This window comes from Shewanella sp. NKUCC06_TVS (genome assembly GCF_019345515.1).
GTDB lineage: Bacteria > Pseudomonadota > Gammaproteobacteria > Enterobacterales > Shewanellaceae > Shewanella > Shewanella oncorhynchi.
In genome coordinates this window covers 57672-115342 of sequence record NZ_JAHKQX010000010.1, presented here as the reverse complement: position 1 = coordinate 115342, position 57671 = coordinate 57672, and the positions used below count along the sequence as shown (strand labels likewise).

Here is a 57671-nt window from a genome sequence, read left to right as displayed (position 1 = left end):
GTTTAGGCTCAAGGGCCGACTCGATCGCATCGTTAAAATAGAGGAAAAACGTCTATCACTGGCACAAATGGAAACGCTGTTAGGCAGCCATGCCTATGTTGAGCAAGCCGCACTTGTCGTATTGCCGCAGTTTAAATCCCAACTGGGCGCGGTCGTGACCCTCTCCGCACTTGGCCGCAGTGTGCATCAAGAGCAGGGAAAACTCAGTATCAACAATGCGTTAAAAGCACATTTACTGACGCAATTTGAGCGAGTCACGCTGCCTCGCCGCTGGCGTTATCCCGATATTTTGCCGCTGAACACTCAGGGTAAGCGTGTCACTGCCCAGTTAGTCGAGTTATTTGATCATGATTAAATCGAGTTTACCGCCGATCCTGCATTCTAATATCGGCATGGATAACATTGAATTACGTCTGTTAGTGGCGGCCGACCTTGAATCTTTTAAGGGACATTTTCCCGAGCAAGCCGTACTGCCAGGCGTGACGCAATTAGATTGGGCGGTGCGTTTAGGCTGCCAATATTTCGGCTATTGCGAAGCCGTAGCCAACTTAGAAGTGCTTAAGTTTCAGCAACTCATACTGCCGGGGCAAGAAGTCACCTTAAGCATTAGCAACAATGCGGCTAAGGGAAAACTTACCTTCGCCTATAGCGATGGTGAAAACCGCTACGCGTCAGGTCGTATCGCCTTCGATATCTCGCCCGTTAACAGCAAGCCTTCTGATACCAACAGCAGCGATGGGGCGAGCCAGTGCTAACACCTCCCAGCGACTTAGTTGAGTCGGCGCCCATTAAGCTCGCCTTAGTGATCCCCAATTACAATCACAGTGCCGCAATTGCCCAGACCTTGGCCGAACTCGCCCAATTTAATCTGCCCTGTTATTTGATTGATGATGGCAGCAATGACGAAACCCGTTATCTACTGCAATCCTTAGCCCAAACCTATCCTTGGGTGACTTTGCTGCTGCATCCTTACAACCGTGGTAAAGGCGCTGCTGTGATGACGGGCCTACGCCGAGCCTACCGCGATGGCTTTAGTCATGCACTGCAGGTCGATGCCGATGGTCAACACAATCTAGCCGATATTCCAGCTATGGTAGCAAGGGCGCAGGCTAAACCCGATGCACTGATTTCAGGCAAACCCGAGTACGATGAATCCGTGCCTAAGGGCAGACTCTATGGCCGTTATATCACCCATTTTTGGGTGTGGGTCGAAACATTAAGCTTTGATATTAAAGATTCTATGTGTGGCTTTCGCGTTTATCCCCTCGCCGCCACCGAGCGATTACTGTGCCAGCAAGCATTAACGGAACGAATGGATTTTGATATTGAAATCCTCGTCAAACTCTACTGGCAAGGGGTGGAAATTTTATTCCAGCCGACTAAGGTGATTTATCCCGAAGGTGGTGTTAGTCACTTTCAAGGTGTGGCCGACAATGTGCGCATCACTAAACTGCATACCAAGTTGTTTTTCGGCATGCTCAAACGCCTGCCTTGGCTGTTAAAGCGTAAATCACAGCAACAAGCCGCGCAAAACTCCCATTGCTCGTCAGCAACATCATCGACTTCAACAACATCATCGACTTCAGCAACATCATCAACTTCAGCCACCCATTGGTCGGGCATGAAGGAGCGCGGCAGTTACTGGGGCATCAAACTGTTAGCCGAGAGCTATCGTATTGGCGGCCATTGGTTGTGCCGCGCCATTATGTATCCGGTGATTTGCTATTTCTTTCTCACAGGCAAAGTCACCCGCGAAGCCTCGTTAGATTTCCTGCGCCGCGTGCAAACGCTTGAGCCGCAACATCCTAAGCTGAATCAGCCTGTAGGCTGGCGCGATAGCCTGAATCACTTTTTAGCCTTTGGAAATGCCGCACTCGATAGAATCGATGCCTGGTGCGATCGCATCCAATTGAGCCAAGTGGATTTCCCCGATCGCCAAGTGCTGGCCGACCAACTCGAAAGCGGTAAAGGCGCCGTGTTATTGGTGTCTCACCTTGGCAATTTAGAACTCTGCCGCGCCATTTCAATCCACCAGCGCAAAGTCAAAGTGAATGTCATGGTGTTAACGAGCCATGCGGAAAATTTCAATAAGGTACTCAAACAGTTAAATCCAGATAGCACGCTTAATCTTATTCAAGTGACCGAGCTTAACCCCGCGACGTCTATGCTGTTGCAGCAAAAAATAGAAGACGGTGAACTGGTGGTGATCGCGGGCGATAGAACCTCGCCGAATACCCAAGGTCGCGTCATGTACGCGCCCTTTATGGGGCAAGACGCAGCGTTTCCCCAAGGGCCGTTTATTTTGGCAGGTTTACTCGATTGCCCTGTATTTTTAATGTTTTGCCTGCGGGAACAGGGCCGTTATCGGGTGCATTTAGAGCACTTCGCCGAAACACTTAAAGGCCCAAGGGCGGGCAGAATGGACAGATTACAGCAGGCGGTAAATCGCTACAGCGAACGTTTAGAATACTTTGCCAGACGCGAGCCTTTGCAATGGTTTAACTTCTTCGATTTTTGGCGTAAAGACAGCGAGTTAGAACGCGCATCAACCAATTCAGTACAAGCAGATACTGTAACAACAGAATCAGCATCACAGCAGATCCCAGAGCAGGATCATAAGACAGACAGGACAAGTCATTCATGAGCCACACCCAAGCCGCCGACTCAAAGAATCAATCAGACTTAAAGACTGTTGAGTTCGGCCGTCAATTTCTTACCTTAGAACAAGTGGTTGCCGTCGCCAAGGGCGCACCAGTCAAGCTCTGTGACGATGCGGATTATCAAGAATATATCCAAAAAGGTGCGCGCTTTATCGATAGCCTGCTGCACGAAGAAGGCGTGGTTTATGGTGTAACAACTGGTTATGGCGACTCTTGCACAGTCAATGTGAGCTTAGATCTGGTCCACGAATTGCCACTGCATTTAACCCGCTTCCACGGCTGCGGTTTAGGCGAGACCTTAAACATAATGCAGGCCCGCGCTGTGATGGCTTGCCGTTTAAACTCCTTAGCCATTGGCAAATCTGGCGTGACCTATGAGCTATTAAAGCGCATCGAAACTTTGCTCAATCTCAACATAGTCCCTGTAATCCCAGAAGAAGGTTCGGTCGGCGCCAGCGGTGATTTAACGCCGCTGTCGTATTTGGCCGCCGTGTTAGTCGGCGAGCGCGAAGTGATTTACCAAGGTGAGCGCCAAGCGACTCAAGCTGTGTACGCTAAGCTCAACATTATCCCGCATGTCCTGCGTCCAAAAGAAGGCTTAGCCCTGATGAACGGCACGGCTGTAATGACGGCCTTGGCCTGTTTAGCCTTCGATCGCGCCCAATATCTTGCCCGATTAAGTAGCCGCATTACCGCTATGGCTTCGTTAACGTTAAAAGGCAACTCGAACCATTTTGATGAAATCTTATTTGCCGCCAAACCGCATCCGGGACAAAACCAAATCGCCACTTGGATACGGGAAGATTTAAATCACCACGAACATCCGCGCAATTCGGACAGGCTGCAGGACAGATATTCCATCCGCTGCGCACCGCACATTATCGGCGTGTTGCAGGATGCGCTGCCGTTTATGCGTCAGTTTATCGAAACCGAAGTCAACAGCGCCAACGACAACCCGATTGTCGACGGCGAAGGCGAGCATATTCTCCACGGTGGCCATTTTTATGGCGGCCATATCGCCTTTGCGATGGATTCACTGAAAAATACTGTGGCCAACTTAGCCGATCTTATCGATCGCCAAATGGCACTGGTAATGGACCCTAAGTTTAATAATGGCTTACCCGCTAACTTATCCGGCTCAACCGGCCCGCGCCGCGCAATTAATCATGGCTTTAAAGCGGTGCAAATTGGGGTATCTGCGTGGACAGCAGAAGCGCTCAAGCACACTATGCCCGCCAGCGTATTCTCACGCTCAACCGAATGCCACAACCAAGACAAGGTGAGCATGGGCACCATTGCCGCCCGCGACTGTATGCGTGTACTGCAATTGACCGAACAAGTCGCGGCGGCAGCCTTGCTCGCCATGACTCAAGGTATTGGCCTGCGTATCGCCCAAAATGAGCTGGACGAAGCCTCGCTCACGCCTTCATTGGCGAAAACCCTCGCCCAAGTGCGCGCTGATTTTGAGACCTTAATCGAAGACCGACCGCTCGAAGCCGTGCTGCGCCAAACCATAGCTAAAATCCAAGCGGGCGAATGGGAAGTGTGCCGATGAAATCATTGCTCACTATTGATATGGAAATGCAAATCCCCTTCCACGATGTGGATTCCATGGGGATCACTTGGCATGGCAATTACCTACGTTATTTCGAGATTGCTCGCTGCAAACTGCTCGATGAGCTGGGCTATAACTACCGCCAAATGCAAGCATCTAACTATGCATGGCCTATTATCGATTTGCAGATTAAATACGTCAAAGCCAGCACCTTCGAGCAAAAAATCACAGTGCGCGCCGAGTTAGTCGAGTGGGAAAACCGCTTAAAGATCAATTATCAAATTCGCGACGTTGAAACGGGTGCGCGCATCACTAAGGGTTATACCATTCAGGCAGCGGTCGATATGAGCACCCAAGAATTGTGCTTTGTTACCCCAGAGGTGTTCCGTAACAAAATAGCCATCCTGCTCGCTAAGGTTGAAGACTAATGAACTCAGTACTAGCCAAGAGCTCTGCGTTGACGAAGAATCCTGTGCTGGCGAAGTGTGCATTACTCCTCTGCCTTGCTTGCGGCTTGGCTTGTGCTTTGATAACCCTGCCACTCAAAGCAGAAACCTTAGCTGAGCCCGGTGTTTATCAAGCGCTCTTTAGCCAAAATGCGGATACCGCGCAGCTTGTCGCCCTGAGCCAAAAGCTTAACTTGGGCGAAACGGTGCGAGGCCAGTTTGTGCAATCTCGGCAACTAAAGGTGCTCAAAAAGCCGTTAATCAGCCAAGGTCAGTTTATCTTCGATCAAACCCAAGGGCTGATTTGGCAGCAGATAAAGCCCTTCGAATCCATGCTGATTTTAAAAGATAAGCAGCTTATTCAGCGCGATAGCCAAGGTCGAGTCCAAGTCAGCAAGGCCGATGCCTCGGCGAGCGCCGCCGCTATGGGCGATTTATTGCCCAGCCTAGTGCGCGCTATGCTCGGCGGTGATATTTCCGGTTTAAGTGAGAACTTTGAACTGCACTTCCTAATCGCAGACAGGTTGAGCACGGAAAAGTTAAGCCCAGAGAGGTTGAACACAGACGGTCAATGGCAATTAGGCCTAACGCCCAAAGATCCCTTAATGAAAAAAGCCATCGCCAATATGGTGTTAGAGGGGAGCGATGTGTTGCAATCCTTAGTGCTGCTGAGCGCAGCGCCGAGTGTGAGCCCACAGGATATGACCCGCATCGACTTTAGTGCGCTTTCCCAAGGTAAACTCAGCGAAACCGAATTGACGCAGTATGCTGTGGCGATAGAGGCGAATAAACCTTAACCATGGCCGCCAACTTCACCGCGCGCGCCAATCAAGCGCTAATACAATCATCCCCTAAATGGCGCCTCGCCATTTGGTTGCTATTGATGCTGTCTGCCAGTCTGTGGGCTTTGCAACTCTGGCAAAACGGCGCAAGGGTGCAGAGCGATATTCTCGCCATGCTGCCCCATTTACAGCAGGACAAACTCACAGAGCGCGCCCTTAACCAAGTTGAAGCGACGCTCGCCGACCAAGTCTATATTGCGCTCGTCGCCAAGGATGAAACTACGGCAATCGCTGCGGCTAAGCTGTTGATGCAAAAGCTTGAAACTGACCTTGTTGCTACTGGAAAAAATGCTGCATTTACAGATATTCGCAGCGCAGATATGCAGCTCGGTGAAGCGTTGGGGCAATATTATTTCCCCCACAGATTTAAATTACTGACAGCGCCACAAGCTGAGGCGTTAGCAACGAAAGACATTGGAAATCTAATTGAAGCGGCCACAGCGCAGCTTTACAACGCTTTTGGTTATGCCAATAGCAACTTGCTTGCCCAAGATCCGCTGCTGTTATTCCCAGCCAATTTACTCGCCCTCGCGCCGAGTTCAAAAGTCAGGGCCAGTCAAGGGATACTGCTCGCGAATCAAGGCGATAATGTCGCTGCGGTTGTTATGGCAAAGGGCCAAGAAAGTGCCTTTAATCCCAATGCGCAATTGGCGCAGATGACGGCATTAACCCTAGGATTGGATGCGGTTAAACAAAGCTATCCCGATATTACCCTGCTCAAAGCTGGCGCCCTGTTTCACGCGATTGCGGCGACCCAAACGGCTAAGAGTGAAATCTCGATCCTTGGTCTTGCATCCTTACTTGGGGTCATAGCTTTAGTCTGGCTGGCGTTTCGCTCCGTAATACCACTACTGTTGGCCATCGTTACCATTTCCAGCGGCTTGTTACTGGCAGTGACTTTTACCTTAAGCGTATTTGGCGAGCTGCATTTACTCACCTTAGTGTTTGGTACTAGCTTGATTGGCATTGCCATCGACTACAGCTTTCATTTTTACTGCGAGCGCTTAAGCGATACCGAACGGAGCGCTCAGGCGACGGTCGCGTATATCTTCCCCACTGTGACACTTGCCTTTATCACCAGTGCCTTAGCTTATGTGGGCATAGGTTTAGCGCCGTTTCCTGGAATGCAGCAAGTGGCGATTTTCTGCGCCGCGGGGCTGCTCGGGGCTTATCTCACCCTCATTCTCGCCTACCCACTGTTAGCGGGAAGTCGTTTGCCCTCGGGCTCCCGCCCATTAGCGTTAGCGGGGAAGTACCTTGCCAACCTCACTCAGTTATCCAACAGATTGACCACGCCTTTAGGCATGAGCATGTTTGCTTTAGTGATAGTAATGTGGTGTCTGGTTGGCGTAACCAAGTTAACCGTCGATGACGATATTCGTCATTTACAGCAAAGCCCCGCGAGCGTGACTGAACCTGAAAATAAGCTCAGGCAGCTACTCAGCGGCGGCACAGATAATCAATTCTTACTGGTACGCGCCGCGAGTGAAGAAGCACTGCTGCAACAGCTTGAGCGAGTGTCGCCACAGCTCGATGCCGCTATTGCGAACCAAGAGTTAGGCAACTACGTCAGCCTTAGCCGGTATCTTCCCAGCCATAAAAGGCAAGACACGGCTTATCGCTTACAGGGTGAAATCTATCAAACTCAGATAGATACTGTGCTCACAAGCCTTGGGTTGGATGAGAATTTAAAGCCAGAGCTGCAAGCAAGCTACTTAGCGGCTAAAGAACAATATATCGCCCCAGCGGATTTCTTTACGCTAGAGACAGGCAAGCAACTCGCACCGCTGTGGCTAGCACCAAATGGCAAGGCCACCGACTATGACGCTCTAAATGATGGGGCGAGCGCTGAGTATGGTGCCATTGTCTTGCTTGGTGGCATTCAGCAGATCGACGCGATCAAGGCGCGCTTTGCCCATGATGAAAGCGTACAACTTATCGATAAAGTCGCGGATATCTCCGCCGTCATGGGCCATTATCGATTGTTAACCCTAAAGCTGTTAGCCCTTGCACTTGGCATCGCACTCTTGTTGTTTAGCCTGAATTTTGGCATTAAAAAAGCGGCGGTTGTGGTTGCAGTGCCAGCCCTTGCGGCCTTGCTCACGCTTGCAACCTTAGGCTTAACGGGCTCGCCACTGAGTCTGTTCCATGCACTCGCGCTCATTTTAGTTTTCGGAATTGGGATAGACTACAGCTTGTTCTTTGCCTCTGCTCAAAACCACGGCAAGGCAGTGATGATAGCGGTATTTATGTCCGCCTGCTCGACCCTATTAGCCTTTGGTTTACTCGCCTTTAGCCAGACCCAAGCGATTCATTATTTTGGTTTAACCCTGTCACTAGGTATAGGTTTAACCTTTTTACTTTCGCCACTGATTTTAACGACTAAAAAGTCCTGATAACGACAAGGAACGTACTTTACATGCCTACACCCGCTCACGATTTATCGGCTATGCCAAATTCACTTGCCGTCGATGTGGCTATTATCGGCGCAGGACCTTCAGGCGCCATTGCCGCCAGCTTGCTACACCAACAAGGCAAGCGCGTGCTGGTGTTAGAAAAACAACATTTCCCCCGTTTCTCCATCGGTGAAAGTTTACTGCCCTGCTGCATGCAATTCATCGAAGAAGCCGGCATGTTAGACGCACTCAATGCCGCCGGATTCCAGCATAAAAATGGCGCCGCCTTTCGTCGCAATGGCACTTACACTACCTTCGACTTTACCGATAAATTTACCCCTGGGCCTGGCACCACATTCCAAGTGCAGCGCGCCAGTTTTGATAAACTGTTAGCCGATACCGCCCAAAGCCAAGGGGTCGAAATCCGCTACGGCGAAACCGTCGAGGCGATAGATTTAACCGAGAATCCATGCTTAATGGTGCGCAATGAACAGGGCGAGCTTTATCAAATCAGCGCCCAATATGTGCTTGATGCCAGTGGTTTTGGCCGTGTGTTACCCCGCTTGCTCGACTTAGAAAGTCCGTCTTGCCTACCACCGCGTAGCGCCATCTTTACCCATGTGGAAGACAACATCAGCGATCCTAACTTTGATCGAAATAAAATTTTAATCAGCGTCCACCCAGAGCATAAAGACATTTGGTATTGGCTCATTCCCTTTAGCAATGGCCGTTGCTCACTCGGCGTGGTTGCCGAACCGCAATTACTTGCGCGTTTACAAGGTTCGCTTGAGCAACAATTGATGAACATAGTCAATGAAGAACCAGGACTAAAAGCCCTACTGGCAAACGCTAAGGTGGTGCAAGAATGCGCCACACTCAAGGGTTATTCAGCCAATGTGTCACGGCTTGCGACCGACAAGTTCGCCCTACTGGGTAATGCCGGCGAGTTCCTTGATCCGGTATTTTCCTCCGGCGTCACTATCGCCATGCAATCGGCATCGATGGCAGCAAAATGTGTGACTAAACAACTCAATGGTGAAACGGTTGACTGGCAAGCCGATTACTCAGCGCCTTTAATGCAGGGGGTGAATACCTTCCGCACCTATGTGCAAGCTTGGTATGATGGCCGCTTTCAGGATGTGATCTTCTATGAAGAACCGAATCCACGCATCAAGCAAATGATTTGCTCGATTCTGGCTGGCTACGCTTGGGACCTCAATAATCCCTTCGTTAAAGACTCGGAGCGCCGCCTGAACATGGTGGTCGAATTGTGCCAAAACCAAGTTGCCATTCCTGAATTTGCAGAGGCGTAACCGCATGTCGCTCAACTTTAACGCGAAATGGCGAGTGTTCCCCGCGCTACTGATCATCAGTCTAGGGCTGACGGGATGTAGCGAACTGCTGTTCAGGCAAACCTGTGTCGGCCTCGCTAAAGACATGCGTTATTGCTTGGCGCCACTGCCCCATGATTTTGCCCCCGCAGCCGATAAGCCTCTGACTAAGCCGACGGCCAAACCTGCGGACATTAGCAGCCCGCAAACCGAGAGCAAAACGGGCGTATCCTCACCCCAATCCTTTAGCCAAAAGGTCAGCATTAAAGTGGGTGATAAGTCCCACGAGTTACTCACTCAATTAGAGTTAGAGGATGAGCGCATGACACTCGTTGGCTTAGCGCCACTCGGACAGGCTTTGTTTACCTTAGTTTATGATGGTAATACACTCAGCAGTGAACAAAGCGTGCTGCTAGGGGACAATTTTAAAGCTGAGTATTTAATGGCGATGATGCAACTGATCTATTGGCCTGAGCAGAGTATTCGCGCCCATTTAGAAGGTGGTCATTTAGTCACAGGTCTTTGCGATACGGTTGGGGGAAATCAGGGCGATACGCTTATAGGCACCCGAGTGAATACAATCCCCTGTCGCCAGATCTATAGTCAAGATACCTTGATCAGTAAAAGCGGCCAGCAAACCCATGTGGTGCAAATCCGTTATCAGCAAAATATCGGCGATGCTCTTTGGCAAGCCCACATCAGCTTAACTATGCCACAAGCTAAATTTGAGCTAGAAATCGAACCTATTTAATCTGTTAGCATCCGCACTTAACTGTGCCATGGTAAAAAGACACACAATGATGAACAGAGTAGCTATTACACAGATTGGATTGTGTACCCCGCTAGGGCAAGATCCCCAGCAGGTTTTAGACCGCCTGATCGCCGGTGATACCAGTGCGATGCTGCGCAGTGACACTCTCCTGTTCGAGCACCCAACCTTAGTTGCCCCCGTGACGACAGCGCTACCAACCATTCCCGAAAAACTCATTCAGTTCGATTGCCGTAACAACCAATTACTGCTGTGCGCCGCACTGCAAATTGCGACCACAGTTGAACAAGCGAAACGGGATTTTGGTCATGCCCGTATTGGTGTTGTGCTAGGCACCAGCACGTCAGGGATTTCAAAAGGAGAAGCCGCGCTGAGCTACCGCAATCAACACGGATACTTTCCGGCGGATTACCACTATTTCCAGCAAGAGCTCGGCAGCACCAGCGACTTTTTACGCCAATATTTTGAGCTAGATGGCCCTTGCTACACAATTTCAACCGCCTGCTCATCCAGCGCCAAAGTGTTTGCCAGTGCCAAACGCCTATTACAGGCTAACCTCTGCGATATGGTGATTGTCGGCGGTGTCGACAGTTTATGCCAACTCACAGTCAATGGTTTTCACGCCTTAGAGTCTGTCTCGAAAGGCCACTGCAATCCTTTTAGCATCAACCGTGATGGCATCAATATCGGTGAAGGCGCGGCGCTTTTCGTCCTGACGTTGGGCGAGTCAGAGGTCATGCTAGCGGGTATTGGCGAGTCGAGCGATGCCCACCATATGTCGGCGCCACACCCCGAAGGCGAAGGCGCGATCAAAGCCATGCACGCGGCGTTGCAAGATGCACACATTGCAGCAAAAGACATTAGTTACATAAACTTACACGGTACAGCCACGCCTAAAAATGATGCGATGGAAAGCCGCGCCGTGGTTGAAGTGTTTGGCGTGAACACGCCCCCTTGTAGCTCGACCAAGCCCTTAGTCGGCCATACCTTAGGTGCCGCTGGCGCCATTGAAGCCGCCTTCTGTTATTTATTACTTTCAGCACATAATCACGGCAAAGCCCTGCCGCCCCACCAATGGGACGGACAAGTCGATCCACAGGATCCGTCCATTGCCTTAGTCGAGCGCCATCAAGTCGCCGCTAAGGGCGCGCTTAATTATGTGATGAGCAATTCCTTCGCCTTTGGCGGCAGCAATGCCAGCCTGATTTTCTGCCGTAACGAGGCCTAGTACCATGCAGTTACTTAAGATCAATAAACCCTTTGCCGAACAGGATATTGCCGATTTTATTCCCCATAGGGCACCGATGATTTTGCTCGATAAAATCATTGGCTATCGGCGCGATAACCTAGAGACCGAAGTCACTATCACGGCCAAGAGCCCTTATTTCGATGATAAACATCGAGCTGTACCCAATTATGTGGGTATCGAATATATGGCCCAAAGTATTGCCGCCCTTGCTGGGGTTGAGGCAAAGCTTCGCAATGATAAAATCCGCGTCGGTTTTCTATTGGGATCGCGCAAATTAACCTTGTATGCAAAGCAATATGAGCTCGGGCGCACCTATCGCACCCAAGTCAGCCGACTCTATCAAGAGGAATCGGGATTAGCGGTATTCGATTGCCAAATTTATCTGCTGCCCGAAGCCGGCACTGAGCTAGAAAAGAGCTTAGTGGCCCAAGCCAATGTAAATGTGTTCCAACCTCAGGACACACAAGCCTACCTTGCAGGCAATCAAGACGCGGCAAATAGAAGCCTTGGGCACTAAAGCAATGATGTAGATAAAAAAGCCTTAAAGCGCCTTAACAAGCGACCTTTTTACCATAAATACATGAAACCCCATACCGACACATAACGATAAAATGGGGTGGAGAAAACAGATGAATAACAGAGTATTAGTTACCGGTTCGAGCCGCGGTATTGGTAAAGCCATCGCCCTAAAACTCGCCGCTGCGGGTTTCGATATCGCCCTGCATTACCACAGTAACCAAACGGCTGCCGATGACACTGCAGCGCAAATCCGCGCGCTTGGAGTGAATGCGAGCCTGCTGAAATTTGATGTCGCCGACCGCGCAACCGTCAGAGCCGCCATTGAAGCCGATATCGAGGCCAATGGTGCCTATTATGGCGTGATCCTCAATGCTGGTATCAACCGCGACACCGCCTTTCCTGCTATGACAGAAAGCGAGTGGGACAGCGTCATCCACACTAACTTAGACGGCTTTTATAATGTCATCCATCCCTGTGTGATGCCTATGGTACAAGGCCGCAAGGGCGGGCGTATCATCACCTTAGCTTCGGTTTCTGGGATTGCTGGCAACCGTGGCCAAGTCAATTACAGCGCCTCAAAAGCGGGTATTATCGGCGCAACTAAGGCATTGTCATTAGAACTAGCAAAACGCAAAATCACCGTCAACTGTATCGCTCCCGGCTTGATTGAAACCGACATGGTGGCCGATATTCCTAAGGATATGGTCGAGCAATTAGTGCCGATGCGCCGCATGGGTAAACCCAGTGAAATCGCCGCCTTAGCCGCCTTTTTAATGTCTGACGATGCCGCCTATATCACTCGCCAAGTGATATCGGTTAATGGAGGCATGATCTAAATGAGCAAAGCGACAAATCAAACCCGCTTAGGGAAACGAGTGGTCGTCACTGGCATTGGCGGCATTACCGCCCTGGGCCATGATTGGGAGGCGATAGCAGCGAGCCTTAAGGCGCAGAAAAACTGTGTTGTCACTATGGGCGAATGGGATAAATACGATGGCCTCAATACCCGCTTAGCCGCGCCCATTAGCGACTTTGAAGTGCCAAGCCATTATTCGCGCAAGAAAATTCGTTCTATGGGTCGGGTTTCCATCATGGCGACCCGCGCCAGCGAGCTTGCATTAATCGATGCGGGATTGTTAGACGATCCTATCGTGTCCTCGGGTGAAATGGGTATCGCCTATGGCTCGTCCACTGGCAGTACCGATGCCATCATCGCCTTTGGCGATATGTTGAAGACCGGTGATATGTCGGGCGTCACCGCCACGAGTTATATCCGCATGATGGCACACACCACAGCGGTGAATGTGGGGGTATTTTTCGGCTTAAAAGGCCGAATTCACACCACGAGCAGCGCCTGTACCTCGGGGAGCCAAGGCATAGGTTACGCCTATGAAGCCATCAAATACGGTCATCAAACCTTAATGTTGGCGGGCGGCGGCGAAGAACTCTGCCCCACAGAAGCTGTCGTGTTCGATACCCTGTTTGCCACTAGCACTAAAAACAGCACCCCCGAACTCACGCCACGCCCCTTCGATGCGAGCCGTGATGGTCTAGTGATTGGCGAAGGCGCCTGTACGCTGGTGCTCGAAGAGCTAGAACACGCCAAGGCGCGCGGTGCCAAGATTTACGCTGAGTTAGTCGGTTTTGGCACGAATTCAGATGGCCAACACGTCACCCAACCAAACGCGCAGACCATGGAAATCGCTATCAGGTTGGCGCTCAAAGATGCCCAGCTTGAGCCTAGCGCCATAGGTTATGTGAACGCCCACGGCACGGCAACGGATCGCGGTGACATCGCCGAGAGTCATGCGACCCATGCTGTTTTTGGTGCTGGTATGCCGATTTCATCCCTTAAAAGCTACACGGGCCACACCTTAGGTGCATGCGGCGCGTTAGAGGCTTGGGTGAGTATTGAGATGATGAATGCGGGCTGGTTTGCGCCGACACTTAATCTTGAAAGTATCGACCCACAATGCGCCGATTTGGACTATATCCGTAGTGATTTACGCCCAATCGACACAGATTATGTCATGAGTAATAATTTCGCCTTTGGCGGTATTAATACCTCGCTGATTTTTAAACGCTGGGCCCAATAACAACATATAAAAACCACATAAGGACATCACCATGAAACCACTGTTTGCAGGTATGCTGCTTAGCATCAGTTTATTAAGCTCGCCTTTATTGGCTCAGGAATATACGGTTGAAACCTATCAAGAAATCTTTAAGGGTGATAACCAATTCAAGCAAAAAGAAGCCATTGAATCACTCACCATCGCTGGTTTATCCGATCCTGCCATTTTTGATGCGCTCGAAGCAAAACTACTCGCATCTTTGCCCCAAGCCACTGAAAAAAATGCCATTGACTACAGTGCTTGGTTAGTCAAAGGCTTAGCTTATTCAGGCAATGATAAGTACAGCGAAACCATCAATAAGATTGTTAATGGTGATTATCCTAAAAAACTCAAAAAATACGCAGGTCAAGCTTTAGAGAACATAACAATATATAAAAAATGGAATGCGATTCTTGCGGATAAAAACCAATATATTGCCGATCAAAGTCAGCAAAATAATGCCTTTGCCAATGCCCTACGCAGCAATGATTTAGAATTAATGCGTCTCGCGGCTAAACGCATCATAGATGACCGCCAGTACGATGATTTTATCCTAGCCGTACTCAGTAACGAATTGAAAACACCACGCTTAATGGCCGATGACAAACTCGCCATCGATACCTATGCCAACATGGCAAAAGCGCTAGCTAGTTCGGGGAATACCGCTTACCGCGATGTGATTGAAAATATGGCAACCACGAGCTCAAACAAAAAACTCAAAAACTACGCCGAGAGTTATTTGAAGAAGTACTACTAAACCTACCCGTTTTACGCTTAATCGAGTAAATCATGGCCGAGCTTATCCTCGGCCATTTTTATATTCGTTTGGATAATGTTGAGAATCGGAAAGGATAATTAATAGTGAGCGGATTAGGGAACTCGCACAACGTGGTTGATCTTGTAGCCTGTGCCTTTTACTGGCGATAAAAATTTATGACGCGCTTGTTTTCGGAAAAGATCGCACGATTTAATCGTTTTGTGCGTTTCGCACAATGCACTATACTGCCACTGTATTTCCAAATAAGAGGGCTTAATCGTGCAAACATTAACAGCCAATGACGCCAAACGAAATTTCGGTGAGTTACTGCTAAATGCTCAACGCGAACCCATCAAGATCAGCAAAAACAATAAAGATGCGGTTGTCGTGATGTCTATCCACGACTTCGAACAGCTTGAGGCGATGAAAGCGGATTACCTTAAACACTGCTTCAACGCTGCTAAAGAAGACTTAGCGAAAGCTAATGTCGTTGATGGTGAAGATTTTCTTAACGCCCTGTAGCAACTTACATGAAAATAAACGCTATAAACTGAGTAAGTTAGCTCAAACTCACTTACTAAAGATTAAAGACTACACCATTCAACACTTTTCTGAGTCGCAGTGGCACAAATACAAAGAAAGCCTAATATCCGGCTTGCAAATGTTAGCCGATAACCCCGGATTAGGCAGAAGCTGCGATGATATTTACCCCAACGGATTCTACTTTCCTATCGGTAAACATACCACGTACTTCACAAAAGAAGACGACTTCATCCTCATCGTTGCCCTATTAAGCCAGCCACAACTACCACAAAACCACCTGAAATAGCCTCACCCCTTTCATAGAACTGATGTATTTGCCGTGGGAGTGAGGCCAACCATGGTACAGGCTCAACGACACGCCACGGAGTGAGGCCAACCATGGTACAGGCTCGACGACACGCAGCCAGTCCATCCTTGGATGCTCGACCGCCCCGTCCATGGGGCGGACGGTCGTCTCACCAATCACCATGGTTTGCCTTTCGAGCATCTGCGTAACCTGCTGGCTTGAAAGACTAGAGTCAGATTAACACTTTGAAAAATTGCTATTTACAACTGAACATTTAGGAAATTTAACAATGGGTAGCTTGTTAAATTTGGTGTCGCGCTTATGACTGTATAAGTACAGGTATAATAGAAAAGTGACAACCCTCGGGGAAAACGAGCCAAAGAAGTATCGTTTTTTATTTTCAAAAAACATTAAGTAATTGAAAATATCAGTCTTTTCATATTTTCTGATTTACATACCGCGCCAAAATACTTCTTGGTATATAAAGTCTCGCTTTTTCTGCATGGAAAAAGATTGGAAACTCACCGTAATGGATGCTAACTTACTGGCACTTTTGAATTATTTACTCTTATTTCTCAAACTTCGAGTCCATTATTGTTTGGGTTTCATTAGAAGTGCGGGTAATACACTGTTAGAACCTCTTTAGTATTCGGAGTATTTTTAATTGAATGATAATATTGATGAAAGCAATTTTGAAAGTTTTATTAAAGAGCGCAATAGAAGGCTTCACTATCAAAAAGCTGTCTTAGAGAGGATGTCGAAACAGAACAAGGCGATTATTTTTAATACTTATTTTAGCTCCATTAATATCGGCAATGACTTCTCTTTCACTTCTATTAATAGATGAAAAGACATATTTAGAGAAGGATGTCTTACAAAAAGATATTTCTACGATTGCCTTAAACGGCGGAGATCTTGACGCAATAAAACAATCATTGCGTTCACAGCCAACAGTAAGTGGTTGGAAGGCTGTTTTTTCAGATAAATCAAAATATTATGGAGTAGATGCTCCATTATCTATTGTATTAAATGATATTCGTGTCAACGCTTTTAGAGAAGGGAAAAAAGACCTATTACCAGTAATTGAACCAATAATTATTGAGTATGAAGAGGTAAATCCATTCGACAAATTACAAGTGGGTCAAAAAGACTATTTTGAAAATATACGTATAAAAGCAAGCGGAGCGTATCCAAATATAGTCAGCGATGTTAATAATATAGCTGATGAGCTTCATGAGAAAAATATGTTGGTTGAAGAATATTTATCGGATTCAAAAATGTCTTTCTGGATTTCGATTATTGCGGTCATCTTGTCACTTTTGATCGGTGGTTATCAGATTTTTGCAAGTAGACCGGAGGCCATGAAAAAGCTTTTTCTTGATGCTGCAGATGAACAAAAATTATCGTCCAGCAAAGGTTCTAACAAATCAAGTAACCCGGACGCTGAAAGCAGCGCCGGTTCTTGAAGCGTTATATTTTTTCGAGATTCACATGATCTACTCGCAAAAAAAGTGTTCGCTCTGTTCAATAAATGGCTTAGTGTGTTTCTGGGGCGACATGCCTCAAAAAAAATGGAAGCGACCAGTATTGGGTGTACTAAGCGCTGTTATGTTATTTGGCGGAGGTTATGCTGTACATCAAGTTATTATTAATGAAGGTGCACAGAATATTTATTTCAATGCGTTAGTTGGATTTCTTGGCTGTCTTGCTTTGCTAGGCTTAGTTACATCTATCTTTGGGTGTGATCGCTGTGTTGCCAAAATTTTCGGCAGTGCAAGGTAAATATAATCGGGTAGCCGGAGGTATCTAGCCTCCAGCCCCCACACCACCTTGCATGCGGCTCCGCAATAAGATCGAACAGGCATAACTTTTTTCATTCAAAATTTGACCAATAACACCTGAGCCTAAGGAATACACCACCCCCTCGGAGTTGCCGCAGGGCATTTGCGTTCGTTGCGTGATCGAGGCATGGTCGTTCTCGTGCATCCATGCCCTTCTCGACATTCAGGCGTCCTGCCTATCAGATGCCGAGATAGCGTCAGTCTAATCAGGGACGAGCGTCTGACGCGATAGCATAAGGACGCTTAATGCCCAAGGGGCTTTCAACTCCGTTGGGGACGCCGGGCCATGTTTTATAAATAAGCCAAAAGGGGAACAGGCGCTTTTCCCCTTTTGGTCGACTCTTGATTAAAAATCAGGGGGGTGAAACCCCACGACTTTGACTTTGATTCTGCGTTTAGCTTTAGCTAAAGCTAAAAACGCTTGGCCTAGCATTTGCTTATCCACCATGGCGCATTGGCAAACAGACGACAAAGCGCGATGACGCCATTATGGATAAGCCACAATAATAGGGAGCACCCGATCTGCCATGAAATCCACCATAAGAGCCATGAAAATAACCTTAGATGACCTTAAAGGGCCTGAGATTGCGGCTTTACTGCAGGAACACCTCAACGATATGCGGGCAACCTCACCGCCTGAAAGCGTTCACGCATTAGATCTTGACGGCCTGCGTCAGCCCAATATTCGCTTTTGGACCCTGTGGGATGGTAATAATCTCGCGGGCTGCGGTGCACTAAAATGGTTAGATACCGAGCACGCGGAGATCAAATCCATGCGCACCGCCGCGCCCTATAAGCAGCAAGGTATAGCGTCTAAAATATTGCAGCACTTGATTAACGATGCCAAAGCCGCAGGTATCAAACGTCTGAGCCTAGAGACAGGTTCGATGGACTTCTTCAACCCCGCTCGCCTGCTCTACTGCAAATTTGGTTTTGAAATCTGTGGCCCCTTCGCCGATTATCGACTCGACCCCAATAGCGTGTTTATGACGAAGAGAATCTAAAACACATGCGCCTTAGTCTTTGAAATTCATCTCTAAGGCACTTTGCTGCAGTTAAGTATTCGCTCGCTTAACTACTGATGCAGTTCTGTGCCCGTTCCACCAATGGATAATAAACCCAAGTAACAACCCCCAAAATGCACTGCCGATGCCCAGCACACTAAAACCCGAGGCCGTCACCAAAAAAGTGATCACTGCCACTTCGCGATCTTCGGTTTTAGCTAATGCAGCGGTCAGGCTATTGGCGATAGTGCCGAGCAAGGCTAATCCGGCGATGGCCAGTACTAACTCCTTCGGGAAAGCGGAAAACAGGCCAACCACAGTGGCGCCGAGTAACCCAGTGATAAAGTAAAATACCCCGCCCCACACCGCCGCCCAGTAACGAGTCGCGGGATTCGGATCTGCTTCTTTACCCATACAAATCGCCGCTGTGATGGCGGATAAGTTAAAGGCAAAACCGCCAAAGGGCGCGAGAATGACCCCTATTAACCCTGTGCTCGTGATCAAAGGTGAAATGGGTGGCCTGTAACCATTACCGTGCAGTGCAGCAACGCCCGGCATATTTTGCGAGGCCATAGTCACCACAAACAGCGGCAGCGCCACGCCAATCACACTCGCCAACGAAAACTCAGGTGTCGTCCACACCGGCATCGCCAGTTGTAACTGAACTGCATCTAGCTTGAGCAAATCTAATTGAAAACTCATGCCTATGCCCACCAGCAAGGTCAGCAAGATGATGTAGCGCGGCGCAAAAGGCTTAACGACGACAAACACCAACAGCATGATTAATATGAGACTCAGCTGGGTTTGCATCGCCTGAAATAGCCCTATCCCAAATTGCAGCAGGATCCCCGCTAACATGGCTGAAGCGACTGACTGCGGCATGATACGAATAAGTTTATCCATCCAGCCCGCCACCCCGCAAAGAGTAATTAACAGAGAACTCACCAGAAAAGCGCCTATGGCTTGATTGACGCTCAATCCCGCAAGGCTTGTCACCATCAGCGCCGCGCCCGGTGTAGACCAAGCCGTTAGAATAGGATTCTTGTAGTAAAGCGATAACCCTATGCTGGTCACGCCCATGCCCACACCTAAAGCCCACAGCCATGAACTGATTTGTGCTGGTGTCGCCCCCACAGCCTCCGCCGCTTGAAAGATGATCACAGCCGAGCTGCTATAACCCACTAATACCGCAATAAAACCCGCTGATATTTTTGACAAACTTCCTGCATCTCGCCACATACCCACTCCCTTTTTCTGCAATTGCTGTCGCCATTACTTTGTGCGCTATAACTTATAAAATGAACAAGATGGCTTTTGTGCGCTATAACGTACGAGATGGACAAGATAACACCTGTGCGTTATAACGTACAAACTAAATTTTCATAAAAATGATGGGGCCATTGTGCAGACGATAAACAGCTATCTCGCCACCACGCTTAAAGCACTTCGCAACCAAAAAGGATGGAGTTTAGATAAAGCCGCTCAAGAGACGGGCGTCAGCAAGGCCATGATAGGACAAATCGAGCGCGGTGAATCAAGCCCAACCATTGCGACGCTATGGAAAATAGCCAGTGGATTCAATATCTCGCTGTCGACCTTTCTCGAACCCACACCCCAGAGCCAAGGCGCAGTATTCCGTAAGCCCGACGAGTTACGCCAACAACCCGCCACCGACGGCATGCTAGTCGCCTCACTCTTCCCCTTTGAAGAGCGCTTCGGTTTCGAGATGTTTGAACTGACCCTGCTGCCAAACTATGAGCGGCTTTCTGAGCCCCATGAAACGGGTGTCACTGAGCATGTCATTGTCTTGAGCGGTACTATGGAAGTGCTAGTCGATGGCGAGTGGCAACCACTCAAGCAAGGTGAAGCGGTACGATTTGCGGCCGACAAACCCCATGGCTATCGCAATCTAAACGAGCAAGCCGTGGTATTCCACGACATCATTCACTATCAAAGAGCTAATGTGTCTAGCCTCTAACTACTTGCCTAGTGCCGGCAATGCCAAAAACCATTCACTGCCGATAATCTGCAGTGCTTGCACTCGCCAATTCATTAGAATAAACTTATTGAAAATTTTCTAATGGTAGGGGCAATGCTATGTTTCAATCTTTACTGGCTAAGTTATCCGGCAGCCACTCGGGCGAAAAATGTTGGCAATTGATTGAACAAGGCGCACGGGTGATTGATGTGCGTTCACCAGAGGAATTTGCCTCAGGTCATTTGCCCCAAGCCATTAATGTGCCGCTGCCAACACTCGACCAATGGTTACATCAAGTCGACAATAAGCAACATCCCTTAGTGCTCTACTGTGGCGCAGGGATTCGAGCACAAAAGGGCTGCGACATTCTCAAGGCCAATGGCTTTAGCTGCGTGGTAAATGGTGGTTCGCTTAAAGATTTAGTCTGCTGCCAGCCGAGCTAATTTAAGCCTTGGTTGTGCGGCGCTAATCAGGCCAGTCTGTACATTGTGATGACTTAAATATCTGCGAGGTGGTGTATGCATAAAACAAATCATGCCAAAGCGTTACAGTTTGAAGCCACACAGGGTAACACTGCTGAAAAGCCGCTTGAAACTGAACGCCATACACGCTTTAGCATCAGTCGTAATCGCGACCAAGCCAGCACTAAGGTGCGTTATGTTGAGACTAGCACCCTCACCAAAGGCTGCAGCCTTTGCGAATAAACAGCTTAGCGTGCCACTTAAACCTAGCCGCTCGAGTCTAGTTGCTCAAACCTAGCCACTTAAGCAAAGCGTGCTTAGCTGAAATGGACATACAAAAATGCCAGCCTATTAAAGGCTGGCATTATTTATTCAGCTAAATCAAATGACTCAGCTAATCAATGGGACAATTAAGCTTTCAGCTGATCGATACTGTGTTTCGCTTCGCTCATGCCTTTGTCGTGGGCTTCAGGGCCCATGTTCAACGCTTCGGCGTAAACCACTTCAACATTAGTGATACCAATAAAGCCTAAAACCGTTTTCAAGTAAGGTACAACGTGATCCGTTGGGCCATCTTTGTGAGCGCCGCCACGGGTCGTCACTAACACAGCGCGTTTACCTTCCACTAATCCTTTTGGACCTGTTTCAGTGTAAGTAAAAGTCACACCGGCACGGGCGACAAAATCGATCCAGTTTTTAAGTTGAACCGGAATCGTAAAGTTGTACATAGGTGCAGCGATAACAATCGTATCGTTCGCTTTTAATTCAGCGACTAAGGTATCTGATAAGGCGAGCATTTCTTGCTGACGTGCCGATAATTCTGCACCACCACGTAACCCAGAAGCGATTTCACCGTCTACCATAGGTAGTACGTCTTTACCGCCTAAATCACGCACTGTAATAGCGGCGCCTTGGGTTTCCCAGTGACTCGCTAAGTGGTCAATTAACACGGCAGATTGTGAATAACCGCCAAGAATGCTTGATTTTAAAATTAAGACTTTAGACATAATCTGCTCCGAAAATAGGTAAATGACTCAGAGTCAGATGGAATATCTCAACTCTATGACGCTAGTGTATTAGCCCATAAAAAAGAAATAAAGCGGATAAAATCTGAGATTAGCTTCGATTTTTTAGAAAGGTTATACGTCACCTTCGACGTACAGATACACTAAGTTGTTTTCGACGCATTCATGCTTTCGACGTACTAACATACAGGCCCTCAAAAACCGCACACAGTGCATCCATACAATACAATTGCACTTCCAGCTTCACCTTAACTCTGCGCCCCCTTTGTAACGGGCTGAGATCCACATCTGGCCATTGTACTTTTACCACAGGGTCACAAGTCACAGGAGCAAGATAACGAATATGGGCATCGGCGAGCACAATATCACCCGCCACGCCCACCAACTGTTGATTTAACCAGACTGCCCCCCAGCCTGTTAAGGTCATCAAGGTATAAATGCTGCCCGCAAACATGGTCTGATGCAGATTAATATTGGGCGTCATCGGCGCTGTGACTCGAAATTCTCCCTCGCTGTAATCGAGTGGCACTATCTGCATAAACTCGCTAACGGGGATCGTACTGTGCCAAGTCTGGCGTAATTTAATGAGTAATTGATCCATGTGCATTCCCTTAATACTCCCTTGGTACAAGCGACATTGATTATGCCTAGCACCCCATCACCTAGACCCCTAGATAAACTACACCTGCAGATTAAAGGTCACTGGGCCATCATTGACTAAGGACACTTGCATATCGGCGCCGAACTGTCCGGTTTCTGTATGAACGCCCTTAGCGCGGCAAAATGCGACAAACTCTTCATACAAGCCTAAGGCTTGATCCGGCGTACCCGCCCCTGAAAAACTCGGCCTCAAGCCTCGGCCTGTATCAGCGGCCAAGGTAAATTGTGACACGACTAATAAAGACCCGCCGACTTGTTCTAGATTGAGATTCATCTTGCCATTTTCATCAGAAAAAACGCGATAACTCATGACTTTAGTCGCCAACTTTCCCATCTTCTCGCGGGTATCTTCTTGCTCGACACCGAGCAGAACCAACAAGCCTTTATTGATTTCACCTAAGGTTTGGTTATCAACCACTACACTGGCGCGACTCACTCTTTGAATTAACGCAATCACAACTTTTCCTTTTAGATTAAGGCTTAACGGGAACCATTTGCGGCATTAGCGGGAGCGGGCGGATATATTGCTCTACGCCATCAGGCAAAGATTGTACGACCTGCGCTAAGCCGCCATTAGTCCACAGCATAAAACGACGTAACTCTTCTATTTCAATACGGTCGGCAAAGGTCACTGTACCTTGCACTTGGATCACTGCGCCTTGGTCCAACAACACAAACTTGGCAAAATTAAGCTTCTGATTCAAGGTGCCAATCACGGCAGGCAACTCTTGGCTGGCCTGCAATTGCGGATGCACTGCATAGAAGCGATTCATTAAAATACGGTCAATGCCCGCCGAATTGATACTCGGCTCAAGCAAGAATTGGTTATTGCCAAACTGCACAGCCACTTTAGTCGGCGCAACTTGGGTGGCGAGATAATTTGCATTAATCAGCGCTTGGTACAAGCGATCAGCGGCAGTTTCATTGGTCAACCCACCGAGTTCAACGACTTTGGGCGCGACAGGGGCACTCACGACCGCCTGAGTCGCCACTTGATCAATCGCGCTTGTTTGCGAGGGCGCCGTGGTAGCACAGGCGGTTAATCCGAGTAAAGTGGCACTGATGAGCAATGTTTTCATTGTATTTCCCTTTGATGTATCCACGACCACATAGCATGGATTTCTGCTGTAACCGCCAAAAACAAAGACTCACTATTGAGCATATGTCCGCCATCGACAACAGATTGAATTGTAATAGCATGCTCCAACCCAGCCACAAAATCGCGCAATAGCGCCGCTGGGCAAATCGCATCCTGCATTCCTTGCAATAACACACTACGCGCCTTCACTCTAGGCGTCACGCGCTGTAACACATTCATGGCATTGAAGTAATTATGTCGAGCAAAGTGTAACTCGATATTGGCTAATGCTAATACGGATTCGGGTAACAGCCTTGGTAGCACTAACCTCGCCCCCGCAAGCTGCAACTCCCACTGTACCCAACGCCGCGCAAAATGGTATCGCACATTTTCATCGGCCGATGCCAAACCTAGATGATATGAATCCAGTAATTCAGTCAGCGATAACTGAACCGGAAAAATGTCATTGAAGAGTCGATAAGCAGCAGGTTGCAATTTTGCAGCGCCGTCAGCGCCATAGAGCCAGTCGAGACCTTCTTTGGATGGAATAAATAACGCCCACAGTACCTGTGCAATCACCCGCTCTGGGAATAATCCGCTGTAAATTAAGCCTAATGTGGCCCCAAAAGAGCCACCTGCTAAACACCAACGCTCAATACCCAATGCGAGGCGAATCGCCTCAATATCGCTAATCAAACCAGTGAGATGGTTGTTGGCTAAATCGCCAAAGGGTAAAGATTGTCCAGAACCGCGTTGATCTAAAAGCAAAATCCAATATTGATCGCCATTAAATAAAGCTAAATCACCGATATCACAACCCGCTCCCGGACCGCCGTGCAAATACAGCAGTGGGATACCTTGTGGATTACCGTATTGCGCCAGATGCAATTGCTGACCATTGCCAACGTTAAACCAGTCGCGACGGATAAAAGATGGGAAGGATTCAGGCATTGAGTGTCATCGCCATTAATAATCCTCTAATGGGGTCATTCAGATTTAGCCACCGCCTTGAGTGCCGTCACCTCAGCCGAAGTTAACACCGCAGCGGAATTATCTTGGGAGGCATTTTCTAGGGGCTTAGCATTCAGAGCGGTTTCGTCATCATCTGAGCTCGACTCATAATCTAAATACTCAGGCATAGCGGCGGTAATTTCCGCGCCGAGTAATACTATCATCCACGATAAATACACCCAGACAAAGATAATGGGGATCACGGCTAAAGCACCATAAATCGCTTCATAACTCGGAAACTGAGTGACATACAAAGCAAAGGCTTTTTTACCTAACTCAAACAATATTGCGGCAACAATCGCCCCTAATAGTGCATGTAGAAACTTCACTTTTTGATTAGGCACCACCATATACAACAATAAAAATGCCGCCACAGAGAAAAGCATAGGTAAACGCTCAAGAAACACGGGCACCACACCCGACAACTGACCGTCAAAGACCTTCAGTGACACCACGTAGGAAGTGGCGACCAAACTGGCCCCCACCAATACCGGGCCCAAAGTGATGACCATCCAATACATAGAAAAAGCCACCACCACTGAACGCTTCTCTTTAGTACGCCAAATGTTATTGAGCGATTTATCAATGGCGGAAATTAGCAAAATGGCAACCACGACTAAGGCCGCAATCCCGACCGCAGTCCCCTTAGAGGCATTGGCCACAAACTCATTGATATACACTTGCACAGTATCGCCAGCGGCGGGTAAAAAATTCTGATAAACGAAACCTTCTATCTGTCCACGTATCCCCTTAAATACCGGAAAAGCTGACAGCATAGACATAGTCACCGCCACCATAGGCACGAGTGACAACAGTGTGACATAGGCTAAATGTCCGGCGCGGATATTGATTTGATCTTCAACTAAACGCCGTCTCAAATGCAGCAGGAAGTGCCAGATCCCGAGGAATAAGGCGCGAATTTGTGCCAGTTCTATCTTCTTAGTCACGGGTTTCTCTTGATTCTGTTGGTATAGACTCGTTATCTTCGTACAATAAACACTTAATTTACAAGTCTAAGGAGTGAATTGATGTCTCAACAAGGATCTGCAGGTAACGTTATTTCCGCTATTGCTAGCCTATTTTTTCCTGGGCTAGGCCAATTATTGCAAGGCAGAATAATGGCCGCACTGTTATTTTTCATTATCACAGTGGTGGGTTATGCCCTCTGGTGGCTGATTGTGCCCGCGGTAATAGGTGCTATCTTTCATCTGTGGAGCATTATCGATGCGGCTCGATTTAAAGCCGATTAATTAATTTCATTCAGCGACGGAACACCCAATGAAAAGACTGATAGCTTCAGGGCTGATTGCCACAAGTCTCCTGCTTAGTGGTTGCCAGAGTGCCTACTACGGCGCAATGGAAAAGGTCGGTTACCATAAACGCGATATTATGGTCGACAGAGTTAAAGATGCGAAAAAATCCCAACAGGATGCTCAAAAAGAGTTCAGCTCTGCCCTAGAAGAAATGCAAGCACTGCTCAATTACAGTGATGGCAACTTAGAAAAAGCCTATAGCAGAGCGAAAGATGAATACGAATCGGCTCAAAGTGCCGCCGATAACGTCAGCAACCGCATCAATAAAGTCGAAGATGTAGCCGAAGCCCTGTTCGATGAATGGCAAAATGAAATTAGCGAGATCAGTAAAGCTAATCTACGCCGCAACAGTGAAGCTAAACTCAAAGAAACGCGCCGCGCCTATGAACAATTGATCAAAAGTATGCGCCGTGCCGAGTCGAAAATGCCGCCGATACTCACCGCCATGAAAGACAATATGCTGTATCTCAAGCATAACTTGAACGCCCAAGCCATTGGTGCGATTAAAAGCGAATTTGCGAGTCTGCAAACCGATATTTCTGGCCTGATTAAAGAGATGAACACCTCGATTAACGAATCGAGCAAATTTATCGAAGCACTCGAAAAATCAAAAAATTAATCCAAATGCCCCACTGAACTCCTAAGCCCTAGCAAAATAAATTGCTGGGGCTTTTTATTCTTTGTGTGACCTCGCCCTATGTCCCTGCAAGCCATACTTTATTTGTGCAAGACTAAAACACTTAGCTTTGTGAGCTATGGCGCGCTTTAATTGATTGATAGCGCGAATCTTAGATCTGACGCACAATTTCACTTATTACTCAAAAACTTATCCTCAGTTCACCACTCAGAGCCTGTACTTGTAACTTATTAGCTGTATTCATCACTATGACTTTTATCGAATCACTCACGCTGATGTTGGCACTCATGTATCTCGCCTCCCTCAGCTATTGGAGCGGCCAGAAATGGGGCGCGGTCGCCACACTGTTGCTCAGTATCGGTGCGGTGGCAATGAGTCTTTATTGGCCACTGGCTCTCGGGCTTCTTATTGCACTGCCACTGATGCTACTTGGGCATAAATTTGCGCCTGATGCACTCAAGGGTGAAATTAAAATCAATACCCTTCGTGAAGGGACTCAACATGTTTTAGCGCTATCGCTCTTGCTGGTTGCCATACAATACACAATCAATACCGTACTGCTTAAGCAAGGAATCACACCTTGGCTAATGCGCCCAGACGTAGTCGATGCCTTTTTACCGATTGCGGGTGGCATTGAGCTTAAAGCCATTATCAGCCTCAATTTGTGGGATCAAACCCATCCTGCGGCAGCAGTCATGCTAGCGGCGGTATTACTCACAGGTTTACTCTGCAAGCGGGCATTTTGCGGTTGGGCTTGCCCATTAGGTCTGGCAGGGGAATATCTGTATTCCTTTAGAAAACGCTTTATTAAATCAGAGCTTACACCACCCGCTTGGCTAGATTGGCCACTGCGAATGTTGAAATATCTATTACTCCTAGCACTTTGCTACATAGTCATTGGTATGCCAGCACAATCCATCCCCCATTATCTTGAAGGTAATTATCATAAGATTGCCGACTTGAAGATGGCATTGTTCTTCCTAACACCCAGCCTAATCACGCTACTGGTATTTGCGCTGATCCTCGCTTTAGCTGCATGGCGTCGTCAGGGATTCTGCCGTTACTTGTGTCCCTATGGTGCAATGCTTGGGATCTTAAGCTTTGCGAGCCCATTAAAAATCCGCCGCAATACCCAGCACTGCCTTATCGAAGCAAAAGGGATGAAATGCGACAAGTGTACCCGCGCTTGCCCAGCAAACATCATAGTGCACACTAAAACCACGGTTCGCAGTGACGAGTGCCAAGCCTGCATGCGCTGTGTCGCGGCTTGCCCTAAATCCGCCGCCCTCGGCCTTGGGCTGAAATCAGGCCATAGACTCGGTCATAAGGGATTGCTCGCATTAGTGCTTATCGCATTATTTATCCTACCGCTGGGCGCTTACTTAGCAGGTTTCTGGCATAGCCAAACACCAGACAACATCCGCATGGAATTGATCCAAGTGATTAATAGAATTGGGCACTAGAACACCTAAAATGACACATATGATGGGATCCAATTGCGATGGAATAAAACACTAACGAAATTGAAAAACAGCAGCAGATAAGACTAGAAAACCTCAAAATGGAAACCTTTAGGTACAACTAAAGGTTGACCCACTTAGTAGGAATAATCTGAAAGGATTAAAATAAAATCATATAGAACAGATGCTTAATTGACACGAAATCTAATTACTGGTCTAATTCGCGCGCATTTAATAAAGGAATGTATTAACCAAAGGAATTATTGTGTGAAAAAATCATTATTGATCGCTCTTACTGCTCTGCCATTATTTGCTTATGCTGGCCCATTCGATTCAATCGTTAAATCAGCAACTCAATCTGTCACTGACACAGTGAATGATACGGCAACCAATGCGTTAGACAGCGCAACGAATGAAGCGATTAAAAATACATTCGGCATTAAAGAAGGCTCAACCAAGCAAACAATCACTGAAAAATTAGGTGCGCCTGCTAGTACTTATAATGAAGCGGATCTAGAAGTTTGGGCCTATGATCTTAGTGCGTTAAATGCAGCTTCTCCAATGCTGGCAGAAACCACTAAGACTTTGCTAAAAGATAATGAAGTCGCTCAGAAAAATGTGACTATCAGTTTCAAAGGTGAAAGTGTCAATGCGGTAAAATTGGCAGATAAAGCTAAGTCATAAGCTTGACTGCTCACTCGATAGGGCTCTAAGTCCTATCGAGTATCCCGACGTCCTCGGTCGCACCACAGCGATGATAGGCGTCAGCAATAAAGCCACTGCCAAGTAATACTATCCAGAAAAGACCTCACGTGCCGCCTAGTGACACACTCAGCTAACGCAATCCAGTAACCTCTCATCAGCAACCCCTGCTAAGCAATACCAACAAGCTTTGCCTGATTTTGAACTCGTGACGACTGCTGTGCTATTATGCGCCATTTCTCAATGTCTGATGATCAAATTAATCGTATGAAGTTAAGTCAATTTCGCAGTGTGTTGTTTCTTTATGTCTCAATGTTATTCATTCTCGCCTGTTTCCGCTTAGCCAATTACATTGCGTATCACGATTATTTTGCGGGAAGTATCGATGTCATGACGATACTGTTCACTTCAGTTAGATTTGATCTAATGACAGCAAGCTATGTGCTGCTATTGCCGACCTTACTTATATTAACCCCAGCAAAGGGCCGAATTGCCTCAATGATAAAAGGAACTGGACTGCAACTGGGTCTAGTTATGCTGATGCTATCAACCATCGCACTGATGGGTGATTTCATCTATTTTGGGGTAGTAAACAGACACACATTTAATGATCTGCCTCTACTCATGACAGAGACATCATTTATTATTCCGTTTCTAGTCAAAGATCATCTTGCTCTGACCATATTTAGCTTAGTGTTAGTTATTTCAGCCATCCTTTTTTGGCTAAAAAAATGGCGTACCCTTTTCTATGTCACCAAACCGCATAAATCCTTTCTAGCTCAATGTGGTACATTTTTACTCGCATTACCCTTATTGATCCTGTGCATGCGCGGATTGGACTTACACGGTAAGCCATTAGGGATTATCGATGCCTATGATAGCCAGAATGAGCAGCAAGCTAATTTGATATTAAATGGCATTTACACGGGAGCCAAAGGAACAGCACAGAGCTACCAACGCACAGATTACAAATATTTCAACGCAGAACAGCTTGCAGCCCGTCTGAACAAAACTGAAGATGAAGCGTATCAATATCCATTTCTCAGTCAATTCCCAGAAAATAGCCCCAATGGCCGTAACTTAGTCATTATTTTAGTTGAAGCATTGAGCTACGCCTATGTCGATGGCTTATCCGGATCAGATTATAGAGTCACACCATTTTTAGATGAATTATCTAAAAAAGCCGAAGTATATGACAATTTTTACGCCGTCGGTCAGCGCAGTAATTTAGGGGTTCAAGCCAGCTTATTCGGCCTACCGCCCCTAGAAAGTGTGGGCTATATTGGTGGTGGTCTCGAATTATCACGCCTCACAAAAATCGGTAATATCGCCCAATCACACGGCTACCAAACCCAAATGCTGCAAAGCTCAAAACGCGATTCCATTCGCCTAGATTCCATCGCTAACTATGCGGGTTTTCAGCAATATTTAGGTCGCAGTGATATCCCCATTACCCGCACAGATTATCCCGATCCCGATGGTGCTCAATTTGGTTGGGACTATGAAATGCTAATGAAAACACTCGAACTGGCCAATAAAAGTGACAAACCTTTTATCAGTTTTTCATTTACAGGCACCACCCACATGCCATACGTAGAAACACCGAAGCACTTACAGGTTTATCCGTATGGCCAAGATACATTTACAGATTTTTTGAACACTGTTAGATATACAGATGAAGCTCTTAAAGCATTTTTTACTGAAGCTTCAAAGCAGGACTGGTACGAAAATACGACTTTCATGATTTTAGCAGATCATACCTTGTTCAATACGAAAACGCCGGGCTTAGAAAGTGCATTCCATATTCCGTTATGGATTTACCGTCCAGGGCAAAACATAACCCCTAAACGGCATAAAATACTTGCAAGCCAACTAGATATTTTACCTACAGCTTTTGATTTACTCGGTTTTAATAACGAATTCGCATCTGTTGGACGATCACTTTATAGAGACCGAAAACCCTACAGCATAGTAGTAAAAGGGGACTTACTAGGCGCATTTACTAACTCGGGTTCGTTTTTAATTGCGGGAGATAAAATCATATCAGAGAGTGATAGTGCAGATTTTACTCAAAATGATGCTCCTAAGTATGCAGAACAACTAAAACTTGAATTCCAACTATCCCAACAGGCTGTGTTAAATAATACTTGGGCGAAATAATACATTAGGTGAATGCAAAATAATTTTGTCTCACAAAACATACTGCAGATAATGGCTTACATCACTCTCTGCAGTATTTTTAATATATACGTCATAAAATTGATTACAATCAGGCAACAGCTAGACTTTATCGCAGATAATATTCCTATACGGATATTAGAAAAATGGTTTTATGTTCCCCAACGGAGCTAACCTATGCGACCCGACCGACAGCAATTGATCCATTCGTTATTTGACGAATATATTGAGATGTATGCCTCCCGTGATGACAGGCTAACTCGTCGCTTTAGTGATAACTTTAGCGGCTATGCAGGGAGCAGTGACCAGCTTGTCACCAGCAGGGAAGAATGGGTGCGAATCACTCGTCAAGACTTTGCACAAGTGCCTGAGCGAATCCACATCGAAATGTTAGATCTTTCTTTACAAGATCTTGCCGACAACCTCGTGGTTGTAACTGCCTTTTTCCATATCCACTTACCTATCCCTAATCCTATGCTTTCCCGCGAGACAGCACGGCTAGTGTTGATATTTCACCGAGAAAACAACGACTGGATGATTGTCCACAGTGGCATATCCATCCCCTATGGCTTAGCCCACAAAGGGGAAATTTACCCGATCGCGCGATTAGAGGAACGTAACGTCGAACTTGAATCCATGATCACAGCTCGAACCTGTGAGCTGGCAGAAGCCAATAGGCAACTTGAAATACTCAGCAATACCGACGGTTTAACCAATATCGGCAATCGCCGCCTATTTGACATGATGTTACAAACGGAGTGGAGTCGGGGACAAAGGAGCAATTCCTCACTGGCCCTCATCATGCTCGATATTGACCACTTTAAACAATTTAACGATCACTATGGCCACCTCGCCGGAGACGATTGCCTTAAACAATTAGCGAGTACACTGTCCCAGTCCGGTCGCAGAGCGGGCGAATTAGTCGCTCGCTACGGCGGCGAAGAATTTGTCATTCTATTACCTAATGTCGATAATCAAACCGTACTTGAGACAGCGCAGCATATACATCAGTTGATCCAAGTCATTGCCATTCCGCATGCAAATACCGACCTTGGGATTGTGACAGTGAGCGCAGGCGTCGCCTATCTGCAACCCTCTAACAAACAAAATGCTTTAGAACTCGTTCGCCAAGCGGACGCCGCGCTCTACCGCGCAAAATCCGCTGGCCGCAATTGCATACGGGTGATGGATGAGGACTACTAATACCCATTACTCAATTTATCCCAACAAAAAGCCCCGCACAGTTTCCTATGCAGGGCTTTTTAAACCGATTGACTCACCTTAAGGGCGTGTCACCTGAGTTAACAGGCGGCATTAACCGCGGTTAAAGCGCTTACGATCGTTTTCAGTCAAGTGTCTCTTACGAACACGAATGTTCTTAGGCGTTACTTCAACTAATTCATCATCATCGATGAACTCAAGCGCTTGCTCAAGTGTCATTGTGATTGGCGTAGTCAACACTTGGGCTTCGTCAGTACCAGAAGCACGCATGTTGGTCAGCTGCTTACCTTTCAAACAGTTAACTGTCAGATCGTTTGAGCGAGCGTGAATACCAACCACTTGGCCTTCGTATACTTCAGCGGCGTGGCCGATAAAGAGACGACCGCGATCTTGCAGACCGAACAGTGCGAAGGTCAGAGCCTTACCCGTTGCGTTAGATATCAATACGCCGTTAGCGCGTTGACCGATATCGCCACCTTTGTGCGGACCATAATGGTCGAATGAGTGATAAATTAGACCAGTACCAGAAGTCGCTGTCATAAACTCAGTTTGGAAACCGATTAAACCACGGCTTGGGATGATGAAGTCGATACGTACACGACCTTTACCATCAAGCTGCATGTCTTTCATTTCAGCTTTACGGGTACCTAATTTCTCGATTACTGTGCCTTGATCTTCTTCTTCAACGTCAACAGTCAACGTTTCAAATGGTTCACACAGTTCACCGTCGATAGTTTTCAGAATAACTTCTGGACGTGATACGGCTAACTCGTAACCTTCACGACGCATGTTTTCAATCAAGATTGATAAATGCAATTCACCACGGCCAGATACACGGAAGCGATCTGGACTTTCTGTTTCTTCAACACGCAGTGCCACGTTGTGGACTAATTCTGTTTGCAGACGCTCCAGAATGTTACGTGAAGTCACATACTTACCTTCTTTACCTGCAAAAGGTGAAGTATTAACCTGGAAAGTCATGGTCAGAGTAGGTTCATCAACAGTCAAAGGTGGCATAGCTTCTACTGCACCAACGGCACAGATAGTGTCAGAAATTTTCAGCTCGCCTAAACCAGTGATAGCAACGATGTCGCCAGCGTTAGCAATTTCAACTTCAGTACGGTCTAGACCCATGTAACCTAATACTTGGCCCATTTTACCGTTACGAGTTTTGCCATCAGCGCCAATAATAGTCACTTGTTGGTTCGTTTTAACGCTACCACGCTTGATGCGGCCGATACCTATAACACCCACGTATGAGTTGTAGTCGATTTGCGAAATTTGCATCTGGAACGCGCCTTCGGCGTCAGCATCTGGGAAAGATACTTTTTCAACGATAGTTTGGAACAGCGGCGTCATATCATCGCTCGCTACATCCGGATCTAAAGTTGCAAAACCGTTTAACGCAGAAGCGTAAACGATTGGGAAATCTAGCTGCTCGTCAGTTGCACCTAAGTTATCGAACAGGTCGAATACTTGGTCAATAACCCAATCTGGGCGTGCACCTGGACGGTCAATTTTGTTGATAACAACGATTGGCTTTAGGCCTTGAGCAAACGCTTTCTTCGTTACGAAGCGAGTTTGTGGCATTGGACCGTCAACGGCATCAACTAGCAATAATACTGAGTCAACCATAGACAGAACACGCTCAACCTCACCACCGAAATCGGCGTGGCCTGGGGTATCAACGATGTTAATACGGTAGTCGTTCCACTTGATGGCAGTATTCTTTGCCAGAATCGTGATCCCACGTTCCTTTTCAAGATCGTTGGAGTCCATCACCCGCTCAGTGGCTTCTCCTCGGGTTGCAAGGGTGCCTGACTGTGACAGCAACTTGTCTACCAGGGTCGTTTTGCCATGGTCAACGTGTGCAATAATGGCGATGTTACGTAAATTCTCTAGCACGGATAAACCTCTTACCATCAAACAAAAATAGGGATATTTCAGTAATTCGTTATGGTGATCGAGCTCGATCTACCACAATAAAAAGCGTGCCATTCTACTCCAGAGCGGCCTTGGCGCACAGGATTATTTTTGAACACTTATAAAACAATTCGCCAATCCTTGGGTAATTTCCGCCAATCATCCACTGAATGAAATCCTCTATAGCCAGAGTTAACGCTCTGTTTAATTGCCATATTCGTAGGAAAAATCCGAGTTAAGCAGCTGAATTTGCTATTTTTCGTATTCAATGTTAGCACTGCTAATGTCGATTTAAGCATCAGCAAAATCGACTTAGATACAGAGAAATTACCACGTGAACGCACTGCAATAAATTCTGCGGCACACTTAATCTAACGTTCATGTTGGCGTTTACACCCGATGACATTAAGACTCACTTCATTGTCACGGGATACCTTTTTACGCATCACTGATTTCACTTGGTCTGTGAACAGCAAAGACATTTCGCACATGAGAACGAACTCTTTCCTAATAATATGATAATAAACCACTATTGGATTGATAATGCGTGGCATAGTTGGACAGACTAGCGTGGTTTTATGACAATTATGCGGTGGTAAATAGTCCCGATCGGCGCTGAAAGTATGTGTGAGCTTCACAGAGGCGGTACTTACTGAGACTGTGAAAGCCAAAGCGTTATTGCCATCTCAATGCCATATAAGCGGTGCATGTTATCGCTGTGCATCCCAGCTTAAGGTTTGCATGAATCAATTCAGTGCGCACCAAAATGGAGTAATGCACCAAAATGCCACAGACAAAAGCACCATTATGGTGCACACGCGAATCCAATTAAGTGCAACAAAGATTTTAAATCATGTTAATCAGTAAGTTAAATTATTGGCATGGATATCGCTTTATAGCTCGTAAGTTTGGCTCAAGATAAATCACTTGAGTTAAAAGATTATAGAAGGGGCATCCCTTTACCCTACCGGAGGCTTGAGAATGTCAGTTGAATCAGTTTTAAAGCAACTTGAAGAATTAGAAGTTAAGTTCGTTGATTTACGTTTTACCGACACTAAAGGTAAAGAGCAGCACGTATCTATTCCTTCTCATCAGGTAGATGCTGATTTCTTCGAAGACGGCAAAATGTTTGACGGTTCTTCTATCGCAGGTTGGAAGGGCATTAACGAATCAGACATGGTACTGATGCCAGATCCAACGACATTCGTACTGGATCCTTTCACCGAAGAAACCACAGCGCTGATCCGTTGTGACATTCTTGAACCCGGTACTATGACAGGTTACGACCGTGACCCACGCTCAATTGCTAAAAAAGCAGAAGCTTACCTGATCTCTACTGGTATCGCTGATACTGTATTGATTGGACCAGAACCAGAATTCTTCCTATTTGACGATGTCCGTTTCGGTACTGACATGTCAGGTTGTTTCGTTAAGATCGACGCTAAAGAAGCGGCTTGGAACTCAGGCACTAGCTACGAAGGCGGCAACACAGGTCACCGTCCATTTGTTAAAGGCGGTTACTTCCCAGTTGCACCGGTTGACTCATCACAAGACCTACGTAGCGCTATGTGTTTAGTGTTAGAAGAAATGGGCCAAGTGGTTGAAGCGCATCACCACGAAGTGGCGACTGCAGGTCAAAACGAAATCGCAACTCGCTTCAACACCTTGACGAAGAAAGCGGATGAAATCCAAATTCTGAAGTACGTAGTGCACAACATGGCACACGCTTACGGTAAGACTGCGACTTTCATGCCTAAACCCATCGTTGGTGACAACGGTAGCGGCATGCACGTTCACCAATCTCTGGCGAAAGACGGTGTTAACTTGTTCGCTGGCGACAAATACGCAGGTTTAAGTGAAACGGCTCTGTACTACATAGGTGGTATCATCAAGCACGCTCGCGCGCTGAACGCTTTCACTAACCCAAGCACTAACTCTTACAAGCGTTTAGTGCCACACTTTGAAGCACCTGTTATGTTGGCCTACTCTGCCCGTAACCGCTCTGCATCAATCCGTATTCCAGTGGTACCAAGCCCTAAAGGCCGTCGTATCGAAGCACGTTTCCCAGATCCACATGCAAACCCATACTTAGGTTTCGCAGCGCTGCTGATGGCGGGTCTTGACGGTATCCAAAACAAGATCCACCCAGGTGAAGCGATGGACAAAGATCTGTACGATCTGCCTCCAGAAGAAGCGGCTGAAATCCCACAAGTGGCAACGTCATTAGAAAATGCCCTTGAAAATCTGCAAGCTGACCATGAGTTCCTGACAAAAGGCGGCGTGTTCAGTGAAGATTTCATCCAATCTTATATCGTACTGAAAACAGCAGAAGCTGAGCGCGTAGCACGTACAACTCACCCACTTGAGTTTGAAATGTACTACAGCCTGTAATGGCTAGCGCTATACAACCGGCTCGCTTTATGTAATTGATACAGAAAATATAAAAGCCTCAATAGCAACGCTATCGGGGCTTTTTGTATTTTGAAGGTATATACAACTTTGATTCTGATTCAATCATCGCGTTGTTCTCTAAATAGGCATCATCGCCAACCACTCTTTTATCATTCAGAGAAGGCACGCCAGACACCGCGACAACAGCAACAATAGAGATAGATGGTTAAAAACCGATCTAAACTAAACATGGATGCAGCAGAAAAACCACCTATATAGTCGGAAGTTAACTACCGCGCCATTATTGTTAAGTGTCCACGCTTTATTCAACTAGGCTGGTTATTTTGTCAGGGGCAAAATCTACCAGTTGGGCAGGTTCGCCTGACTCAAATGACGCAAATGGTACGCCATCTAACACGCGCTCATTTTTAAATACACGGATTTCAGAATCAGGTAACTGCGTCATCAGTAATGACAAGATAATGTGCATCTTATCCAATGGGCAATGAAGACGAATACTTGCACGTAAGCCCATTGTTCGTACATCCGATTGGCAGGCAATAAATGGACGATTCCGCGTTATCTTAATCAAATGGCGATGCCCATTTTTTATAGGACTCTCGTAAGTTGTCTCTACATTTTTAAAACCAGTAAAGAAAAATGCCCCCAGAGCCATTCCACCTACACCAACCAGCGCTGCTGGGCCTAAAAAGGCCACCCCGACAATACAAACCACCACCCCAAACCAAGCCAGCCCCCGCACTACCGCATAGGCTGCATCCGGAATAGCATCATGATAGGTGGTAACTAACCCCTCGGTGGTGAGCCGATAATGGTACTGTTTGTCTGCAAACCAGAGGTAACGAGCAGATAAGCACATAATTAAAGCCATGATGATTAACCCTATACCCAAGCTAGTATCGCCAGATAGCAAATAGCACCCTATAAGTGCTAAGCAACCACACGGGATCAGGAAGGTTAACCAAAATAGACCATAGACAGTCGCCACCCGAATATCCCACTCATAAAGCGTGGGCGCCTCACGCACCCGCTGCTGACGTAGCTTATTGAGCCGGCTTTGCTCCTCTTGGGGTAATTGCAGGTACTCACTGCGCGGCAGGTCTTCATACCGACTGTCGTCCAACAGTTTTGTCTCTTGCTCTGTCGACGCCAACTGCTGCGGCGCTGCTCTCTTATTCATATAGCTATTCCTTTGCTGTGCCCACGGACTGCACGGTCATCGTTAACCTACCCACACAGCTCGTACTTAATGTCTTCTCGCTCTTGACGACCTTGCTGCTAAAGGTCTGTTAGCATCTTAGTGGCAAAGTTGCCATTGATGACACCGAATCTCGCGCCAATAACAGGCGCGAGAAAAAACGTTAACTGGGCTGGGGATTCTTAGGGGCGAAATCTGACAGTTGGGCAGGTTCGCCTGACTCAAATGACGCAAATGGTACGCCATCTAACACGCGCTCATTTTTAAATACACGGATTTCAGAATCAGGTAACTGCGTCATCAGCAATGACAAGATAATGTGTATCTTATCCAATGGGCAATGAAGACGAATACTTGCGCGTAAGCCCATTGTTCGTACATCCGATTGGCAGGCAATAAATGGACGATTCCGCGTTACCTTAATCAAATGACGATGCCCATTTTTTATAGGACTCTCGTAAGTAGTCTCTATATTTTTAAAACCAGTAAAGAAAAATGCCATCACGGCAAAACTACCCGCGCCGACCAAGGCGGCCGGGCCTAACAACGCCACGCCGACGATGCAAACAACTACCCCAAACCAAGCCAGCCCCCGCACTACCGCGTAGGCTGCATCCGGAATCGCGTCATGATAGGTAGTAACTAAACCCTCGGTGGTGAGCCGATAATGGTACTGTTTGTCGGCCAACCAGAGGTAGCGCATAAATGGCCCAAAAATCATCACTATGATGAGAAAATAATACCATTGCTCAAATCCATACCAGTATGTCACCAACCCAACTAGAGCCGTAATCCCGCACGGAATAAGGACCATGATCCACCCAATGCCATACACAGTCGCTACCTTAATATCCCACTCATAGAGGGTCGGTGCCTCGCGTACCCGCTGCTGACGTAGCTTATTGAGCCGGTCTTGCTCCTCTTGGGGTAATTGCAGGTACTCACTGCGCGGCAGGTCTTCATACCGACTGTCGTCCAACGGTTGTGTCTCTTGCTCTGTCGACGCCAACTGCGGCGCTGATCTCTTATTCATATAGCTATTCCTTTGCTGTGCCCACGGACTGCACGGTCATCGTTAACCTACCCACACAGCTCGTACTTAATGTTTTCTCGCTCTTGACGACCTAGCCGCGAAAGGCCTGCCAGCATCTTAGTGGCAAAGCAGCCACTGATGGACACCGAATCTCGCGCCAATAAATAATAGGCGCGAGAAAAAACGTTAACTGGGCAGGGTATTCTCAGGGGCAAAATCTGACAATTGGACTGGTTCGCCGTCACGGATGCCAACTTTAGAAAGGCCAACTATTCGTTCATTTTTCAATAAAAAGAGTTTCGACCCCGGTAATTGCTTCATCAGTAGCGACAACACTTTATGCATATCTTCGGGATGGCAATAACAGTCGAGATTTGAATAATATCCGAAATAAAACCTGTCTGTATCACACGATATATATGGCCTCTTGTGGGTCACTTTTATCATGTGGGGATGTCCACGCTTGATAGCACTTATTGAGGTGGTTTCTACATTTTTAAAACCAGTAAAGAAAAATGCCCCCAGAGCCATTCCGCCTGCACCAATCAGCGCTGCTGGGCCTAAAAAGGCCACCCCGACAATACAAACCACCACTCCAAACCAAGCCAGCCCCCGCACTACCGCATAGGCGGCATCCGGAATCGCGTCATGATAGGTAGTAACTAAACCCTCAGTGGTGAGCCGATAATGGTACTGTTTGTCGGCCAACCAGAGGTAGCGGATAAATGGCGCAAAAATCAGCGCCATGAAAAAAAAACCATACCATTGGTCAGACTCATACCAGTACGCCACCAAGCCAATCAGCACCATTATCCCGCAGGGAATAATGACAACGAGCCACCCCATGGCATACACAGTCGCTACCTTAATATCCCACTCATAGAGGGTGGGCGCCTCACGCACCCGCTGCTGACGTAGCTTATTGAGCCGGTCTTGCTCCTCTTGGGGTAATTGCAGGAACTCACTGCGCGGCAGATCTTCATACCGACTGTCGTCCAACGGTTGCGTCTCTTGCTCTGTCGACGCCGACTGCTGCGGCGCTGCTCTCTTATTCATATAGCTATTCCTTTGCAGTGCCCACGGACTGCACGGTCGTCGTTAACCTACCCACACAGCTTGTACTTAATGTCTTCTCGCCCTTGACGACCTTGCCGCGAAAGGCCTGTCAGCATCTTGGTGGCAAAGCTGCCACTGATGACACCGAATCTCGCGCCAATAATAGGCGCAAGAAAAACGTTAACTGGGCAGGGTATTCTCAGGGGCAAAATCTGACAATTGGACTGGTTCGCCGTCACGGGTGCCAACTTTAGAGAGGCCAACTATTCGTTCATTTTTCAATAAAAAGAGTTTCGACCCCGGTAATTGCTTCATCAGTAGCGACAACACTTTATGCATATCTTCGGGATGACAATAACAGTCGAGATTTGAATAATATCCGAAATAAAACCTGTCTGTATCACACGATATATATGGCCTCTTGTGGGTCACTTTTATCATGTGGGGATGTCCACGCTTGATAGCACTTATTGAGGTGGTTTCTACATTTTTAAAACCAGTAAAGAAAAATGCCCCCAGAGCCATTCCGCCTGCACCAATCAGCGCTGCTGGGCCTAAAAAAGCCACTCCGACAATACAAACTACCACCCCAAACCAAGCCAGCCCCCGTACTACCGCGTAGGCTGCATCCGGAATAGCATCATGATAGGTGGTAACTAACCCCTCGGTGGTGAGCCGATAATGGTACTGCTTGTCTGCAAACCAGAGGTAACGAGCAGATAGGAACATTATTAGGGCCATGATGATTAACCCCATACCCAAGCTAGTATCGCCAGATAACAAATAGCTCCCTATAAGTGCTAAACAGCCACACGGGATCAGGAAGGTTAACCAAAATAGACCATAGACAGTCGCCACCCGAATATCCCACTCATAAAGCGTGGGCGCCTCTCGCACCCGCTGCAGACGCAACTGATAGAGCCGGTCTTGCTCCTCTTGGGGTAATTGCAGGTACTCACTGCGCGGCAGGTCTTCATACCGACTGTCGTCCAACAGTTGTGTCTCTTGCTCTGTCGACGCCGACTGCGGCGCTGCCCTCTTATTCATATAGCTATTCCTTTGCTGTGCCCACGGTACTGCATGGTCATCGTTAACAGCTCGAACTTAATGTCTTCTCACCCTTGACGACCTCGCCGCTAAAGGTCTGTTAGCCTGTATCCAGATAATGGTCGTAATTAGCGCCAATAACAGGCGCGAGAAAAAACGCTAACTGGGCTGAGTATTCTCAGGGGCAAAATCTGACAATTGGACTGGTTCGCCGTCACGGGTGCCAACTTTAGAGAGACCAACTATTCGTTCATTTTTCAATAAAAAGAGTTTCGACCCCGGTAATTGCTTCATCAGTAGCGACAACACTTTATGCATATCTTCGGGATGGCAATAACAGTCGAGATTTGAATAATATCCGAAATAAAACCTGTCTGTATCACACGATATATATGGCCTCTTGTGGGTCACTTTTATCATGTGGGGATGTCCACGCTTGATAGCACTTATTGAGGTGGTTTCTACATTTTTAAAACCAGTAAAGAAAAATGCCATCACGGCAAAACCACCCGCGCCGACCAAGGCGGCCGGGCCTAACAACGCCACGCCGACGATGCAAACAACTACCCCAAACCAAGCCAGCCCCCGCACTACCGCGTAGGCGGCATCCGGAATAACGTCATGATAGGTGGTAACCAACCCCTCGGTGGTGAGCCGATAATGGTACTGTTTGTCGGCCAACCAGAGGTAGCGCATAAATGGCCCAAAAATCATCACTATGATGAGAAAATAATACCATTGTTCAAATCCATACCAATATGTCACCAACCCAACTAGAGCCGTAATCCCGCACGGAATAAGAACCATGATCCACCCCATACCATACACAGTCGCCACCCGAATATCCCACTCATAAAGCGTGGGCGCCTCACGCACCCGCTGCTGACGTAGCTTATTGAGCCGGCTTTGCTCCTCTTGGGGTAATTGCAGGTACTCACTGCGCGGCAGGTCTTCATACCGACTGTCGTCCAACAGTTTTGTCTCTTGCTCTGTCGACGCCAACTGCTGCGGCGCTGCTCTCTTATTCATATAGCTATTCCTTTGCTGTGCCCACGGACTGCACGGTCATCGTTAACCTACCCACACAGCTCGTACTTAATGTCTTCTCGCTCTTGACGACCTTGCTGCTAAAGGTCTGTTAGCATCTTAGTGGCAAAGCTGCCATTGATGACACCGAATCTCGCGCCAATAACAGGCGCGAGAAAAAACGTTAACTGGGCTGGGGATTCTTAGGGGCGAAATCTGACAGTTGGGCAGGTTCGCCTGACTCAAATGACGCAAATGGTACGCCATCTAACACGCGCTCATTTTTAAATACACGGATTTCAGAATCAGGTAACTGCGTCATCAGCAATGACAAGATAATGTGTATCTTATCCAATGGGCAATGAAGACGAATACTTGCGCGTAAGCCCATTGTTCGTACATCCGATTGGCAGGCAATAAATGGACGATTCCGCGTTACCTTAATCAAATGACGATGCCCATTTTTTATAGGACTCTCGTAAGTAGTCTCTATATTTTTAAAACCAGTAAAGAAAAATGCCATCACGGCAAAACCACCCGCGCCGACCAAGGCGGCCGGGCCTAAAAAGGCCACCCCGACAATACAAACCACCACCCCAAACCAAGCCAACCCACGCACTACCGCATAGGCTGCATCCGGAATCGCATCATGATAGGTGGTAACTAACCCCTCGGTGGTGAGTCGATAGTGGTACTGTTTGTCGGCCAACCAGAGGTAGCGGATAAATGGCGCAAAAATCAGTGCCATGAAAAAAAAACCATACCATTGGTCAGACTCATACCAGTACGCCACCAAGCCAATCAGCACCATTATCCCGCAGGGAATAATGACAACGAGCCACCCCATGCCATACACGGTCGCTACCCTAATATCCCACTCATAGAGGGTGGGCGCCTCACGCACCCGCTGCTGACGTAGCTTATTGAGCCGGTCTTGCTCCTCTTGGGGTAATTGCAGGTACTCACTGCGCGGCAGATCTTCATACCGGCTGTCGTTCAACGGTTGTGTGTCTTGCTCTGTCGACGCAGACTGCTGCGGCGCTGCTTTATTGTTCATCCTGTTACCTCTCGGTAGACTCTACTTGTAGCGTGGTCATCGCTAAGCAGTAAATCCAGCCATCCATTTTAAATCAGCAACATAATATGCTCTCGGCCTACCCTCAAGCGAATATTTACTGAAGCAGTTTTAAGGAAAGTAATAAAAGTAGCTAGATGACCAGTGAGGGAAGTGGAGACTGATTTTAAAGAGTATGTTCAAAACTCATCTGAGTTCTGCAAGGGCACGGCATACAAACCTCCATGATTAATACCAATCCAAAACAAGAGTCGCCGTTAACAACTAGGTTATTGAGGTTGGCTGTATCTCGTTTCTGTTGATGAATAATTGACAGATATAATCATATAGTTAGAATGCCAAGCTGTTGAAACAGAACAGGTTGGCGTCAAATGAAACCAGATCTGGTTCCACATCACTAACGCTCTCAGTTGATCAAGTGAGTAGATCATACCGAAGCAATGCAGTTTTTCACATATAAACAATGGAGTGGTTATGCGTTGGTTGACTTGGTTGGTCGTGTGCTGTTCTCTCACGGGATGTGCAACGATAACGTCGAGGATGGGAGAAGATTCAACTTGGGGTCATTCTTTCTCAAGTGTGCAAACGGCTGTTGATAATGGCGAGGAGTGTATGATTATCTCAGCGTTGGCGGCCCCGCCCTTGCTGCTCTTTACCATCCCGCTGACACTCGTTGATATGAGCAGTGCGTTGATCATCGATACTGTTATGCTACCTGCAGATTTAGCGATCACGCCCAGCGATCCCAAGCTCCACACCCCGCGACCTATGGTCTGCCGCTATGACTACAAGATTTAAGCATGATCGCCCCCAATAAATAACCTCAAGTTGCCTGTGTGACAGTGAGTTAACGCCGGCATACGGGAACGACCATGTCGCGGTTTGCCTCCCAGAGTGTTGTGCCTTGTTAGTTGTAATTACGTGGTACAACTTAGCCTAGCAAGCCATTTTAAATCATTTAAGTTAGCGATTTGCTTTAATCACATCAAGTAACAACTTGATATCAGCCATATTGTTATAAATATGCGGAGAAATCCGGATCCCCATACTGCGGGCGTCGACACTAATATTCGCGTTCGCCAATGCCGTCATCATTTGATGCTGCTGTTTACCAAACTGCAGAATAAGCGTGCCGCTGCGCTTTTCAGTATCCCGCGGCGACACAAACTCATGGTCGAGCTCTTGCGCCACAGCATCAATCAATTGCTGATTGTATTTACGCAGCAACGGAGTACCTAAACCAGCAAGATAATGAATGCTATGGGTGGCAATGGCATAAGGCGCGATTGATGGTGTCCCTCCCCAAAAGCGCAGTGCGGAATGCTGGTAACGAAAATCATGGATATCAAATTCGAACGGATTCTCGTGGCTAAACCAACCCACATCTTTAGGCTGACAACTATCCAATATGGCGGGATTAACCCAAAGATAGGCAGCACCAGGGCCGCCGCAGAGCCATTTCACACTCGAACCGATTAAAAAATCGGGTTGTAGGCGCGCAAGATCCAGCGGAATAATCCCCGCCGATTGCGCTACATCCACTAAGCTCAAACAACCTCGCTCACGGGCTATAGTGAAAATATTGGCTAATGGCGCCTGCTGCCCCGTATTCGAGTAAGCATGGCTGACAAACACCAGATCCACATCGCGGCTGATATGCGCATCCCACACATTAGGGTCGGTGATATCGAGCCCTTTAGGAATAAAGCGTACTTCGCAACTGGCAGGCAGCGCTTTTTTAAGGGCAAAACCCATGCTGGGAAAATCAATCTCACTCATTAACACAACGGCGTGTTCGCGGTTCAATCTGTCGAGGGACATGACAATTTTAGTCAGCGCACTGGAAAGATTGACCTGAGGGCAAAAATCCTTCTGGTGGCCGTTAAATAGTTTAGATAAAGCAAAGGTAAAATCATCAATCACACCCAACCACTGGCCCCAAGGTTCACGCCCCGACTCCTGCCAAGGCGCAAAAAAGGCTTCTTTAAAGACCTGCTCGGTCGATTTTAATGGCCGGCCAACGGAATGGTTTAATAGATATCCTGGACCTGCTAGGTAAAAGTCCTTTTTAAAATCTTCAAACATAGTGTTATCTCAAACTCTCTTTTAGTTTTTTAATATCACAATAACGAGTCCGAATATCGCTGCGCTGAGCGGCGGCGCGTCTGTCTCTGAGTCGCTCCAATGAGCCGAGTAGCACATGCAGTGGCGGACCACTCGCGGTAACCTTAGCTAAATGCTGCTGCTCCATACTTGTCGAAGGCTCAGCAATATATTTAGTTACTAACTCATTATGGTGCTGAATCGCAGTCTCGCCATGTAATTCGCAGACTTCGATAAAGAGTCGCAAGTTTTCTTGATACCAATCTTGGGTTGAGCAGTCTTTTGCCAGCAAGAAGTCATCCATCAAATTCGGCCGACGCATGCACTCGCGCAATATCTGTTGATCCTCCGGCATCATGTATAAAAACTTGTCCACCAGCATTTGTGAATAGGAGGCTTCGTTTGCAAAACAAAGACCTAGCGTTAAATCGATGACATTAATCCCCGCAAAATCACCTGCATTGGCACCGCGATAGATGACTGAACCCACCCGATAAGGTTTGTAGTAAGGACGAACACAGTAAAAGAAACGGTCAGTATCTAATCGGTTGAATAATTGAGTATTCGACTCAATCACATCTTGCAAGGCCTGTTTAGCGACTCGCAGTAAATCGTGACTGATGGGATGGGAAATGCCCAAAGGCTGGATCTTCAATAGCGCATCGGCGGCGCGTTTATAGGCCAAAATGCCCTTAGTGTTGTAATCCACAAACAGCTTTTCGGCGCTCAGATCGGTAAAGCGCTTATAAATGCCATTGTGGGCACGATTATGAGTAGTTAAATGTGCGGTGGCAAAGCGCGGCGTGACGCCTATTGAAGCGCCAATATGCATGGCGAGCGCAGAAGCCTCAGCTAATGGCGATGTCGTTTCCCGCGAGGGCTCGGTAATTTCATGGCGCCGACAGGCCGCCATATACAAGCCCACATTGCCGAGTAAATCGAAGGCACTGTCGAAACCTTCATCAGTATTCCCCTCATCGAGCAAGGTCTTAATCAACTCTCGCCCTTCGCTCTCCAGCGCCAACTTAGCTTCTGCGCCGATATCGAGCACATTGGCCCGATCTGTTTGTTGGTAGTAAAGCTGTTCTAGCTCGGAATTGAGTTCCACAAAGCGGCTGCGGATCCAATCATCAAAGGCTTCGGTATTAAAGGTGGCAGGTTTCACGGGCTTATCCTTGAGTATTGTTATCGTTCTTTTAAACGGAGTGAGCTCAAAGCGTTAGCCCAATCCGTAAAACTCGTAACCAGAATGCAACTTATCGCCACATGTTTCTAGCGTTAGGTCAAATTTCCGAAAAAACTAATGCCATTTTTTATTTACACCATGCGCCAGCGCAATTTTTCAAACACTTTTACTCCGCAGAATGTTCCTGAAGACACTCATCACTCAACTAATAGCTAAGCGGTAAGTTCCGCAGAGGTAAATCGGATGATTTTAATGGAATTTATAGTAGTGCTTAGCTGCCTACTGCTAGGTACCCGCTACGGCGGCATGGGATTAGGCCTCATCAGCGGTATTGGCTTATTTTTACTGATTTTTGTTTTCGGTTTAGTGCCGGGACAACCGCCAGTGCAAGTTATGCTAACCATACTTGCAGTCATTGGCTGTGCAGCCGTATTGCAAACCGCGGGTGGATTAGATGTGATGATGCAGTATGCCGAGCGCTTACTGCGCCGTCATCCACAATACATCACGATTCTAGCACCACTGACCACGTGGACGCTGACCTTCCTTTGCGGTACTGGCCATGTGGTTTACACCATGTTCCCGATTATTTCCGATATCGCGCTGAAGAAAAATATTCGCCCAGAGCGCCCAATGGCGGTGGCATCTGTCGCCTCGCAAATGGCGATTTGTGCCTCGCCCGTGTCGGTAGCTGTGGTGTCTATGGTGTCGATTCTGGCATCACAACAGGGTGTAGGCCGCGCTTACAATCTGCTCGAAATTTTAATGGTGTCAGTGCCAGCATCGCTTTGCGGTGTCATGGCCGCTGCACTTTGGAGTCTGCGTCGTGGTAAAGATTTAGATAAAGATGAAGAATTTCAAGAACGCATTAAAGATCCAGTCCAAAGAGCCTTTATCTATGACAAGAGCGAAACCCTGTTAAATCAAAAATATCCGAAGGAAGCTTACTGGGCAACGGGGATTTTCTTCACCGCTATCGCTGCTGTGGTACTGTTAGGTTCATTTAGTGAATTGCGTCCCGCCTTTGACGTTAAAGGTAAGTCGACCTTGCTCTCGATGAACTTAGTCATCCAGATGATGATGTTAATTGCAGGTGCATTTATCCTGATGACCTGTAAAGTCAAACCGACTAACATCTCTAACGGTCCCGTTTTTAAAGCGGGCATGGTGGCAATTTTCTCAGTATTTGGTGTGGCGTGGATGAGTGATACTTTCTTCATCAGCCATATGGATGTACTTCAAGAAAACTTGTCCCATGTAGTACAAAGCCAGCCTTGGACCTATGCCTTAGTGCTGTTTCTCATCTCTAAGCTTGTTAATAGCCAAGCGGCAGCACTTACTGCAATCGCACCTATGGGACTCGCCTTAGGGGTAGATCCAAAACTCTTAATCGCCTTCCTCCCTGCAAGCTACGGTTATTTCGTGCTACCAACCTATCCAAGTGATCTGGCCTGTATCGGCTTTGACCGTTCAGGTACGACTAAAATAGGTAAGTTCATCATTAACCACAGCTTTATCATTCCAGGCTTTATCGGTGTAGCGACAGCATCGGCTGTCGGTTATCTACTCGCAACCGCTTTACTCTAAGCGCCACAAATAACAAAGGCCGCTGATGCGGCCTTTGTTTTAGATAACCTTAGATCACACAAAAGTATTAACCTGTGCCAATATAAAACCCATACCCTAGACGTCCATGTTCTTCAGAACATAAAATACGCAGCCCGAAAGTGAGATAAGTATCTTACTCAACAACTCTTTTTAGCTTGCCGTACTAAAGATGATTAGACGCTTATCCATTCTATTAGCTTTTTTCGCGATACTGATGGGGCTCGTATACTGTGCCTACAGTCTGATAACTCGGATTAACTTTAATTCCCACCATCAAGTAGGAGAAGTCATCGACACTCTAAACGGGGTTAATATCTATTATAACGGAGGAGTTAATACCCATTCAGGACGCAACCTATCTATAGATGGTTATAACTTAGGTATTCAATATCAATGTGTTGAATTTGTTAAGCGCTACTTTTACCAACGCTACCAGCATAAAATGCCTGACGCTTTAGGCCATGCTAGAGACTTTTTTGATAACAAGTTAAGCGATGGCATGTGGAATGAAAAACGCGCTATGCGGCAATACACTAATGCGAGTCAGACCAAACCTATGCAGGATGATCTACTCGTGTTTTCTCCATGGATATTTAACCCCTATGGTCACGTTGCGATCATTGCCTCAGTTACCGATAGCAGTATTGAAATTGCTCAGCAAAATCCCGGCCCCTTTGGCCCATCACGCGAACGGTTGGCATTAATTCAACAAAACGGCCTCTGGTATATTGATGCGCCTCGAGTAAAAGGTTGGTTAAGATGGCAGGCCCCGGAAATCACGGCATCCCCGATTGCAGAATCCGCAAATACGCCATTCCCCAGTAAGGTTCACTGAGAAATAACAATAATGTCAGTATTAACTTGGATTAAACAACGCCTTGCACGTAATAGTGATAGCTTCAAGCAATCTAGGCCACAAACTGAGTTACGCACTGTTTTTCATCAAACCCAGATGCCCAATATCAGCTTGCCAATCATACAAACCTATCCACTCGTTGTACCTATGGACAGAGCAGATATTTTTGCTTATCAATTGCATTGCTTGCTGACTTACCAAGGGAAAGAGGCCTTAAACACTTTACTTAGCCAGGCAGGCTTTAACATATTGCCCGAGCAAACGGTCAACTTTAACGGTTTTATCGAACATCCAACCCAAGCGACCTGCGTATTACTGAACCAATATGACGATTTTGCGGGTGTGTGCATAACCTTAGTGACCAATGACAAACCCTTGCTAGAAGCATTAATCAGATTCAAATCCACCCCGCCCAATCCATGGGAAAGCTTTCCTAATATCGATCCCGATACCCTCGGCAGTCTTCAAGGTAATATCGACTTTTGGTGCAGCTATTTTTGGCGCCCCTATTGGCTATCACTCTCAGAAACTGAGCGCTTGCAATATCCTGAAAATTGGCGGGAATTTAGCGAGTTTCATTAAAACTTAAGGTACGCAAACACTTAATGTAGGATAAAAAATGAAATTGAAATATGTTGGATTAGCACTGACGTTACTGCTACTTGGTGGTTATCTGATCCCTGAGTCACCCGCGATCCCAGTAAAAGGTGCCAGCAGTAAAGATTGGAACAGCCAAACCTTTTGGTATGAACCTTGGGGTCCATCGGGCGTTCACAAGGGGATAGATATTTTCGCCGCCAAAAACACCGCAGTGATTGCGCCAACGCCTATGCTGATCTTGTATCGAGGTGACTTCTTCAAAGGAGGAAATGTGGTGGTTGGTTTAGGTCCTAAATGGCAAATTCATTACTTTGCCCATTTAGCCCAAATTGAATCAGCCACAGGATTGATTACCTACCAAGGTGACACTTTGGGCACTGTCGGCGATACGGGCAATGCACAAGGTAAACCGCCCCATCTGCACTATTCCATTTTGAGCTTATTGCCTAAACCTTGGCTGATGGATACTTCAACCCAAGGTTATAAAAAGGCCTTTTATCAAAACCCTATCGAGTATTTAACTGCACTATAGGCTTAACTACTTACTTTAATCAGCTTATTGGCAGTCCAATATCAAGCTGAGGTTCTGCGGTTTTTGATGGGGTCTCATGCTCAACTGCCGCAGCTAATGCTTCTCTCTCTGCCTTTGCAATATATTTAGGTTTATTGCTAGATTGCAGTTTGGCATTGGCCTTTTTTGCCTTGCTCTTCAAGGTTTGATTAATCTTCTTTTTACGGTTCATCAGAGTACCAATGCAAGATACGATATAAAGGGGCGCGATTATAGCCTTCCATCAACACGCCAGACAATCGAAAGCACTAAGGCAAACGCGTAGCCCAATCAAATAATCAAACCTGCGACTAAAGCATAGGTCTCCTAAATCAAAGACAAATGCCAAAAAAGGTAATGCTTTACCGACATGAACTCGCACTATATGCATGGCCTTTACAGTAAAACCTCTCGATACCGAGTGCTGTGTCGCAATTTATTCATACTGTCGTCAAATCATGCAATTTCCTGTATGGCGTGACTAGACAAGCTGTAATTCCTCCCCTAAAATCGCGAATAATAAAAATCGTTATCATTTGTAATACAATTTAATGGAATATTAACCTATGCCAAGGGAGCCGGTGTAACAAACTCATTCGCCCTTAGCAGGAAGTTATATGACATTCAAAACCTCGTTTGTTGCTTTAGCCGTATTGGCAGCGTTAACCCAATCCGCTGCGGCCCAAGATGCCACCGACAACAGTCCAAACAACAAAAATAAAGACATAGAAAAAATCACTGTCACCGCAAGTCGAATGGATAAATCCCCCAGCTCGATCCCCAATACTGTCACTATCATCGACCGCGCCCAATTAGAAGAACAGTTCCGCACCACTAAAGATTTATCGACTATTATCGGTAACTTAGCGCCTAGCTTTTCACCGAGCCGCCAGAAGATGAGTAACACAGGTGAAACCCTGCGTGGTCGTCCGCCATTGATTATGATCGACGGAGTGCCTCAATCGAACCCACTTCGCAGTGGTGGTAGAGAGGGACAAACCATAGATCCTGCCATGATTGAGCGCATCGAAATCATTCACGGCGCCAATGCAATGCACGGTCTCGGTGCCCAGGGCGGTATCATCAACTACATCACTAAAAAGCCTACAGGCGACAGCGAACAGGTTGCTAGTTTCGATGTCACAGTGCCTGATTCAATGAAATCCAATGGCTTAAGCTTTGGTGCTAGCTATGCGTTTTCTGGCGAGTCAGAATTTATCGACATGATAGGTTCGGTTAGCTACCGCAATAATGGCGTCTATTACGATGCCAATCATAACGTAGTGGGTGTCGACACGACTCAAGGCGAGTCGATGGACAGTCAAAGCAAAGATTTCTTCATCAAGCTTGGCCATAACTTCGATGAGTCACGCCTTGAATTAATGGTTAACCATTACAATGCAGACAACAATGGCGATTGGATGCCCGTTGCAGGTGACAAGCCCAATGGTGTACCCACAGGTGCAGTTAAAGAAACTCAGCCATGGGAAGCCGCCAACAACCAAGTGACCACCACAAGTTTGACTTACACCCACGCCAACATTGGTGGCCAGCAACTTAGCCTGCAACTCTTTAATCAAGATTTTAAAGCGGTTTATGGTGGCGGCTGTTTCGATAGCTTCTACGATCCATCCTTCGAAGGCAGCGATCAAGTCATCCAATGCGGTATAGGCAGTAAAGGCGAAAGCTTGTACTACGAGCAATCGCGTAACTCTTCGGTTAAATGGGGTTTAAAAAGCGCCTTGATCGCTAAGGATATTGCCGGCTCAGGAATTGATGCGGCCTACGGTGTCGACCTTTTCCGCGACACCACTGAGCAAGATTTAGTAAAAACTGGCTTTTCATGGGTTCCCGAAAGTACCTATGACAACGTTGCGCCATACTTGCAGTTAGATTATGACTTAATTGAAAATTTAACCTTATCGACTGGTGTTCGTTACGAACATGCCGAGTTAAGTGTCGATGACTACAAAACCCTATGGGGTGCAGGCAATAAGCAAATTGCGGGCGGTTCAGCCACCTTCGATGAAACCTTATTTAACGTCGGTATCTCTTATAAAATCACTCCTGACATTCGCGTTTATACCAGCTATAACCAAGGTTTTGGCATGCCGGATATCGGCCGAATTCTGCGTGATGGTAAAAGCTTCCCCGGCGACAATCCCAGCATAGATGGCTCACTGGCGCTCACGCCAATCGTCACAGATAACGTTGAAGTCGGCGCCGATTACCAAGGTAAATACTTAAGCGCTAAGCTAGCTTACTATCGTTCCGCTACTGATTTTGGCTCACGTTTGGCCTTAAATAGTGATGGTTTCTACGACGTGAAGCGCGAAAAGAGTGTGATCGATGGTATTGAAGCCAATGTCACCGCCTACATTACCAGCAATGATGATCTCGGCATGAATATCGCCTTCCAGCAGGGCGAATACGATTCAAATGGTGATAGCCAAGTCGATACCGATCTCGATGGTGCAAATATTTCACCAAACCGTATCAACCTGTTCTGGACCCATAGCTTCGATAATGAAATGTCGACCCGCGTTCAAGCCAATTACTACATGGACCGCGATTTTAAAAACGCGGCGGGCAACAAGTATGCGGAATTTGATGGCTACACGACAGTCGATGCTTCCTTCTCTATGCCGCTTTACACTGGCACCCTGAGCCTAGGTTTGCAAAATCTATTTAATAAGGATTATTTCAATTATTACTCACAAACCATGGGTACAAATGATCGTTATTTCAAAGGGATGGGGCGTACTGCAACAATAGGCTACACCTTACCTTTCTAAGTGAAAGGCCCATTTTGAAACATAAAAAAGCGCAATTACATTGCGCTTTTTTATTGTGTGGAAGAAAGCAAATTATGCCTTGGTCACGACCCAGAGTGCGTGTAATAAACCAGGGAACCAGAACAGTAAACATAACACTATGTTTATTAGCAGATCTTTACCCGCTCCCGCCTTCAAAAATACAGCAACTGGGGGCAATAAAATCGCAATAATGACTAAAAGTAGTTTATTTGTATCCATAACAGAACATCCTCAAAACGGAGATTGTAGGCAAATCAACAAGATCTAACTTCGCAGGAAGACTCAGAATTTGCAAACCTTTTAGTTTGCAAGGCGTAAATAATCCCAGTAGCAGCCTAAATGAAGGTCCTTACCATTTCCTAAAATGAAAAGGGATATTCAACCCATTATCTGTCCAGAGTAGACTAAGATATCCAGTAAACTCCAACCGAAAATCCCTAAAAGCATCTATAGTTAAAGAAAAATATGAAGTAAAAGAATGATATTTGATCCCCAAGCCTTATTACTCATCAAGTTTATTTGCCTGCTGACTAGCACGGCTGCCGTCGCATGGGGACTCATTGCACAACCGTTAAAAATTGCCACTCAAGCCAGTATGCGCTTTTCTCTGGCGAACTTGTTCGTCCTCCTTGGCATCATACTCAACAGCCAACGCACCGAAGCCTCCAGTTACTTTTTTTGGTTCTGCTCGGATATGGCGATTTTATTTGGCTTCATTCTAGCGCGTTGGGGAACGAAGGCGCTTTTTAGACTCAAGCCCAGCGTAAAATCGGATCTTATTCTTTTAGCACTCACCGCTGGTGTGATGCTTTTGGTTCCACCTAATTTCAGCTCCGAACGCATTTTGGCCATCGTATTCTCAGCCTGCGCCGCGCTCATTTTCGCCATGTTAACTCGAGATAACTATCTTGCCATCAAACGCGATACGGGAAATCGAGTCGCCATCGCTATGGTCATGCCCTTAGTCGCCATGGTGGGTATTTTTATCATTCGTATCTTTATCGCCTTACTCTCTCCCGAAGAAAGTCCGATGTTTATCGCCATGCACACGCAAGAAGCCATACCTGTGCTTTGGTTCTATGTCTTTCTGGCCCTATTGATCAATATCGTGATGATAGGTAATGCCATGACGCGGCTTGTCAGTAAAATCCGCATGTTAGCGGAGCGGGACCAACTTACAGGCCTGTGGAATCGCCGTGCTATGTATAAGTTTTTAAACAATATCCATCAACGCTGGCTGCGGGATAAAGTACCTTACAGTATGATTTTATTGGATCTTGATCATTTTAAAGATATCAACGATCAATACGGGCACGATGCGGGCGATCTCGCCCTGCTGACGGCGGCGAGACTGTTTGGATCGGTATTGCGAGAAAATGACGCCCTATGTCGTCACGGTGGAGAGGAGTTTCTGGTGATTTTACCCGCGACTGATGCACCCGCGGCCAGAGTCGTCGCCGAGAAATTGCATCAAGTACTTAAGGATAATTCATTTATATGGCAAGGTGTTACGATAAAAATCCATGCCAGTTTAGGTTACGCCACGATTTATCAAGGATGCCAACCTGACAAACTACTCATTCAAGCAGACCAAGCTATGTACCGCGCAAAATCTGAGGGCAGAGACCGTATTTGCCAAGCTTGCTAGGCTTTCGCAACATAACGCTGCAAAGATTAATCTCCTTTCGCAGGCCAAGCCAAAGTATCGGGCTCACGCCATGAAACTAGCGCCTCAGTGACACCTTCTGCACCAAAATGCTCACCTTGAGTCGGCAAATCCCGATAAGCGTAATCATGCCAACCTGTCACGTCATCACCATAGCGAAAATGCAGACAATAGGCATGCAGATAACACCGATCAGCTGCCTCACCGCCGTATAAATCATCCCCTAAAATGGGTACACCTAAGCTCGCCAAGGCAACTCTTAATTGATGGGTTTTACCTGAGTGGGGTTTAAGCAAATATAAACGCAACCCCTCACCAACACTCAAGGAGAAAAACTGCGTAATCGCTGGATTCTCTTTAGTCCGCAGTAACTTAAACATGCTACGACGCGACTTTGCCATGTCACCAATCACCCAGCCTTGCTTCTTCTTCGGCTTGCCTTTCGCGAGGGCGAGGTAAAATTTCTGCACTTTATGGGTGGTAAACAGCTCAGTAAATTGCTTGGCGGCGACCGCGCTCTTAGCCAGAATCAACAGACCGGACGTGGGTGTATCGAGTCGATGAACAGCAAAAAGCTTAATCCCTAAATCTTGCTCAGCCTGCGCCACCACGCCTGCAGTCCCATCCTGGCTGTGGAAATGCACTTTGGCTGATTTGGAAATAACAATAAAATCAGCCTCATCGGCTATGATTCGATACATGGAGTACTCGACGTTGTAATGCGGATCATCGACTTAAAACTGAATAGTGACGACTAAGCCTGGATGATTATCCGTAAGATTAATTTTGGCATTGTGCCGTGAGAGAATCGCTTTGACCATAGATAATCCTAAACCAGTGCCCTGTAAATGACGGCTAGGGTCGAGGCGCACTAAACGTTCGAACACTCTTTCTTTACTCTCATCTGGAATACCAGGGCCATTATCACGGATCTGAATTTGTGGGCCTGACTGAATAATCTCAATCCGCGCACCTTGGCCAGAATACTTCATCGCATTATCGACAAGATTATATAAAGCTTGGAATAATAAGTATTTATCACCAAAAACCTTATGATCTGTCAGTAACGATAAACTCAAGGTTTGCTCGTTAGATTCAGCCACAGCATCGGCCATATCCAATAAGTCAGTACACAGTTGCGCTAGGCTTAACTCCTGCAAATCGAGTGTCTGCTGACCTTCTTCGATACGCGTGAGCGACAACATGGCATCAAACGTCGCTAAACAATGATCGAGCTCCTCGGTCAAAATGGCGCAACCTTCGCTAATCTCGTTGCTCGGCTTACTCGCTAACTCTTCAATACCAATACGGATATGTGACAGTGGAGTACGTAAATCATGGGCGATATTATCGGTCGCACCACGCACTGCCATCAGGTTATTTTCGAGAATATCCAGCACATTATTAAACTGCAGCGCCAACATATCGAACTCATCCTGACGCCAACTCAAGGGTAAGCGGGTGTCGTAGTGACCGCGTTCAATCTGTTCACTCAAGCGGTTGTATTGCACTAATCGACGTAAAATCGCCTTAGAAAACAGATAGCCGAGCGCTAAAGTCAACACTACGGTAAGCATGACAGCCGTTGCAGCGGCACTGATAAACTTATCAATTAATGTCGCTAAGTTATCGGTACGGGTCGCAATCAACACTGGGCCGTAACGGGTCATCACTAGGCCGCCGGTAAGAATATGCAGCTTATCTGGGCCACCAGTTAAGATAGGAAAATCCCGCGTTTGCGGCAGCATGGGCATGCCTTCGGGCATAAAGCTCAAGGCACCGACCATATCGTAGCTATTACGCCAAGCGATCAGGGCAGTTTGTGGATCGGCGGCGCGGATTTGAGCGGCAAAACTACGGCGATCAACCGTTAGGGCAAGTTGCTGATAACGTTGGGTCTCTGACTCTAAATATTGAGTTACTTGATACTGTTGCTCAATAATCAACTGCCGATAGAGGGCAAATAGCAACGCCCCGATGATCACTATCACTAAGGTCGAAAAAACGATTGTGATGCGCCAGGCGCTGCTTTGGTAAGGCTTAATGCCTTTGTCGTAAGCGATAACCCGCTCCCCTCACAGTTTCGATAAGCTCGCCATGGCCTAACTCTTCAAATTTACGGCGTAATTTTGCGATATGCACATCGATGACGTTCGTGCGCGGATCGAAGTGATAATCCCACACTGCTTCGAACAATAAGGTGCGGCTAATAACTTGATTAGCATGCTCCATCAGATACTTAAGTAACTGGAACTCTTTTGGCTGTAGCATCAACTCCTGCCCGTCTAAAGTGACATTACGGGTCAGTAACTCCATCTTCAAACCACCAACAACGAGATCAGTTGTCACAGGCACAGATTGCCCACGGTGCATCAGTTTTTCAGCGCGGACTAATAACTCGGAGAAAGCAAACGGCTTAGTCATATAGTCGTCGCCGCCCGCGCGCAAGCCTTTTACTCGCTCATCAACGTGCGCTAAAGCGGATAAAATCAGCACTGGTGTTTGATTACCCGTTGCCCTTAAGGCGGCCAGCAATTTTAAGCCATCGAGCTGAGGTAGCATGCGGTCGAGGATCACGAGATCGTACTGACTACTCGTCGCGAGTGACAGGCCTTGATGACCATCGCTCGCTGTTTCGATATTGTGGCCCTGCTCAAGAAATCCTTTGACGATGTAATCAATCGTCGTCGCATCATCTTCAACTAAAAGTATTTTCATCTGTATGTTGCGCTCCTCAATCTTAAGCACTCGTGTGAGCACTCGATTGACTTAGATATTTCAATCCCACTTGAGTAAAGGTAACGGTCGTAAATTTTCGACATCAAAGGCCAACTTAAACTTACCCGTATCGTCTAGCAGCTTAAGTTCTAAGTAACTGATACCTAAGTCGTGGTCTAACTTTGCTTCGGTTAAGAAGGCTTTATGATCTTTAGTGGCCTTAACGATTAGACCTGAAAAGGTTTGATCTTTTGCCGCGATCATACGCGTTGCCTCAACCTCACCCAGATCATCGGCGCTTACTTTACTCGCCTTTTGTTTCAGTAACTTACCATCACGGGCACGATATTCAAACCGCGTTATAGAGTTTGCTAAAGGATTAATCAACTCAAATTGATAGACTAATTCACCCTCTTGCTCTTCCATATGAAATTCGGCAATCACACCGGAGAACCCTTTTTCAATCTGCTGCATAACGCTCAACGGCGGTACATAGTCTCCACCCGCAAACATCGAATACATGCTCTGAGCCGCCGTTGCGACACCAGATACCAACATGAATCCTAGCAACCATAGTCTCATGGCCCCTCCATATAAATCAGCTAAGTTTGTATCTTATGAGACAATCAGTTAGAAGTCGATGGACCTATTGCGCCTGTATGCAATTCCAAGCTAATCCCTCACAATTTACCACTGGATATAGCATCACACTGTGTCAGCGTTAACTCAGGTTCGGCCATCAATTGATCTGAAATCCAACGT

Annotated in this window: 58 protein-coding genes (1 of these 58 only partly in view); 36 read left to right on the top strand and 22 right to left on the bottom strand. The window is 47.0% G+C overall.

Translation table 11 applies throughout. The features are described 5' to 3' along the window. The 19 genes from KO531_RS12825 to KO531_RS12735 form a co-directional block, all read left to right on the top strand. Positions 1-355, top strand: the end of a protein-coding gene (locus KO531_RS12825) for an AMP-binding protein (protein ID WP_219251360.1). It extends 1010 nt beyond the left edge of the window; the window shows 355 of its 1365 coding nt (coding positions 1011-1365); the start codon falls outside the window, past its left edge; the stop codon is at positions 353-355. Beyond that, complete coding sequence (locus KO531_RS12820; RefSeq protein ID WP_113941117.1) at positions 348-755, top strand: thioester dehydrase; 408 nt, start codon at positions 348-350, stop codon at positions 753-755. The genes KO531_RS12825 and KO531_RS12820 overlap by 8 nt, the downstream gene beginning before the upstream one ends. Further along, positions 749-2644, top strand: a complete 1896-nt coding sequence (locus KO531_RS12815) for a glycosyltransferase family 2 protein (RefSeq protein WP_219251359.1) — start codon at positions 749-751, stop codon at positions 2642-2644. Before KO531_RS12820 ends, KO531_RS12815 begins: the two co-directional genes overlap by 7 nt. Further along, positions 2641-4215 (top strand): aromatic amino acid ammonia-lyase, encoded by a 1575-nt coding sequence (locus KO531_RS12810; RefSeq protein ID WP_219251358.1) that lies wholly within the window; start codon positions 2641-2643, stop codon positions 4213-4215. Before KO531_RS12815 ends, KO531_RS12810 begins: the two co-directional genes overlap by 4 nt. Next, positions 4212-4643, top strand: coding sequence for an acyl-CoA thioesterase (locus KO531_RS12805; protein WP_173497420.1), 432 nt, complete (start codon positions 4212-4214; stop codon positions 4641-4643). The genes KO531_RS12810 and KO531_RS12805 overlap by 4 nt, the downstream gene beginning before the upstream one ends. Further along, positions 4643-5458: an outer membrane lipoprotein carrier protein LolA gene (locus tag KO531_RS12800; RefSeq protein WP_219251357.1), complete on the top strand. Its 816-nt coding sequence runs from the start codon at positions 4643-4645 to the stop codon at positions 5456-5458. Before KO531_RS12805 ends, KO531_RS12800 begins: the two co-directional genes overlap by 1 nt. A 2-nt stretch (positions 5459-5460) precedes the next feature. Further along, entirely contained in the window at positions 5461-7899 is a 2439-nt protein-coding gene (locus tag KO531_RS12795) for an MMPL family transporter (protein ID WP_219251356.1), read from the top strand. A gap of 23 nt (positions 7900-7922) precedes the next feature. Continuing rightward, the gene (locus tag KO531_RS12790) at positions 7923-9212 is read left to right on the top strand and encodes an NAD(P)/FAD-dependent oxidoreductase (protein WP_219251355.1); all 1290 of its coding nucleotides are present in this window, start codon (positions 7923-7925) and stop codon (positions 9210-9212) included. A gap of 4 nt (positions 9213-9216) precedes the next feature. Next, positions 9217-9981 carry a DUF3261 domain-containing protein gene (locus KO531_RS12785; RefSeq protein ID WP_173242750.1) on the top strand — a complete coding sequence of 255 codons (765 nt, stop codon included), beginning with the start codon at positions 9217-9219 and terminating at the stop codon, positions 9979-9981. A 46-nt stretch (positions 9982-10027) separates the two neighbouring features. After that, positions 10028-11227 carry a beta-ketoacyl-[acyl-carrier-protein] synthase family protein gene (locus KO531_RS12780; RefSeq protein ID WP_219251354.1) on the top strand — a complete coding sequence of 400 codons (1200 nt, stop codon included), beginning with the start codon at positions 10028-10030 and terminating at the stop codon, positions 11225-11227. A 4-nt stretch (positions 11228-11231) separates the two neighbouring features. After that, positions 11232-11765, top strand: coding sequence for a hotdog family protein (locus KO531_RS12775; RefSeq protein WP_219251353.1), 534 nt, complete (start codon positions 11232-11234; stop codon positions 11763-11765). Positions 11766-11877: 112 nt separating this feature from the next. Further along, positions 11878-12603, top strand: coding sequence for a 3-ketoacyl-ACP reductase FabG2 (locus tag KO531_RS12770; RefSeq protein ID WP_219251352.1), 726 nt, complete (start codon positions 11878-11880; stop codon positions 12601-12603). After that, complete coding sequence (locus KO531_RS12765; RefSeq protein ID WP_219251351.1) at positions 12604-13863, top strand: beta-ketoacyl-ACP synthase; 1260 nt, start codon at positions 12604-12606, stop codon at positions 13861-13863. A gap of 31 nt (positions 13864-13894) precedes the next feature. Beyond that, a complete protein-coding gene (locus tag KO531_RS12760; RefSeq protein WP_219251350.1) occupies positions 13895-14638 on the top strand; it encodes a hypothetical protein in 744 nt (247 codons plus the stop codon). A gap of 279 nt (positions 14639-14917) precedes the next feature. Further along, positions 14918-15160: a type II toxin-antitoxin system Phd/YefM family antitoxin gene (locus KO531_RS12755; RefSeq protein ID WP_006079801.1), complete on the top strand. Its 243-nt coding sequence runs from the start codon at positions 14918-14920 to the stop codon at positions 15158-15160. Beyond that, positions 15123-15467, top strand: coding sequence for a type II toxin-antitoxin system RelE/ParE family toxin (locus tag KO531_RS12750; RefSeq protein WP_346345248.1), 345 nt, complete (start codon positions 15123-15125; stop codon positions 15465-15467). The genes KO531_RS12755 and KO531_RS12750 overlap by 38 nt, the downstream gene beginning before the upstream one ends. 815 nt (positions 15468-16282) lie before the next feature. Then, positions 16283-16933, top strand: a complete 651-nt coding sequence (locus KO531_RS12745) for a hypothetical protein (RefSeq protein ID WP_219251349.1) — start codon at positions 16283-16285, stop codon at positions 16931-16933. 91 nt (positions 16934-17024) lie between these two features. Beyond that, positions 17025-17249, top strand: a complete 225-nt coding sequence (locus KO531_RS12740) for a hypothetical protein (protein ID WP_219234711.1) — start codon at positions 17025-17027, stop codon at positions 17247-17249. 586 nt (positions 17250-17835) lie between these two features. Then, on the top strand, positions 17836-18312 hold the full coding sequence (locus KO531_RS12735; protein ID WP_219251348.1) for a GNAT family N-acetyltransferase: 477 nt from the start codon (positions 17836-17838) through the stop codon (positions 18310-18312). Between the two features lie 51 nt (positions 18313-18363). Here KO531_RS12735 and KO531_RS12730 read toward each other — a convergent pair whose 3' ends face one another. After that, on the bottom strand, positions 18364-19551 hold the full coding sequence (locus tag KO531_RS12730; protein ID WP_173242737.1) for a benzoate/H(+) symporter BenE family transporter: 1188 nt from the start codon (positions 19549-19551) through the stop codon (positions 18364-18366). A gap of 163 nt (positions 19552-19714) precedes the next feature. Here KO531_RS12730 and KO531_RS12725 point away from each other — a divergent pair, with 163 nt between their 5' ends. From KO531_RS12725 to KO531_RS12715, 3 genes are all read left to right on the top strand, one after another. Further along, complete coding sequence (locus tag KO531_RS12725; protein ID WP_219251347.1) at positions 19715-20290, top strand: XRE family transcriptional regulator; 576 nt, start codon at positions 19715-19717, stop codon at positions 20288-20290. Positions 20291-20409: 119 nt separating this feature from the next. Further along, positions 20410-20733, top strand: coding sequence for a rhodanese-like domain-containing protein (locus KO531_RS12720; RefSeq protein ID WP_219251346.1), 324 nt, complete (start codon positions 20410-20412; stop codon positions 20731-20733). A gap of 75 nt (positions 20734-20808) precedes the next feature. Continuing rightward, on the top strand, positions 20809-20994 hold the full coding sequence (locus KO531_RS12715) for a hypothetical protein (RefSeq protein ID WP_219251345.1): 186 nt from the start codon (positions 20809-20811) through the stop codon (positions 20992-20994). Positions 20995-21161: 167 nt separating this feature from the next. On the opposite strand, the gene azoR is transcribed toward KO531_RS12715, so the two are convergent. The 6 genes from azoR to KO531_RS12685 all read right to left on the bottom strand — a co-directional run bounded on the left by azoR (position 21162) and on the right by KO531_RS12685 (position 25472). Beyond that, positions 21162-21758 (bottom strand): FMN-dependent NADH-azoreductase, encoded by a 597-nt coding sequence (azoR, locus tag KO531_RS12710; protein ID WP_173497433.1) that lies wholly within the window; start codon positions 21756-21758, stop codon positions 21162-21164. Positions 21759-21939: 181 nt separating this feature from the next. Further along, entirely contained in the window at positions 21940-22377 is a 438-nt protein-coding gene (locus KO531_RS12705) for a thioesterase domain-containing protein (RefSeq protein WP_219251344.1), read from the bottom strand. A gap of 78 nt (positions 22378-22455) precedes the next feature. After that, complete coding sequence (dtd, locus tag KO531_RS12700) at positions 22456-22893, bottom strand: D-aminoacyl-tRNA deacylase (RefSeq protein ID WP_219251343.1); 438 nt, start codon at positions 22891-22893, stop codon at positions 22456-22458. A 16-nt stretch (positions 22894-22909) separates the two neighbouring features. Then, positions 22910-23515, bottom strand: a complete 606-nt coding sequence (locus KO531_RS12695) for a hypothetical protein (protein WP_219251342.1) — start codon at positions 23513-23515, stop codon at positions 22910-22912. After that, positions 23512-24465, bottom strand: coding sequence for an alpha/beta fold hydrolase (locus KO531_RS12690; RefSeq protein WP_219251341.1), 954 nt, complete (start codon positions 24463-24465; stop codon positions 23512-23514). Before KO531_RS12690 ends, KO531_RS12695 begins: the two co-directional genes overlap by 4 nt. A 35-nt stretch (positions 24466-24500) precedes the next feature. Next, positions 24501-25472, bottom strand: coding sequence for a virulence factor BrkB family protein (locus KO531_RS12685; protein ID WP_212600263.1), 972 nt, complete (start codon positions 25470-25472; stop codon positions 24501-24503). An 81-nt stretch (positions 25473-25553) separates the two neighbouring features. Between KO531_RS12685 and KO531_RS12680 the strand changes: the two genes are divergently transcribed. The 6 genes from KO531_RS12680 to KO531_RS12655 all read left to right on the top strand — a co-directional run bounded on the left by KO531_RS12680 (position 25554) and on the right by KO531_RS12655 (position 32018). Then, on the top strand, positions 25554-25775 hold the full coding sequence (locus tag KO531_RS12680) for a hypothetical protein (RefSeq protein WP_006079786.1): 222 nt from the start codon (positions 25554-25556) through the stop codon (positions 25773-25775). A 28-nt stretch (positions 25776-25803) separates the two neighbouring features. Then, positions 25804-26457 (top strand): DUF2959 domain-containing protein, encoded by a 654-nt coding sequence (locus KO531_RS12675; RefSeq protein ID WP_173497437.1) that lies wholly within the window; start codon positions 25804-25806, stop codon positions 26455-26457. A gap of 266 nt (positions 26458-26723) precedes the next feature. Then, positions 26724-27938 carry a 4Fe-4S binding protein gene (locus KO531_RS12670; RefSeq protein ID WP_105251123.1) on the top strand — a complete coding sequence of 405 codons (1215 nt, stop codon included), beginning with the start codon at positions 26724-26726 and terminating at the stop codon, positions 27936-27938. A 264-nt stretch (positions 27939-28202) separates the two neighbouring features. Then, positions 28203-28619 carry a hypothetical protein gene (locus KO531_RS12665; RefSeq protein ID WP_105251122.1) on the top strand — a complete coding sequence of 139 codons (417 nt, stop codon included), beginning with the start codon at positions 28203-28205 and terminating at the stop codon, positions 28617-28619. A gap of 261 nt (positions 28620-28880) precedes the next feature. Continuing rightward, entirely contained in the window at positions 28881-30797 is a 1917-nt protein-coding gene (locus tag KO531_RS12660; RefSeq protein WP_251068943.1) for an alkaline phosphatase family protein, read from the top strand. 195 nt (positions 30798-30992) lie between these two features. After that, positions 30993-32018 (top strand): diguanylate cyclase, encoded by a 1026-nt coding sequence (locus KO531_RS12655; RefSeq protein WP_219251340.1) that lies wholly within the window; start codon positions 30993-30995, stop codon positions 32016-32018. 111 nt (positions 32019-32129) lie between these two features. On the opposite strand, the gene typA is transcribed toward KO531_RS12655, so the two are convergent. Then, positions 32130-33941 (bottom strand): translational GTPase TypA, encoded by a 1812-nt coding sequence (gene typA, locus KO531_RS12650; RefSeq protein ID WP_105251119.1) that lies wholly within the window; start codon positions 33939-33941, stop codon positions 32130-32132. Positions 33942-34940: 999 nt separating this feature from the next. Here typA and glnA point away from each other — a divergent pair. Beyond that, on the top strand, positions 34941-36350 hold the full coding sequence (glnA, locus tag KO531_RS12645; protein WP_113941334.1) for a glutamate--ammonia ligase: 1410 nt from the start codon (positions 34941-34943) through the stop codon (positions 36348-36350). A 322-nt stretch (positions 36351-36672) separates the two neighbouring features. Here glnA and KO531_RS12640 read toward each other — a convergent pair whose 3' ends face one another. The 6 genes from KO531_RS12640 to KO531_RS12615 all read right to left on the bottom strand — a co-directional run bounded on the left by KO531_RS12640 (position 36673) and on the right by KO531_RS12615 (position 42788). Next, the gene (locus KO531_RS12640) at positions 36673-37551 is read right to left on the bottom strand and encodes a hypothetical protein (protein ID WP_219251339.1); all 879 of its coding nucleotides are present in this window, start codon (positions 37549-37551) and stop codon (positions 36673-36675) included. A 181-nt stretch (positions 37552-37732) separates the two neighbouring features. Then, positions 37733-38602 carry a hypothetical protein gene (locus tag KO531_RS12635; protein ID WP_219251338.1) on the bottom strand — a complete coding sequence of 290 codons (870 nt, stop codon included), beginning with the start codon at positions 38600-38602 and terminating at the stop codon, positions 37733-37735. Between the two features lie 186 nt (positions 38603-38788). Continuing rightward, positions 38789-39658, bottom strand: coding sequence for a hypothetical protein (locus KO531_RS12630; protein ID WP_131524028.1), 870 nt, complete (start codon positions 39656-39658; stop codon positions 38789-38791). Between the two features lie 180 nt (positions 39659-39838). Further along, positions 39839-40705 carry a hypothetical protein gene (locus tag KO531_RS12625; protein ID WP_219251337.1) on the bottom strand — a complete coding sequence of 289 codons (867 nt, stop codon included), beginning with the start codon at positions 40703-40705 and terminating at the stop codon, positions 39839-39841. 159 nt (positions 40706-40864) lie between these two features. Then, positions 40865-41734, bottom strand: a complete 870-nt coding sequence (locus KO531_RS12620; RefSeq protein WP_219251336.1) for a hypothetical protein — start codon at positions 41732-41734, stop codon at positions 40865-40867. Positions 41735-41915: 181 nt separating this feature from the next. Next, complete coding sequence (locus KO531_RS12615; RefSeq protein ID WP_219251335.1) at positions 41916-42788, bottom strand: hypothetical protein; 873 nt, start codon at positions 42786-42788, stop codon at positions 41916-41918. Between the two features lie 558 nt (positions 42789-43346). Between KO531_RS12615 and KO531_RS12610 the strand changes: the two genes are divergently transcribed. After that, on the top strand, positions 43347-43604 hold the full coding sequence (locus tag KO531_RS12610; protein WP_251068942.1) for a YceK/YidQ family lipoprotein: 258 nt from the start codon (positions 43347-43349) through the stop codon (positions 43602-43604). A gap of 165 nt (positions 43605-43769) precedes the next feature. Here KO531_RS12610 and KO531_RS12605 read toward each other — a convergent pair whose 3' ends face one another. Both KO531_RS12605 and KO531_RS12600 read right to left on the bottom strand, forming a co-directional pair. Then, complete coding sequence (locus KO531_RS12605) at positions 43770-44891, bottom strand: aminotransferase class V-fold PLP-dependent enzyme (protein WP_113941336.1); 1122 nt, start codon at positions 44889-44891, stop codon at positions 43770-43772. Positions 44892-44895: 4 nt separating this feature from the next. Beyond that, on the bottom strand, positions 44896-46074 hold the full coding sequence (locus KO531_RS12600) for a monodechloroaminopyrrolnitrin synthase PrnB family protein (protein WP_219251334.1): 1179 nt from the start codon (positions 46072-46074) through the stop codon (positions 44896-44898). Positions 46075-46338: 264 nt separating this feature from the next. Between KO531_RS12600 and KO531_RS12595 the strand changes: the two genes are divergently transcribed. From KO531_RS12595 to KO531_RS12580, 4 genes are all read left to right on the top strand, one after another. Continuing rightward, positions 46339-47682 carry an anaerobic C4-dicarboxylate transporter gene (locus KO531_RS12595; RefSeq protein ID WP_219251333.1) on the top strand — a complete coding sequence of 448 codons (1344 nt, stop codon included), beginning with the start codon at positions 46339-46341 and terminating at the stop codon, positions 47680-47682. Positions 47683-47872: 190 nt separating this feature from the next. Next, entirely contained in the window at positions 47873-48538 is a 666-nt protein-coding gene (locus KO531_RS12590) for a CHAP domain-containing protein (protein WP_219251332.1), read from the top strand. Between the two features lie 12 nt (positions 48539-48550). Next, entirely contained in the window at positions 48551-49141 is a 591-nt protein-coding gene (locus tag KO531_RS12585) for a hypothetical protein (protein ID WP_219251331.1), read from the top strand. A gap of 37 nt (positions 49142-49178) precedes the next feature. Further along, positions 49179-49691, top strand: coding sequence for a M23 family metallopeptidase (locus tag KO531_RS12580; protein WP_105251107.1), 513 nt, complete (start codon positions 49179-49181; stop codon positions 49689-49691). A gap of 19 nt (positions 49692-49710) precedes the next feature. Here the strand turns inward: KO531_RS12580 and KO531_RS12575 are convergent, their stop codons facing one another. Continuing rightward, a complete protein-coding gene (locus KO531_RS12575) occupies positions 49711-49902 on the bottom strand; it encodes a DUF2986 domain-containing protein (RefSeq protein ID WP_105251106.1) in 192 nt (63 codons plus the stop codon). Between the two features lie 424 nt (positions 49903-50326). On the opposite strand from KO531_RS12575, the gene KO531_RS12570 reads away from it, so the two are divergent. Next, positions 50327-52504, top strand: a complete 2178-nt coding sequence (locus tag KO531_RS12570) for a TonB-dependent receptor (RefSeq protein ID WP_219251330.1) — start codon at positions 50327-50329, stop codon at positions 52502-52504. Between the two features lie 72 nt (positions 52505-52576). Here KO531_RS12570 and KO531_RS12565 read toward each other — a convergent pair whose 3' ends face one another. Further along, positions 52577-52744, bottom strand: a complete 168-nt coding sequence (locus KO531_RS12565) for a YqaE/Pmp3 family membrane protein (RefSeq protein ID WP_006079767.1) — start codon at positions 52742-52744, stop codon at positions 52577-52579. Positions 52745-53003: 259 nt separating this feature from the next. On the opposite strand from KO531_RS12565, the gene KO531_RS12560 reads away from it, so the two are divergent. Beyond that, complete coding sequence (locus tag KO531_RS12560) at positions 53004-54173, top strand: GGDEF domain-containing protein (protein WP_219251329.1); 1170 nt, start codon at positions 53004-53006, stop codon at positions 54171-54173. A 26-nt stretch (positions 54174-54199) separates the two neighbouring features. Here the strand turns inward: KO531_RS12560 and KO531_RS12555 are convergent, their stop codons facing one another. Genes KO531_RS12555 through KO531_RS12540 form a run of 4 tightly spaced genes read right to left on the bottom strand, consistent with a single transcriptional unit; the run spans position 54200 to position 57491 of the window. Next, positions 54200-54892 carry a TIGR01621 family pseudouridine synthase gene (locus KO531_RS12555; protein ID WP_168826439.1) on the bottom strand — a complete coding sequence of 231 codons (693 nt, stop codon included), beginning with the start codon at positions 54890-54892 and terminating at the stop codon, positions 54200-54202. 33 nt (positions 54893-54925) lie between these two features. Beyond that, positions 54926-56182, bottom strand: coding sequence for a HAMP domain-containing histidine kinase (locus KO531_RS12550; RefSeq protein WP_105251097.1), 1257 nt, complete (start codon positions 56180-56182; stop codon positions 54926-54928). Positions 56183-56231: 49 nt separating this feature from the next. Beyond that, positions 56232-56909: a response regulator transcription factor gene (locus tag KO531_RS12545; protein ID WP_006079763.1), complete on the bottom strand. Its 678-nt coding sequence runs from the start codon at positions 56907-56909 to the stop codon at positions 56232-56234. A 60-nt stretch (positions 56910-56969) separates the two neighbouring features. Further along, on the bottom strand, positions 56970-57491 hold the full coding sequence (locus tag KO531_RS12540; RefSeq protein ID WP_113941345.1) for a hypothetical protein: 522 nt from the start codon (positions 57489-57491) through the stop codon (positions 56970-56972). Positions 57492-57671 lie beyond the last annotated feature (180 nt).

Coding starts and splice junctions, on each gene's coding strand:
- KO531_RS12820 (WP_113941117.1), top strand. CDS start 348: ATGATTAAATCGAGTTTACCGCCGATCCTGCATTCTAATATCGGCATG.
- KO531_RS12810 (WP_219251358.1), top strand. CDS start 2,641: ATGAGCCACACCCAAGCCGCCGACTCAAAGAATCAATCAGACTTAAAG.
- KO531_RS12805 (WP_173497420.1), top strand. CDS start 4,212: ATGAAATCATTGCTCACTATTGATATGGAAATGCAAATCCCCTTCCAC.
- KO531_RS12800 (WP_219251357.1), top strand. CDS start 4,643: ATGAACTCAGTACTAGCCAAGAGCTCTGCGTTGACGAAGAATCCTGTG.
- KO531_RS12795 (WP_219251356.1), top strand. CDS start 5,461: ATGGCCGCCAACTTCACCGCGCGCGCCAATCAAGCGCTAATACAATCA.
- KO531_RS12790 (WP_219251355.1), top strand. CDS start 7,923: ATGCCTACACCCGCTCACGATTTATCGGCTATGCCAAATTCACTTGCC.
- KO531_RS12785 (WP_173242750.1), top strand. CDS start 9,217: ATGTCGCTCAACTTTAACGCGAAATGGCGAGTGTTCCCCGCGCTACTG.
- KO531_RS12780 (WP_219251354.1), top strand. CDS start 10,028: ATGATGAACAGAGTAGCTATTACACAGATTGGATTGTGTACCCCGCTA.
- KO531_RS12775 (WP_219251353.1), top strand. CDS start 11,232: ATGCAGTTACTTAAGATCAATAAACCCTTTGCCGAACAGGATATTGCC.
- KO531_RS12770 (WP_219251352.1), top strand. CDS start 11,878: ATGAATAACAGAGTATTAGTTACCGGTTCGAGCCGCGGTATTGGTAAA.
- KO531_RS12765 (WP_219251351.1), top strand. CDS start 12,604: ATGAGCAAAGCGACAAATCAAACCCGCTTAGGGAAACGAGTGGTCGTC.
- KO531_RS12760 (WP_219251350.1), top strand. CDS start 13,895: ATGAAACCACTGTTTGCAGGTATGCTGCTTAGCATCAGTTTATTAAGC.
- KO531_RS12750 (WP_346345248.1), top strand. CDS start 15,123: ATGTCGTTGATGGTGAAGATTTTCTTAACGCCCTGTAGCAACTTACAT.
- KO531_RS12745 (WP_219251349.1), top strand. CDS start 16,283: ATGACTTCTCTTTCACTTCTATTAATAGATGAAAAGACATATTTAGAG.
- KO531_RS12740 (WP_219234711.1), top strand. CDS start 17,025: ATGCCTCAAAAAAAATGGAAGCGACCAGTATTGGGTGTACTAAGCGCT.
- KO531_RS12735 (WP_219251348.1), top strand. CDS start 17,836: ATGAAATCCACCATAAGAGCCATGAAAATAACCTTAGATGACCTTAAA.
- KO531_RS12730 (WP_173242737.1), bottom strand. CDS start 19,551: ATGTGGCGAGATGCAGGAAGTTTGTCAAAAATATCAGCGGGTTTTATT.
- KO531_RS12720 (WP_219251346.1), top strand. CDS start 20,410: ATGTTTCAATCTTTACTGGCTAAGTTATCCGGCAGCCACTCGGGCGAA.
- KO531_RS12715 (WP_219251345.1), top strand. CDS start 20,809: ATGCATAAAACAAATCATGCCAAAGCGTTACAGTTTGAAGCCACACAG.
- azoR (WP_173497433.1), bottom strand. CDS start 21,758: ATGTCTAAAGTCTTAATTTTAAAATCAAGCATTCTTGGCGGTTATTCA.
- KO531_RS12705 (WP_219251344.1), bottom strand. CDS start 22,377: ATGGATCAATTACTCATTAAATTACGCCAGACTTGGCACAGTACGATC.
- KO531_RS12695 (WP_219251342.1), bottom strand. CDS start 23,515: ATGAAAACATTGCTCATCAGTGCCACTTTACTCGGATTAACCGCCTGT.
- KO531_RS12690 (WP_219251341.1), bottom strand. CDS start 24,465: ATGCCTGAATCCTTCCCATCTTTTATCCGTCGCGACTGGTTTAACGTT.
- KO531_RS12680 (WP_006079786.1), top strand. CDS start 25,554: ATGTCTCAACAAGGATCTGCAGGTAACGTTATTTCCGCTATTGCTAGC.
- KO531_RS12675 (WP_173497437.1), top strand. CDS start 25,804: ATGAAAAGACTGATAGCTTCAGGGCTGATTGCCACAAGTCTCCTGCTT.
- KO531_RS12670 (WP_105251123.1), top strand. CDS start 26,724: ATGACTTTTATCGAATCACTCACGCTGATGTTGGCACTCATGTATCTC.
- KO531_RS12660 (WP_251068943.1), top strand. CDS start 28,881: ATGTCTGATGATCAAATTAATCGTATGAAGTTAAGTCAATTTCGCAGT.
- KO531_RS12655 (WP_219251340.1), top strand. CDS start 30,993: ATGCGACCCGACCGACAGCAATTGATCCATTCGTTATTTGACGAATAT.
- glnA (WP_113941334.1), top strand. CDS start 34,941: ATGTCAGTTGAATCAGTTTTAAAGCAACTTGAAGAATTAGAAGTTAAG.
- KO531_RS12640 (WP_219251339.1), bottom strand. CDS start 37,551: ATGAATAAGAGAGCAGCGCCGCAGCAGTTGGCGTCGACAGAGCAAGAG.
- KO531_RS12635 (WP_219251338.1), bottom strand. CDS start 38,602: ATGAATAAGAGATCAGCGCCGCAGTTGGCGTCGACAGAGCAAGAGACA.
- KO531_RS12630 (WP_131524028.1), bottom strand. CDS start 39,658: ATGAATAAGAGAGCAGCGCCGCAGCAGTCGGCGTCGACAGAGCAAGAG.
- KO531_RS12625 (WP_219251337.1), bottom strand. CDS start 40,705: ATGAATAAGAGGGCAGCGCCGCAGTCGGCGTCGACAGAGCAAGAGACA.
- KO531_RS12620 (WP_219251336.1), bottom strand. CDS start 41,734: ATGAATAAGAGAGCAGCGCCGCAGCAGTTGGCGTCGACAGAGCAAGAG.
- KO531_RS12615 (WP_219251335.1), bottom strand. CDS start 42,788: ATGAACAATAAAGCAGCGCCGCAGCAGTCTGCGTCGACAGAGCAAGAC.
- KO531_RS12610 (WP_251068942.1), top strand. CDS start 43,347: ATGGGAGAAGATTCAACTTGGGGTCATTCTTTCTCAAGTGTGCAAACG.
- KO531_RS12605 (WP_113941336.1), bottom strand. CDS start 44,891: ATGTTTGAAGATTTTAAAAAGGACTTTTACCTAGCAGGTCCAGGATAT.
- KO531_RS12595 (WP_219251333.1), top strand. CDS start 46,339: ATGATTTTAATGGAATTTATAGTAGTGCTTAGCTGCCTACTGCTAGGT.
- KO531_RS12590 (WP_219251332.1), top strand. CDS start 47,873: ATGATTAGACGCTTATCCATTCTATTAGCTTTTTTCGCGATACTGATG.
- KO531_RS12585 (WP_219251331.1), top strand. CDS start 48,551: ATGTCAGTATTAACTTGGATTAAACAACGCCTTGCACGTAATAGTGAT.
- KO531_RS12580 (WP_105251107.1), top strand. CDS start 49,179: ATGAAATTGAAATATGTTGGATTAGCACTGACGTTACTGCTACTTGGT.
- KO531_RS12575 (WP_105251106.1), bottom strand. CDS start 49,902: ATGAACCGTAAAAAGAAGATTAATCAAACCTTGAAGAGCAAGGCAAAA.
- KO531_RS12570 (WP_219251330.1), top strand. CDS start 50,327: ATGACATTCAAAACCTCGTTTGTTGCTTTAGCCGTATTGGCAGCGTTA.
- KO531_RS12565 (WP_006079767.1), bottom strand. CDS start 52,744: ATGGATACAAATAAACTACTTTTAGTCATTATTGCGATTTTATTGCCC.
- KO531_RS12560 (WP_219251329.1), top strand. CDS start 53,004: ATGATATTTGATCCCCAAGCCTTATTACTCATCAAGTTTATTTGCCTG.
- KO531_RS12555 (WP_168826439.1), bottom strand. CDS start 54,892: ATGTATCGAATCATAGCCGATGAGGCTGATTTTATTGTTATTTCCAAA.
- KO531_RS12545 (WP_006079763.1), bottom strand. CDS start 56,909: ATGAAAATACTTTTAGTTGAAGATGATGCGACGACGATTGATTACATC.
- KO531_RS12540 (WP_113941345.1), bottom strand. CDS start 57,491: ATGAGACTATGGTTGCTAGGATTCATGTTGGTATCTGGTGTCGCAACG.